The organism is Stenotrophomonas sp. STEN054 (assembly GCF_056854535.1).
The window spans coordinates 55222-96708 of sequence record NZ_JBXFWG010000013.1 but is presented as its reverse complement, the minus strand read 5'-3'; the positions used below and the strand labels follow the sequence as shown (position 1 = coordinate 96708).

The following is a 41487-nucleotide window of genomic DNA, read 5'->3' as shown; positions in this document are numbered from 1 at the left end:
CGCCTCCGGGGTGTTGTGGGTTTGTGGTAGTGTGTGCGTCTCCTTCGGGGTCGGCCCCGGGGGCGCGGGTCTTCTTAACCCCGGCCCGGCGGGGGCGGCCCCCGCCGCTACCCTTTGACCGGGCATCGCCCGGCGCTACCTGTATTCGGACCATGCCCGCGATCCTGATCATCGATGACAACGCCAGCGTGGGTACCGCGCTGGACGTGCTGTTTTCCCTGCATGACATCGACACCCTGCAGGCGCAGAGCCCGGCCGACGGCCTGGCGATGCTGGAAGCACACGCCGTCGACCTGGTCATCCAGGACATGAACTTCACCGAGGACACCACCTCGGGCGAAGAAGGCGAGGCCCTGTTCGCGCAGATCCGCGCGCGCCATCCGGACCTGCCGGTCATCCTGCTGACCGCCTGGACGCACCTGAGCAGCGCGGTGGACCTGGTCAAGGCCGGCGCCGCCGATTACCTGGCCAAGCCGTGGGATGACCGCAAGCTGCTGACCACGGTCAACAACCTGCTTGAACTGTCCGAAGCGCGTCGCGAGCTGGACCAGCGCCGCGCCCGCGAGGAACGCCAGCGAAACGCGCTGGAAGAGAAATACGCGCTGTGCGGCGCGGTGTTCGCCGATCCCGCCAGCGAACGTGTCATCGCCCTGGCCTGTCAGGTCGCGCGTTCGGAACTGCCGGTGCTGATCACCGGCCCCAATGGCGCCGGCAAGGAGAAGATCGCGCAGATCATCCAGGCCAATTCGCTGGTGGCGAAGGGCCCGTTTGTGGCGGTCAACTGCGGTGCCCTGCCCTCCGAACTGATCGAGGCCGAACTGTTCGGCGCCGAAGCCGGTGCCTACACTGGTGCCAACAAGGCGCGCGAGGGCAAGTTCGAAGCCGCCGACGGCGGCACGCTGTTCCTGGACGAGATCGGCAACCTGTCGTTGGGCGGGCAGATGAAGCTGCTGCGCGTACTGGAAACCGGCCGCTTCGAGCGCCTGGGCTCCAACCGCGAGCGCCAGGTCAAGGTCCGCGTGGTCAGCGCGACCAACGCCGACCTGCCGGCGATGATCCGCGACGGCAGCTTCCGCGAAGACCTCTATTACCGACTCAACACGGTGGAACTGGTGCTGCCGCCGCTGGCGGAGCGACCGGGCGACATCGTGCCGCTGGCCGAACGCTTCCTCAGCGCCGGCAAGCCGCTGTCCACCGCTGCTGCCACCGCACTGCAGCGGCACCCGTGGCCAGGCAACGTGCGCGAGCTGCGCAACGTGATCCAGCGTGCCGAGCTGCTGGCCAGCGGCAACCGCATCGAGGTGGCTGACCTCAACCTGCCACGTGCAGCGGCCGCGCCGCGCCCGACCCCGAGCGCCGGCAACGATCCCGACCGTGCACGCATCGAGGACGTGCTGGCCCGCAACCACGGCGTCATCGCCCAGGCCGCGGCCGAGCTCGGCCTGAGCCGCCAGGCGCTGTACCGGCGCATGGACCGCCACGGCATTCCGCGCGAATGAAACGGCGCTCCTTCACCTTCCTCCTGTTCCTGCGCCTGCTGCCGGTGCTGGCGCTGGCCGCCGCACTGCCGTGGCTGCTGGCCTACTGGATGAACCACGGCTGGTGGGTGACGGGGATCTCCTCGGTCGTGCTGCTGTCGCTGATGTGGTGGTCGCTGCGCCGCGCCACCGCACCGGTGCGCTCGCTGATGCGCGCACTGGCCGGCACCACCAGCAGCTATCGCGATGGTGAGTTCAACTTCGGCGTGTACTGGCCGGGCAACGACGAGCTAGGCGACCTGGTAGACGCGCACCGCGAACTGGGCGACGTGCTGCGCGAGCAGCGCCAGGGCCTGGTGCAGCGCGAACTGCTGCTGGACACCATGGTGCAGAACACGCCGGTGGCGATGCTGCTGATCGCGGCCGGTGGCGATGGCATTTCCCGCGTGGTGTTTTCCAACCTGGCCGCACGCAAGCTGCTGCACGGTGGCTGGAAGCTGGAAGGCCAGCGCATGGAAGAGGTGCTCGAGCAGCTGCCGGTGGAACTGCGCGATGCCATCGCACGCGGCGGCGACAGCCTGTTCGCGGTGCGCGCGGAGGTCGAGGAGGGCGTCGAGCCCGATGAGGACGACGAGCAGGTCTACCATCTGTCGCGGCGCGCGTTCCATCTGAACGGCCGCCCGCACGACCTGCTGCTGGTGCGCCAGCTGACCGCCGAACTGCGCCGGCAGGAAGTGCAGACCTGGAAGAAAGTGATCCGGGTGATCAGCCACGAACTGAACAACTCGCTGGCACCGATCGCCTCGCTGGCCCACTCAGGCGGCGAACTGGTCAGGCGCGAACGCTTCGATCGCCTGCCCGAGATCTTCAGCACCATCGAAGACCGCGCACGCCATCTGGAAGGCTTCATCCGCGGCTATGCACGCTTCGCCAAACTGCCGCAGCCGCAGCTGCAGACCGTGCACTGGGCGCCGTTCCTGTCCAGCCTGCGCCAGCAGATTCCGTTCGGCATGGACCGCGAGCCGGACGAGACGCTGAGCAGCCGCATCGACATCGCCCAGTTCGGCCAGGCGCTGTTGAACCTGCTGAAGAACGCACACGAAGCCTGCGCCGAAGCGGAGCCGCCCAACGACGACGTGCAGGTGCAGCTGACACGGTTGCCGCAGTGGCTGCGCCTGGACGTGCTGGACCGCGGCAAGGGCATGAACGAGCAGGTGCTGCAGAACGCGCTGATGCCGTTCTATTCAACCAAGCGCAACGGCACCGGCCTGGGCCTGGCACTGACCCGCGAGATCGTCGAGGCGCACAGCGGCCGGGTATCCCTGCAGAACCGCGGTGATGGCGGGTTGTGCGTGTCGATCCTGCTGCCGGTGAATTGACCGGTCGGCCGCATCCACGCATGGCGTGGATCTACTGCCGCCGGACATGGCCCGGCGCTACCTTGACTGACATTCCCGGTAGATCCACGCCATGCGTGGATCGCGGCGGTGCCTCAGCCCTTCTTCACCGGCCGCTTCCAGCCGTCGATGGTTTCCTGCCGCGCACGGGCCAGGGTCAGCGTGCCGTCCGGCGCATCGCGGGTGATGACCGATCCCGCCGCGATGGTCGCGCCTTCGCCAATCGTCACCGGCGCCACCAGCGCGCTGTTGGAACCGATGAAGGCCTTGTCGCCGATGGTCGTGGTCGACTTGTTCACCCCGTCGTAGTTGCAGGTGATGGTGCCAGCGCCGATGTTGACCTTGCTGCCGATCACCGCATCACCCAGGTAAGTCAGATGATTGGCCTTGCTGCCCACGCCCAGGGTGACCTTCTTGGTTTCCACGAAGTTGCCCACGTGCACGCCGTCGGCCAGCACGGTGCCCGGGCGCAGGCGCGCGAACGGGCCGATCTGCGCGGCACCCTCGGTCACCACGCCTTCCAGGTCACAGTGCGCGCGCACTTCGGTACCCGGCCCCAGGCGCACATCCTTCAAGCGGGTGAACGGCCCCACGGTCACGCCGTCGGCCAGCTCCACTCTGCCTTCCAGGATCACATCGACATCGATCAGCACATCGCTGCCGACCGTGACCTCGCCGCGGATATCCAGCCGCGCCGGGTCCAGCACGCGCGCGCCCTGCGCGCACAGGGCACGCACTGCGCGGCGCTGCCATGCACGCTCCAGCTGCGACAGCTGCCAGGGATCATTCGCGCCTTCGGCTTCCTGCGCGTCGGACACCAGGGCCATCTCCGCCGGGGTGTACTCGTGCGCGGCAAAGGCAAACACATCGGTCAGGTAGTACTCGCCCTGCGCATTGCTGTTGGACAGCTGCGACAGCCAGCGCCGCAGCGCGGTCGATTCGGCGGTGATGATGCCGGTATTGATGATCCGGATGCGGCGCTGCTCGTCATCGGCATCCTTCTGTTCGACGATGGCGCCGACCTTGCCTTCGGCATCGCGCAGGATACGGCCGTAGCCGGTCGGGTCGTCGACCTCGGCCACCAGCACCGCAAGGCGACCCGGCTGCGCCAGCAGGTGGCGCAGGGTCTGCGCGCGGATCAGCGGCACGTCGCCGTACAGCACCAACACCTGCGCCGCATCCGGCACCTCCGGCATCGCCTGCGCCACCGCATGGCCGGTGCCGAGCTGCTGCGCCTGTTCGGCCCACAACAGGTCGGTCTGGTCGGCAAAGCGCTGCCGCACGGCTTCACCGCCATGCCCGTACACCACATGGATGGCGGCCGGCTGCAGTTCGCGTGCCGCGGCAATCACATGGGCCAGCATCGGCTGGCCGGCGATGGGCTGCAGCACTTTCGGCAGCACGGATTTCATGCGCTTGCCAGCGCCGGCGGCGAGGATGATGACGTGCAGGGCTTGGGTCATGGGATGTACCGGGCGGCAGCGAACTGTGGACTGGCTGCTAGCATAGCCGACGTGTTCCCTTGCGCTACGTGAACCATGCCCGTCATCCACAGTCGACTCCCGAACCTGCTTCCATGGCTGGGCGCTGCCCTGCTCGTCATCGGGTTGTGCACGACGCCCCTGGCCCGCAGCATCCCCTGGGGCCGCTTCGGCGAACTTGTGGCAATCGGCCTGTTGGCGTGCGGCGCCGGGATGCTGCTGAAGCGCTGGCGCCACTGGTCGATGGCCAGCGTGCTGGGCGTGCTCTGGCTGCTGCTGCTGCCGGTGTTCGCTGGCGTGTCGCCGTTCCTGGCAACGCTGTTGATGCTGCTGGCCGCAGTCGCCCTAGGTGCGACGTTGTTCGCGCAACGCGCGTTCGCGCTGCAGGCCTGCGCAGGCCTGCTGATGATGGCCGCGGTGCTGGGCTGGACGCTGCTGCTGCCGATCCACTACCGCTGGGTCTACCTGCTGGCCTGCCTGGTACTGGTGGCCTGGCGCCGCGCGCCGCTGTCATCCGCGCTGCGGGCTGCGGCCACGCAGTGGCGGCAGGCGGTGGCTGCTGCACCACGCAGCGCTGCCTTCGCCGTGCTCGTGCTTGGACTGGCCAGCACGGCCTGCTGGCTGCCGACCCTGCAGTATGACGACCTGACCTATCACCTGCGGCTGCCGTGGCAGTTGCTGGAACTGGGGGTATACCAGCCTGCGCCGGAGCATCAGATCTGGGCGCTGGCTCCATGGGCAACCGATGTGATCCATGCGCTCCCACAGCTTGTGTCCGGCGCTGAAGCGCGCGGCCCGGTCAATGCATTCTGGCTGCTGGCACTGGGCACGGCTGCCTGGCAGCTGGCTGCACAACTGGGGGCGGGTGAGCTGTCGCGCTGGCTCGCCGTTGCCATGGTGGCCAGCCTGCCACTGACCGCGGGCCTGGCCGGCGGCATGCAGACCGAACTGCCTACGGCGGCAGTGCTGCTGTGGATGTGTGCACTGGCCGCAGCCCCGCGCGATTCCCGCCTGTCCAGTTGGCTGCTGCTGGCGGTGCTGGCGGGTGGGCTGCTGGCGATCAAGACCATGGGCGCCCTGCTGGCACTGCCGGTGCTGCTCTGGGCGCTGGTACGTCATCCGTGGCCATCGCTGCCACGCATCGCACTGGTGGCGCTGGTCGGCCTGCTGGTGGGCGCCTCCAGCTATGCCTACGCCACCTGGATCGCCGGCAATCCGGTGCTGCCGCTGTTCAACGGCATTTTCCATTCGCCGTACTACGCGCCCGTCAACTTCCTCGATGCCACCTACAGCGTCGGCTTCGGCGCGAACCTGCCATGGATGCTCACGTTCCATTCCTCGCGCTACTTCGAATCGCAGGATGGCGCGGCGGGCGTGGTGCTGGTCGGCCTGGCGGGCCTGTGGCTGCTGGCCCTGCTGCGACCGTCCACGCGCGCGGCAGCACTGGTGGCAATGGCCGTGCTGGTCCTGCCGCTGCTGCCTGTGCAGTACCTGCGCTATGCCTACCCGGGCATGGTGCTGCTGTCGGTAGTAGCCGTCGCGGCGCTGGGCGCGGTCACCCCGCGCCGGCCGCTGCTGGTTCTGCTGGTCACGATCTGCGCACTGAATGTCAGCCTGCAGTCGACGGGCTATTGGATGATGCGCAGCGGTGCGTTGAAGGACACGTTGAAGGCAGCTGGCCTTGACGAGCCCCTGTTCCAGCGCTTCACTCCCGAACGTTCGCTGGCAGCTGCCATGCGGGTGTCGGCCGATGGGAGAGGCAATGTCCTGGTGCTGGACACCGCCGCGCCCTACTTCGCCGAGTTCGGCAACCGCGGCCGCAGTGTTGCCTGGTACGCGCCCACGCTCCAAGCGGCGGCAGCGATCGCCGAGCAGGATGCCAGCGGGCAGCAGTGGCTGGCATTGATGCGGGACATGCAGGCCGGCCACATCATCCTCAACACCAGCAGCCTGACGGCACCACAACGCGCGGCACTGCAGCTGGCCGGCGCGGAACTGCAGGGCGAGGCCGGCAAACATCAATGGTGGTCCCTGCCGCCGCCCGTGCAGACGCCTGCGGGATGAGCCCGGCGCGCATGCACGGCGGCTGCTCGGGTTGCGTGGAGTGGCAGACGCTGCACCTCGTGCCGGACGGCCGGGAGCCGTCATGACCCTGCTCCGCCAGGGAACCGCCTACATCGTCATCGGCCTGCTGCAGCTGCTGCTGGACTGGCTGGTGTTTGTTGCCCTCACTGCGGCGGGCGTACCGGTGGCCCCGGCCAACATCGCCGGGCGCGTGGCCGGCATGCTTCTGGGCTTCTGGTTGAACGGGCGGATCACCTTCGCCGATGCGCAGGGCCGGCAGCGCCTGGGCTGGCAGCGCTTCGCCCGCTTCCTGCCGGTATGGCTGCTGCTGACCGTAGCCAGCACGCTGCTGGTGTCCGCCGCCCACCATGCGCTGGGCCTGCAATACGCCTGGCTGGCGAAGCCACTGGTGGAAGGAGCGCTGGCCGCGGTGTCGTTCCTGCTGATGCGCTACGTGGTCTACCGCTGACGGCGGACTCTACCCGTCGGTGCCGCAGGAAAACCTACCCGGTAGAGTTGACCGTTGGTCGACTGCTCTTCCGGGGGCCGCTTGAAACCCGCGCTGCGCGCGATAGTCGACCAACGGTCGACTCTACCAACGCCGCCGGCACAAACAAAAACGCCGGCACGAGGCCGGCGTTTGTGCGGGTGTGGCGTAAACCTCAGTGCTTGAGGGTCTTGCGCAGGCGCTCCAGCGCCTGCAGCTGCACCACGGCCTCAGCCAGCTTCTGCTGGGCTTCGGCCACTTCCATGGCTTCGCCGCGGTTGGCCAGGATGCGCTCGGCTTCTTCCTTGGCCTTGCGGACCGAGGCTTCGTCGATGTCCTGCGCGCGGATCGCGGTGTCGGCCAGCACGGTCACCACCTGCGGCTGCACTTCCAGGATGCCGCCGGAAATGGCGAAATCCAGCTGCTCGCCGTTCGGCGTGGTCACCACGATCTTGCCCGGCTTCAGACGGGTGATCAGCGGTGCGTGCTTGGGCGCGATGCCCAGTTCGCCGAGCTCACCCGTAGCCACGACCAGAGTCGCTTCACCACGGAAGATTTCCTGCTCGGCGCTGACGATGTCGCAACGGATGGTGCTCATGATCAGGCCTTCTCAGCCATCTTCTTGGCCTTTTCGACCGCTTCTTCGATGCTGCCGACCATGTAGAACGCCTGCTCTGGCAGGTGGTCGTACTCGCCATCGACGATGGCCTTGAAGCCACGGATGGTGTCCTTCAGCGACACGTACTTGCCCGGCGAGCCGGTGAACACTTCGGCCACGTGGAACGGCTGGCTGAAGAAGCGCTCGATCTTGCGGGCGCGCGACACGGCCTGCTTGTCTTCTTCGGACAGTTCGTCCATGCCCAGGATGGCGATGATGTCCTTCAGTTCCTTGTACTTCTGCAGGGTCTGCTGGACGCGCTGGGCGGTGTCGTAGTGCTCGTGGCCGATGACCAGCGGGTCCATCTGGCGGCTGGTGGAATCCAGCGGATCGACGGCCGGGTAGATACCCAGCGAGGCGATCGAACGCGACAGGGTGACGGTCGAGTCCAGGTGGGCGAAGGTGGTCGCCGGCGACGGATCGGTCAAGTCATCCGCGGGAACGTAGACAGCCTGGATCGAGGTGATCGAACCGTTCTTGGTCGAGGTGATGCGTTCCTGCAGGACGCCCATTTCCTCGGCCAGGGTCGGCTGGTAACCCACGGCGGACGGCATACGACCCAGCAGTGCCGAGACTTCGGTACCGGCCAGGGTGTAGCGGTAGATGTTGTCGACGAACAGCAGAACGTCCTTGCCCTTGCCGTTTTCGTCCTTCTCGTCGCGGAAGTACTCCGCCATGGTCAGGCCGGTCAGTGCGACGCGCAGACGGTTGCCCGGCGGCTCGTTCATCTGGCCGTACACCATCGCCACCTTGTCGAGGACGTTGGAGTCCTTCATTTCGTGGTAGAAGTCGTTGCCCTCACGGGTACGCTCACCCACGCCGGCGAACACGGACAGACCGCTGTGCGCCTTGGCGATGTTGTTGATCAGTTCCATCATGTTGACGGTCTTGCCGACGCCGGCGCCGCCGAACAGGCCGACCTTGCCGCCCTTGGCGAACGGGCACATCAGGTCGATGACCTTGATGCCGGTTTCCAGCAGCTCGGTGGCCGGGGACTGGTCTTCGTACGACGGGGCCGCACGGTGGATTTCCCAGCTGTCGCTGGCGGCCACCGGGCCGGCTTCGTCGATCGGACGGCCCAGCACGTCCATGATGCGGCCCAGGGTGCCAGCGCCGACCGGCACGGAGATGCCGCGGTCGGTGTTGACGGCTACCAGGTTGCGCTTCAGGCCGTCGGTGGAACCGAGGGCGATGGTACGCACCACGCCGTCGCCCAGCTGCTGCTGGACTTCGAGGGTGATCTCGGTGTTTTCGACCTTCAGTGCGTCATACACCTTCGGCACCGACTCACGCGGGAATTCGACGTCGACGACCGCGCCGATGATCTGAACGATCTTGCCCTGACTCATTGCTGCATCCTCTAATGTGTGCTTTGAACGAACGCGGTCAGACTGCTGCCGCGCCGCCGACGATTTCGGAGATTTCCTGGGTGATCGCTGCCTGGCGCGCCTTGTTGTAGACGAGCTGCAGGGTGCCGATCAGCTTGTTGGCGTTGTCGCTCGCCGCCTTCATCGCGACCATGCGTGCGGCATGCTCGGAAGCGACGTTTTCCAGCAGTGCCTGGTACACCAGCGACTCGATGTAACGCGTCATCACGTGCTCGAGCACGGTCGCGGCATCGGGTTCGTACAGGTAGTCCCAGTCGTGGTGAGCGACCTGCTTCTCAGCCGGCGGCAGCGGCAGCAGCTGATCGAAGCTGGCCTTCTGCGTCATGGTGTTCACGAAGCGGTTGTAGACCAGGTACACACGGTCGACCTTGCCTTCAGTGAAGGCGTCGAGCATGACCTTGATCACACCGATCAGCGATTCCAGCTTCGGCACGTCGCCGATGTGGGTCACGCTGCCGACCATGTTGACCTTCACGCGGCGGAAGAAGGTCGATGCCTTCTGGCCGATGGTCACCAGGTCCACTTCAGCACCCTTGTCCTGCCATGCCTTGGCTTCGCCCAGCATCCTGCGGAACAGGTTGTTGTTGAGGCCGCCAGCCAGGCCGCGATCGGAGGAGATCACGATGAACCCGACCCGCTTGACCTGCTCGCGCTCGACCAGGAACGGATGCTGGTAATCGGTGCTGGCCTGGGCCAGGTGGCCGATCACCTGCTTCATCGCCTGCGCGTACGGACGCGAGGTCTTCATCCGATCCTGCGCCTTGCGGATCTTGGAGGCCGAGACCATTTCCAGGGCGCGCGTCACCTTGCGGGTGTTCTGCACGCTCTTGATCTTGGTTTTGATTTCGCGTCCGCTTGCCATCTCTTGTTTCCCGTGGCGCGGGGCTGTTGCCCCGCGTTGTTCAACCGTTTGAGCGGGGCGAGCCCCGCTCTACGAGCGCTGGATTACCAGCTGCCGGTGGTCTTGAACTCGGCGATGCCCTTCTTGAAGGCACCTTCGATGTCGTTGTCCCAACCGCCGGTGGCGTTGACCTTGCCGACCAGCTCGCCCTGGGTGTTGGCGAAGTGGGCGTGCAGACCTTCTTCGAAGGCCAGCAGCTTGTTGACCGGCACGTCGTCGAGGTAACCCTCGTTCACGGCGTAGATCGACAGCGCCTGGTTGGCGATCGACATCGGCGCGTACTGCTTCTGCTTCATCAGCTCGGTGACGCGCTGGCCACGCTCCAGCTGCTTGCGGGTCGCTTCGTCCAGGTCCGAGGCGAACTGCGCGAACGCAGCCAGCTCACGGTACTGGGCCAGCGAGATGCGGATGCCGCCGGACAGCTTCTTGATGATCTTGGTCTGGGCCGAGCCACCGACGCGCGACACCGAGATACCGGCGTTCACGGCCGGGCGAATGCCGGCGTTGAACAGGTCGGTTTCCAGGAAGATCTGGCCGTCGGTGATCGAGATCACGTTGGTCGGAACGAAGGCGGACACGTCGCCCGCCTGGGTTTCGATGATCGGCAGCGCGGTCAGCGAACCAGTCTTGCCGGTGACCTTGCCTTCGGTGAACTTCTCGACGTACTCCTCGGACACGCGGGCAGCGCGCTCGAGCAGACGGGAGTGCAGGTAGAACACGTCACCCGGGTAGGCTTCACGGCCCGGCGGGCGCTTCAGCAGCAGCGAGATCTGGCGGTAGGCCACGGCCTGCTTGGACAGATCGTCGTACACGATCAGCGCGTCTTCGCCGCGGTCCATGAAGTACTCACCCATGGTGCAGCCCGAGTAGGCGCTGATGTACTGCATGGCAGCCGATTCGGAAGCGGTTGCGGCAACCACGACGGTGTGGGCCAGGGCGCCGTTCTCTTCCAGCTTGCGCACGATGTTGGCGATGGTCGAAGCCTTCTGGCCGATCGCAACGTACACGCACTTGATGCCGGTACCCTTCTGGTTGATCACCGCATCGATGGCCATCGCGGTCTTGCCGGTCTGGCGGTCGCCGATGATCAGCTCGCGCTGGCCACGGCCGATCGGGATCATCGCGTCGACCGACTTGTAACCGGTCTGCACCGGCTGGTCGACCGACTTGCGCCAGATCACGCCCGGCGCAACGCGCTCCACCGGGGCGGTCAGGTCGGTGCCCAGCGGGCCCTTGCCGTCGATCGGCTCGCCCAGCGCGTTCACGACGCGGCCCAGCAGTTCCGGACCGACCGGCACTTCCAGGATGCGGCCGGTGGTCTTGGCGACATCGCCTTCGCGCAGGTGCTCGTAGTCACCCAGGACCACGGCGCCGACCGAGTCGCGCTCCAGGTTCAGGGCCAGGGCGAAGGTGTTGTTCGGCAGTTCGATCATTTCGCCCTGCATCACGTCGGCCAGGCCGAAGATGCGCACGATGCCGTCGGACACGCTGGTCACGGTGCCTTCGTTGCGCGATTCTGCGGCCAGCTTGACCTTCTCGATGCGGTTCTTGATCAGTTCGCTGATTTCGGAGGGGTTGAGCGTGGTTGCCATCGTCAAGTCCTAGTGCCGGCAGCGGGGCCGGACGTTAAATGAATTCAGTTAGCGAGCGCGGTCTGCAGACGGGCCAGCTTGCCCTTCAGCGAACCATCGATGACCACGTCGCCGGCGTCGATGACGGCACCGCCGATCAGCGAGGCATCGACCGCGGTGGTCACGTCGACCTCGCGGTTGAAGCGCTTGCGCAGCGCGACCTTGATCGCGTCCAGCTCACCGGCCGACAGTTCGGCCGCCGATGTCACCGTGGCCTTGACCACGTGCTCGGCTTCGGCGCGCAGCGCGTCGAACATGCCAGCGATTTCCGGCAGCAGCGGCAGACGATGCGATTCGGCCAGCACGGCGAGGAAACGCGAGTAGGTCTCACCGTGGGTTTCCGGTGCCAGCAGTGCGACGGCTTCGTCGCGACCCAGCTCCGGGTTGGCGAGCAGGGCCGCCACGCGCGGGTCGGCGGCGACGTGGGCGGAGAACGCCAGGGCGTCCGACCACGGCGCGAACGTGCCTTCGTCACGCGCGGTCGCGAAGGCGGCGCGGGCGTACGGGCGGGCAAGCGTGAGGGCCTGGCTCATCCTTAGATCTCCGAGGCCAGCTCGTCGAGCAGCGCCTTGTGGGCGTTGGCGTCGATTTCGCGCTTGAGGAGCTTTTCGGCACCGGTCACGGCCAACGCGGACACCTGCCTGCGCAGATCTTCACGGGCACGGTTGGCGGCGGCGTCGATCTCAGCCTGGGCCAGTTCCTTCTGACGGGTGGCTTCGGTGATCGCTTCGTTACGGGCAGCATCAACAATCTGGTTGGCGCGCGCGTGGGCCTGGTCGATGATCTCGTTGGCCTTGGTGCGTGCTTCTTTCAGCGCTTCGTTGACCTTCTCCTGCGCCTGGGCCAGATCTTTCTGGCTGCGGTCGGCAGCAGCGAGGCCTTCAGCGATCTTCTGCTGGCGCTCTTCGATCGCGTTCATCAGCGGCGGCCAGATCTTGGTCGCGATGATCCAGATCAGACCAGCGAAGGCGAGCGCCTGCGCAAGAAGGGTGAAATTGATATTCATGGTTAGCTCGATCGCTGGTTTCGGGGTGGACGCGCCGCCGAAGCGGCGCATCCGGCCTTCATCCGAAACCGGGTGCATCAGCACCCGGTCGTCTCAAACCGCTGTATCAGCCGGCCAGAGCCTTGGTGACGGCGCCAGCGAAGGCAGCCGACAGCGGGTTGGCGAAGGCCAGCAGCAGGCCGACGGCGACCGAGATGATGAACGCGGCGTCGATCAGGCCGGCGGTGATGAACATGCGGACCTGCAGGACCGGGATCAGTTCCGGCTGGCGGGCGGCCGACTCCAGGAACTTACCAGCCATGATGGCCAGACCCAGGCCAGCGCCCAGCGCGGCCAGGCCGATCATGATGCCGACGGCAAGGGCGGTGGAGCTCTGAATCTGCGCGAAGTTGGTCAGGACGGCGAAGTACATGGTTATCTCCAGGAACTAAGTTGCTAAGGGTGATGAAACGGATGAAGGTGAAACTGGTTGAAGCTTGGAACTTTAGTGAGCGTCTTCCGACAGGCTCAGGTACACGATCGACAGCATCATGAAGATGAAGGCCTGCAGCGGGATCACCAGCAGGTGGAACAGCATCCAGCCCAGACCGAATGCACCACCGGCAATGGCACCGAAGAAACCGGCACCACCCAGCACCCAGATCAGCAGGAACACGATTTCGCCGCCGAACATGTTGCCGAACAGTCGCATCGCCAGCGAGATCGGCTTGCTCAGCCACTCGACGATGTTGAGGATCAGGTTGAACGGCATCATCCACTTGCCGAACGGCGCCGTCAGGAATTCCTTGATGAAGCCCAGCAGGCCCTTCGACTTCAGCGCGAAGAACAGCATCAGGAAGAACACGCTGAAGGCCATGCCCAGGGTGGCGTTGACGTCAGCGGTCGGCACCGGCTTCCAGTAATGAACACCGGCCATTTCCAGCGGCTTGGCGATGAAATCAGCCGGGATCATCTTCAGCAGATTCATCAGCAGAATCCAGAAGAAGATGGTGATGGCGATCGGCGTGACCAGCTTGCTCTTGCCGTGGTAGGTGTCCTTGGCCTGGCGGTCAACGAACTCCAGGCAGATTTCCACGAAGGCCTGCCACTTGCCCGGCACGCCGGCGGTTGCCTTGCGGGTGCCCATCCAGAACGCGACCACGATCACCAGGCCCATCAGGACGGCGGTGAGGAAGGTATCGACGTGGATGTGCCAGAACATCCCTTCGCCGTTGCCGACCGGTGCGGTCAGGTTCTGCAGGTGATGCTGGATGTAGCTGGTAGGGGTTAGAGCCTCGCCCGCCATGTGTCCGGAACCTTAGTTAATTGAATTCTGTCAACGCCTGGCCAGAGCCAGGACCTGGAACATCAAACCGACGGCGATACCGGCCAACAGCGCCAATGCAGGCAGCTTGAAGACCAGGAAACCCGCCAGCAGGACGCCGAAAACGACTGCCCACTTCGCAACGACCGCAATGATCAGGCGCGCCATCGCCGAACCTGCTGCAACTGCGCCCCCGCTCAGCGCCATCCGTGCCGCCACCCAGCCCCCCGCCGAGACCGCCACGCCAGACAGCAGCGCACCCAGTGCGGCCTTCTGCCCTGCCAGGAGCAGGAATGCCAAGGCCAGGACAGCCACTGCGACCAGCGGATAGACCGCGGCGCGCAGCATCAGTCGCCGACCCGCTTCAACGGAGTTCAGCACAGGATGTCCCACATGGTTCTTGTGAAGGGCGGAGGCTGTTACAGCGTGCGTGCCTCATCGAGCCGCCAAAGTATAGCAATGGGACAATTTGTGAGACAACCGCTGCCTGTTCATCCACGACGCCGCAAGTTGCCGTATCGGCAGGAATTTTACCGCCCACAGGGGGGACAGTAGCGTCCGCGCTTTGTTGCGATGCAGCGCATTCAACTTTTGTCGCAGGCCACGGAACTTTGCCGCGCGCGTCCTGTCCTACCTTTCGACCTGCCTGCAGCAACCTCGTCGACGCTTCGCCCCGCAGGTCCCAGGATGGCCCCGTAGTCCTCTGCGGGGCCATCTTCTTTGCAGCGTCATAACGGCGCTGAACCGTCTACGCGGCGTGGACCATACGTTCACGTAGGGTGGACGCTCACGTCCGGCACAGTGGCCTTCATTCCGAATTAACCACTGCAAGGACTCTGCGATGCGCCCCGTACCCACCCTGCTCGCCCTCTCGCTGCTCGCCGCCGGCGCCTCGTTCGCCAATGCCGCCCATGCTGCCGAGGGCGATCCGCGCTTCACGCTGCGCGTGGGTGCCATGAACATCGAGAACGACAACACCATCCGTGGCAACACCACCGTCGCCGGCCAGGACGTCAATGTCAGCGAAGACTTCAAGATGGGCGGCAAGGAGTGGGAGCCGCGCATTGACGGCGTGTTCCGCTTCAGCGACCGCCAGCGCCTGATCTTCGACTACTTCAAGTGGGACAAGGACCGCCGCGAAACCCTGGACGACGGCATTGCCTTCGGCCAGATCAACGTGCCGGAAGGCAGCTTCGTCAAGGCCGAACTGAAGTACCAGGTCGCCAGCCTGGTGTACGACTACTCGGTGGTGGACACCGACAAGTTCGACATGGGCCTGCAGCTGGGTGCCGAGTGGGCAAAGGTGAGCGCCAAGGGCTTTGCCGACCTGGGCAACGTCTACAACGGTCGTTTCCTGGACGAGAGCGAGAGCGGCGTGGCCCCGGTGGTTGGCGCGCGCCTGAGCTTCACCCCGGCCGACCGCTGGCTGATCAACATCCAGGGCCAGTACCTCAACACCAAGTGGGGCAGCTTCGACGACTACGACGGCGACCTGAGCCGCGCCAACGCCATCGTCGAATACCGCTTCACCGAGACCTTCGGCGTGTTCGCCGGCTATGACTGGTTCAAGCTGGACGTGGACCAGAAGGGCAGCGACGGCGTGATCGGCCTGAAGCAGGAATTCAAGGGCCCGGTGGCCGGCATCAGCATGACCTTCTGATCGAGCATTACCCGATCTCTCCAGCGCGGCGCCCGGGCAACCGGCGCCGCGTTTTTTCATGGGCCCTCACCGTCCGGCCAACAAAAAACCCGGCTTTAGCCGGGTTCTTCGTGTGCAACGCGCAGGCGCGTTATTTCTTCTTCGGCATGTACAGATCGGTGATCGTGCCGTCGTAGATTTCCGAGGCCATCGCCACCGATTCGCTCAGCGTCGGGTGCGCATGGATGGTGTGGCCGATGTCCTCGGCTTCAGCACCCATCTCGATGGCCAGACCGATCTCGGCCAGCAGGTCACCGGCGTGCACGCCGACGATGGCACCACCGATGATGCGGTGGGTCTCCTCGTCGAAGATCAGCTTGGTGAAGCCCTCGGTACGTCCGATGCCGATCGCGCGACCGCTGGCGGCCCACGGGAACTTGGCCACGCCGACCTTCAGGCCCTTGGCCTTGGCTTCGGTTTCGGTCACGCCAACCCAGGCGATTTCCGGGTTGGTGTAGGCCACCGACGGAATCACGCGGGCGACCCATTCCTTCTTGTGGCCGGCAGCCACTTCAGCAGCCAGCTTGCCTTCGTGCGTGGCCTTGTGGGCGAGCATCGGGTTACCGACAATGTCGCCGATGGCGAAGATGTGCGGCACGTTGGTGCGCATCTGGCGGTCGACCGGAATGAAGCCGCGGTCGGTGACCTGCACGCCCGCCTTCTCGGCATCGATCTTTTTGCCGTTGGGCGAGCGGCCCACGGCCACCAGCACGCGGTCGAAGGTGCCCTGCGCCAGGGCAGGCGTCTGGCCCTCCTCGGCAGCTTCGAAGGTTACGGTGATGCCCCTGGCATCGGCGGTGACGCCCGAGGCCTTGGTCTTCAGGTGGACTTCGATGCCCTGCTTCTTCAGGCGGTCAGCCAGCGGCTTGACCAAGTCCTTGTCGGCGCCCGGCATCAGCTGATCCATGAACTCGACCACGGTGACCCTGCTGCCCAGCGCGGCATACACCGTGGCCATTTCCAGGCCGATGATGCCGCCGCCGACGACCAGCAGCGAGCCCGGCACTTCGGCCAGCTCCAGCGCGTCGGTGGAATCCATCACGCGCTTGTCGTCCCACGGGAAGTTCGGCAGCTTCACGGCCTGCGAACCGGCGGCGATGATGCACTTCTGGAAGCGCAGCAGCTGGGTGCTGCCGTCAGCCGCAATGATTTCAAGTTCGTTGGCCGAAACAAACCTGCCGACGCCCTGCACGCTGCGGACCTTGCGCTGCCTGGCCATGCCGGCCAGGCCCTTGGTCAGCTGGCTGACGACCTTTTCCTTGTACTGGCGCAGCTTGTCCAGGGTGATGGTCGGCTTGCCGAATTCGACGCCGAAATCACCGGCATGGGCCACTTCGTCGATGACCGCTGCGGCGTGCAGCAGGGCCTTGGACGGGATGCAGCCCACGTTGAGGCAGACGCCGCCGAGGCTGGCGTAGCGCTCCACCAGCACGGTGTCCAGGCCGACGTCGGCGGCGCGGAAGGCGGCTGTGTAGCCGCCCGGGCCCGAGCCCAGCACGACCATCTCGCATTCGATATCAGCCGGCTTGCCGCTGGACAGCGCCGGCTTCGGTGCCGCCGGCTCGGCCGGGGCGCGGTGCGACGGGGTCACCGGCGGCTTGCTGGCCGGGGCGGCTGCCGCCGGGGCCGGCGCAGCGGCCTTGGCCGGGGCTTCGGCGGCGCCTTCAGCGTCCAGCACCACGACCACGGCGCCTTCGGAAAGAGTGTCACCCAGCTTGACCTTGATTTCCTTGACCACGCCGGCGGCCGAGGACGGCACTTCCAGGGTGGCCTTGTCCGACTCCAGGGTCACCAGGCCCTGGTCCTTCTTCACGGTGTCGCCGACGGCGACCAACACTTCGATCACCGGCACATCGCTGTAATCGCCGATGTCGGGAACCTTGACTTCAATCGTGGCCATGGTGGTTTTCCTCGTGCCCGGCCGGCGTGGCCGGCGGGCTGTCACTGCATCTGTTCACGCGGCCGCGCCAGGGGCAGCGGCCGCACGGTGGGGGCGAAGCGGTGCCTTACAGCAGCACGCGGCGCATGTCGGCCAGTACCTGCGACAGGTACGTGGTGAAGCGTGCGGCCAGGGCGCCATCGATGACGCGGTGGTCGTAGCTCAGCGACAGCGGCAGCATCAGCTTCGGCGCGAACTCCTTGCCGTTCCAGACCGGCTGGATGGCCGACTTGGAGACGCCGAGGATGGCCACTTCCGGTGCGTTGACGATCGGGGTGAACGCGGTGCCACCGATGCCGCCCAGCGAGCTGATCGAGAAGCAGCCGCCGCTCATGTCGGCCGGGCCCAGCTTGCCGTCGCGGGCCTTCTTGGCCAGCTCGGTGGTTTCCTGCGCGATCTGCACCACGCCCTTCTTGTCCACGTCGCGGATGACCGGCACGACCAGGCCGTTCGGCGTATCGGCGGCAAAGCCGATGTGGAAGTACTTCTTCAGGGTCAGGTTTTCACCGCTGGCATCGAGCGAGGCGTTGAATTCCGGGAACTTCTTCAGCGCCGCGGCGCTGGCCTTGATCAGGAAGGCGAGCATGGTCAGCTTGATGCCGGCCTTCTCGTTTTCCTTGTTCAGCGCCACGCGCAGGCCTTCCAGGTCGGTGATGTCGGCCTGTTCGAACTGGGTGACGTGCGGGATCATCGCCCAGTTGCGGGCCAGGTTCGCGCCGGAAATCTTCTTGATGCGCGACAGCGGCTGCACTTCGGTATCGCCGAACTTGCTGAAGTCGACCTTCGGCCACGGCAGCAGGTTCAGGCCACCACCGGCAGCGACAGCGGCGCCGCCGGCAGCCGGCACGCCACTGCTGAGCGCGGCCTTGACGAACTTCTGCACGTCACCCTTGGTGATGCGGCCGCCCTTCTCGGTGCCGCTGATCTGCAGCAGGTCCACGCCCAGTTCGCGGGCGAACACGCGCACGGCCGGGGTGGCGTACGGCACCTTGGCCGGCAGCACGCCATCGGCGTTGAACTGCACCGGCGGGCTGGCCGGGGTACCGGCCGAGGCGATCTCGCGCGCGGCCAGCTTGTCCGGCTGGGCCGGAACGGCGACCGGCTCGACCTTGGTGGCGGTCTCGGCAGCGGCCGGGGCGGCGGCAGCGGCGGCCTTGGTCGGGGCCGGCGCGGCAGCGCCTTCGGCCTCGATGATGGCGACCACGGCACCCTGCGACAGGGTGTCGCCGACCTTGACCTTCAGTTCCTTGACCACGCCGGCAACCGAGGACGGCACTTCCATGGTGGCCTTGTCGCTTTCCAGCGTGACCAGGCCCTGATCCTTCTTGACCGTATCGCCGACGGCGACCAGTACTTCGATGACCGGGATGTCAGTGTAATCACCGATGTCCGGCACCAGGGCTTCAACGGCACCGCCGCTGGCAGCCGCAGCGGCCGGGGCAGCAGCCACCGGTGCCGGGGCGCTCTGGGTGGCGGCGGCCGGGGCAGCGGCCTTGGCCGGGGCCGGGGCAGCAGCGGCCGGCGTGGCAGCCTCGCCTTCAGCCACTTCGATCAGGGCCACGACCTTGCCCTCGGAGAGGTTGTCGCCGACCTTGACCTTGATTTCCTTGACCACACCGGCCACCGAGGACGGCACTTCCATCGTGGCCTTGTCGCTTTCCAGCGTCACCAGGCCCTGGTCCTTCTTGACCGTGTCGCCGACGGCGACAAGCACCTCGATTACCGGGATATCGCTGTAGTCACCGATATCGGGGACAAGTGCTTCCTTGATTTCGGCCATGGGGATAACTCCGGCAATCTGGTGTAGGGAAACGTCTATTGTGCGGCCAGAGGGGGCCAGCGCCAACCGTTACAGGTGTTTTCAGTACGCACGTCGCCGGGACACGCTGTTGCCAAAGGCCTGCGGGTACTTCCAATGGGTAGCGTATTGTCCCGACGATGTCCGCTTCATGTCGCCAGCGCGTCAGCCAGCGGCTGCCAGGCCTGGCGCAGGCGCGGCAGGGACCACGCGGCATTGGCCGGGCTGGTGGACGGCAGCGCGAGCAGCGCCGGCGTTGCCGCCAGATCCGGCACAACCCAGCGCTGCAGTGCCTGCCAGGCCGCCCCGCCATTGCAGGCGACCAGGCGCAGCCGCGGCAGGTCGGCGATCAGTGCAGGCAACGCATTGGGGACTTCCGAGCCGCGCACGATGTCGGCATCCAGGCTGCCGCGGCGCTCGCACTGGCCGATCACATCCCACAGGCCGACCCCGGCATCGGCCAGCGCGCGCAGCCGCGCCTCGTAGGCGAGCGCCGGATCGAACCCGCACAGATCACCGAGCAACGGCCAGAAACGGTTGCGCGGATGGGCGTAGTACTGCTGTTCCTGCAGCGAGGCAACACCGGGCATCGAGCCCAGCACGAGCACGCGGCAATCGCGATCCACGCGCGCAGGCAGGCCGATGCACAACGCATCGCTGCTCACGTTTTCTCCAACTGCATGAACAGTCGCATATGCATGAAACCCCAATAAAACAACGTTTTCGCTCTGCCCGCTGAACAGTGGAAACCAAATTTTAACGCGCGTCGGATTCGATTCATGTTGAGGCGACTACGGTGACATCGCCCCGCAACCGGGGCCCAAAAACAAGAAACAACAGGAGATTTCCCCCATGCGCTCCATCCGTATTCTGAGCCTCGCCCTGCTGACCTCCGCTGCCTTCGCTCCTGCTGCCTTCGCGCAGGACAGCAGCTCCGCGGACACTGCCTCGGGCAAGCATTTTGCCGTGGTTGGTGGCGTCTCGCTGCTGCAGCCGAAGAACGACCCGATCGACGGCATCAAGAAGGTCGATGGTGGCCCGGCGCCGACCGTCAGCTTCAGCTACTACGTCAACGACAACTGGGCCGTTGAGCTGTGGGGCGCTGCCGACAAGTTCGACCATCGCGTCAAGGGTCCGGGCAATGCCCGCCTGGGCAGCGTCGAGCAGCAGCCGGTCGCGCTGAGCGGCCAGTACCACTTCGGCCAGGCTGACAACGTGTTCCGTCCGTTCGTGGGCGTCGGTTACTTCCAGTCGGCCTTCAGCAACGAGAACTTCGCCGGTGGCGATGACATCCGCCTGAAGGACGCCAAGGGTGCCATCGGCACCGTGGGTGTGGACATGAACATCAACTCCACCTGGTTTGCCCGCGCCGATGCCCGCTACATGCACTCGCGCCCGGACCTGAAGGTGGCCGGCCAGAAGGTGGGTGAAGCCAAGCTTGACCCGTGGACCGTGGGCTTCGGCATCGGTGCGCGCTTCTAAGCGGCTCCCTGCTCCACGGTGTTGAAACAACGGGCCCTGCGGGGCCCGTTGTTGTTTTGTAGAGTCCAGCCATGCTCGACTGTTTTTCGGGGCAGTCGAGCAGGCTCGACCCTACCCATTCATCGCCACCGGAGACGCCCCATGACGCCCCGCTACGTGCTGGCCATAGACCAGGGCACCACCAGTTCGCGCGCGATCCTGTTCGACCGCGCCGGCAACATCGTCGGCAGCGCGCAGCGTGAGTTCAGCCAGCTGTTCCCGCAGCCGGGCTGGGTGGAACACGATCCGCGCGAGATCCTCACCAGCGTCTACTCGACCATGACCGAGCTGCTCAGCCGCGAGCAGATCGACCCACGGCACATCGTCGCGCTGGGCATCACCAACCAGCGGGAGACCACCGTGGTCTGGGACCGCGCCACCGGCCAGCCGATCCACAACGCCATCGTCTGGCAGTCACGGCAAAGTCACGCGATCTGCGAGCGCCTGCGCTCCGATGGCCACGAAGCATTGATCCGCGAGCGCACCGGCCTGCTGATCGATGCGTATTTCTCGGCCACCAAGGTGCGCTGGATCCTCGACCACGTGGAGGGGGCGCAGCAGCGCGCCGAGCGCGGCGAACTGCTGTTCGGCACCATCGACAGCTGGCTGGTCTGGAACCTCAGCGGTGGCCAGGCGCACGTCACCGATTACAGCAACGCCGCGCGCACCCTGCTGTTCAACATCCACACCCTGCAATGGGACGAGGACCTGCTGGCACTGCTGGACATCCCGCGCGCGATGCTGCCCAGCGTGCGCGATTCCAGCGCGGTGTACGCGCATACGCGGCCGCAGTTCTTCTTCGACCATCCGATCCCGATCGCAGGCATCGCCGGTGACCAGCAGGCGGCGCTGTTCGGCCAGGCCTGTTTCCAGCCGGGCATGGTCAAGAATACCTATGGCACCGGCTGCTTCATGCTGATGCACACCGGCGCCCAGGCGGTGCATTCGCGCAACGGCCTGCTGACCACCATCGCCTGGGGCATCGGCGGCAAAGTGGAATATGCGCTGGAAGGCTCGATCTTCATCGCCGGCTCGGTGGTGCAGTGGCTGCGCGACGAGCTGCACCTGATCGACCGCGCCAGCGACAGCCAGGCGCTGGCAGCGAAGGTCGATGACAGCGGCGGGGCCTACCTGGTGCCGGCCTTCGTCGGCCTCGGCGCACCCTACTGGCGCAGCGACGTGCGCGGGGCGATGTTCGGTCTGACCCGTGGCACCAGCAAGGCGCACTTCGTGCGTGCGGCGTTGGAGGCGATGGCCTACCAGACCCGTGACGTGCTCGATGCGATGCAGTCGGATGCGGGCATCGCCCTGAGCGAACTGCGCGCCGACGGCGGTGCGATCGGCAACGACTTCCTGGCCGGGTTCCAGGCCGACATCCTCGGCGTGCCGCTGCTGCGGCCACGGCTGACCGAAACCACCGCGCTGGGTGCGGCCTACCTGGCCGGGCTAGCGGTGGGGTTCTGGGAAAGCCGCGAACAGATTGCCGTGCAGTGGGGCCTGGACCGCCGCTTCGCGCCGCAGATGGACGCGGCGCGGCGGGAAAAGCTGTATGCCGGGTGGCAGCAGGCCGTGGCCGCCACCCTCGCCTTCCACGTGGATTGAGGACGGTAGCGCCGGGCCATGCCCGGCGAACACCCCACGCAGGGCATGCCCCGGCGCTACCCCACCATCAGAACGCCGGCAGCACCGCGCCCTTGTACTTGGTCTCGATGAAGGCCTTCACCTGCGGGCTGGTCAGCGCCTTGGCCAGCTTCTGCACGCGGGCGTCGTCCTTGTTGTCCGGGCGCGCGACCAGGAAGTTCACGTACGGCGAATCCTTGCTCTCGATCGCCAGCGCATCCTGGGTCGGGTTGAGGCCGGCATCCAGCGCATAGTTGGTGTTGATCAGGGCCAGGTCGACCTGGTCCAGCACGCGCGGCAGCATCGCCGAATCCAGCTCGCGGAACTTCAGCTTCTTCGGGTTGGCGATGATGTCGCGCTGGGTCGACAGCGCGTTGCTCGGGTCCTTCAGCTCGATCACGCCGGCCTTGTGCAGCAGGATCAGCGCGCGGCTGTTGTTGCTCGGGTCATTGGGGATGACCACGTCAGCGCCTTCGCGCAGCTCAGCCAGCGACTTGACCTTGCGCGAGTACGCACCGAAGGGCTCGATGTGCACGCCGATCACCTTGGTCAGGTCGGTCTTGCGGTCGCGGTTGTAGGCATCCAGGTACGGCTCGGTCTGGAAGTAGTTGGCGTCCACCTGCTTCTGCACCAGCTGGTCGTTGGGCTGCACGTAGTCGTTGAACACGCGCACGTCCAGGTCCACGCCTTCCTCCTTGAGGATCGGCTTGACCACGTCCAGGATCTCCGCATGCGGCACGGCGGTAGCGGCCACCACCAGCTTCTGCGAAGGCTCGCTGGACTTGCCGCAGGCGGTGAGGGCGAGCGCAGCGGCGAACAGGGGCAGCAACAGGGTCTTCTTCATGGGGGCAACGGGTCTCTCGGGGGAGGGATCAGGAAGGTTCGTAGTTGGTCAGGGCCAGGCTGAGCAGCGCCTTGGCCTGCTCGCGCAGCATCACCGGCTCGACGATCTCGGCATCGGAACCGTAGTGCAGCACGTCCATCAGCAGCTCGCGCGAGACGCTGTAGGGCACCTTCAGTTCGTAGCGGCCATCGGGCAGGAAGCGGCCCTGCTGCTTGGAATGCCAGTGTTCGTCGGCCACCCAGCGCGCGGCCTTGGCACTGAACAGGATGGTCGCCCAGCCCTTGGGCGGGCCGGAGAAGATGCCGTAGCTGGCACCCAGCTGCTCGTCCAGCTCGGTTTCGGCGACGTCGCGGGCGCCGTTGTCGACCACCCGCGCCTTGTGCACGCGATCCACCGCAAAGCTGCGCAGGGCGTCGCGATCATGGTCCCAGGCATCCAGGTACCAGTTGTCGCGGTAGTGGGTCAGGCGCTGCGGCGACACGGTGCGCCGGGTCGATTCGTCGGTGGAACGGGCGCGGTACTCGAACGCCAGCTGCTTGCGCTCCAGCACGGCCGAGGCGACGGTGCGGAAGCTGCCTTCATCGAACTTGCGGCCGCGGTGCGGAATGACCCGGACCCGGTCGACCGGCCAGTCGGAGACGCCGGCCTGCGCCGCCAGCAGGCTTTCGATGCGCTGCTGCAGCGGCGCCAGCACCGACGACAGCACGCCGCCGCCGGTCCGCGCCAGCAGGTGCTGCGAGGCCAGCAGGGCATGCAGCTCCTCCGAACTGAGCCACAGCCCGGGCAGTTCGAAGCGGTCGCTTTCGTCAGCCTGGTAACGGAAGCCGGCCTCGCCGTCGCCCTCGATCGGCGCCATCAGCGCGTCGCGCAGGAAGGCCAGATCCCGGTAGACGGTGGCACGGGAACAACCGAGCTTGTCCTGCAGGGTCGCCACCGTCACCGGATAGCGCGCGGACTTGAGCAGACGATGCAGGGCGGTGATTCGTTCGTATCGGTCCATGCCCCCGATTATGTCCGAGTCGCGGGCGTTGTGCGGGAGCTTTGGGCTATCGTGGGCGCCCCTGCCCCCATGGAACGCCCGATGCGCCGCCTGCCTGCCCTGCCCCTGCTGGCCTGCCTGCTGCTGGCCGCCTGTGATCGCGCCCCGGCACCTGAGGCTGGCACGGCCCCCGCTGCAGGCCCGGCCTTGGCCCCTGCCCCGGTGCCGGCCGCCGCGGCCGCCGATCCGGCGCAGGCGGTGCGCGTGGCCAGCGAGCATCTGGCCGGAATGCGCAGCTTCCACGCCGAGCTGGACGTGCTGGGTGCGGCCCAGCCGGTGCACAGCGCGATGGACTTCGTCGCCCCCGACCGCTTCCGGCTGCACACTCCGGCCGGGACACAGACGATCATCGGCGACACCATGTTCCTGCAGGCCGGTGGCGCGATCCAGCAGGTGCCGACTCCGCCCGGCCTGCTGGAACAGTGGCGCAGCCCGCTGCCCGCCGATGCCCCGGCGGCCCCGCTGCAGGCCGAGGATCTGGGCCGGCAGTCGCTGGACGGCGTCGATACCCGCCATTACCGGCTGGTCGGTGCCGCCGGCGAGCGCCTGGAGTACTGGGTGGACGACCAGGGACTGCCGCGGCAGATCGTGCGCAACGGCAGCACCCAGGGGCGTCCGTACCAGCTGCGCCTGCGCTACTCGCGCTTCAACGACCCTGCGCTGCGCATCGACCTCCCCTGAATGGGCGATGGCGGTAACGCCTGCTGAAGCGCCGTTGCCGACCCGTTCTGATGGTCAGGGTGCTTCCAGTATCATCACGGGCTGATAACCGCTTCGGAGAAGCCTTGATGTCCCTGCGCGTGTCCCTGCTTGTGCCCCTGCTGCTGTGCGCACCCTTGGCGTATGCCCAGGATGCCTCCGAACTGGCGGCGATGACGTCGCCGTGGAGTGGCAGCGGTGGCGAACTGGGCTTTGCCGCCGCCAGCGGCAACAGCAGCACCGAGAGCTTCAACGGCGCCCTGCGCCTGCGCTATACCGATGGCGACTGGGTGCACACCATGGACCTGTTCGGCCTGCGCTCGAGCTCCAAAGTAACCGAGACCGCCGACGACGGCACCACCACCCGCCGCGACAACACCACGGCCAACCGCTACACCGGCGCCGCCGGCAGCGCGCTGCAGCTTGGCGAACACCGCCAGCTGTTCGCCAAGGTGCGTACCGAGCGCGATGACTTCGCCACCTATGATCGTCGCAGCTCGTTCGGCCTGGGCTACGGTACCCGCCTGTTCAACACCGAGAAGTTCTCCTTCGACGCGCTGATCGGCCCGGGTGTCAGCCGCACCCACAGCACCGAAGACGACCGCACCCGCACCGGTCTGATCGGCCAGGGCCAGTTCGAACTGAAGTACGCCATCACGTCCAACACCGACCTGATCAACAACCTGCTGGTCGAATCGGGCTCGTACAACACTTTCGGCCAGAACGATTTCGGCGTGTCGGTGAGCATGAACGAGCACCTGGCCCTGAAGGCCGGCTGGCAGGCCCGTTACAACAGCGACGTGGCTGAAGACAAGCGCAGGACCGATACATTGACCACGATGAACGTGGTCTACAAGTTCAAATGAGAAACGGGCGCCCCAGGGCGCCCGTTCTACATGTGTAGAGTCGCGGTTCAGACGTTCAGCAGCTCGCCTGCGCCGTCATCCAGCAGCATCTTCGCCACCTGCTGGCCCAGCGTTTCCGGATCACTGGCCGGGCCCACCGCTTCGGCGCGCACCGCGCGGCCATCACTGGCACTGCCGACCATACCCTGCAGGTGCAGGTCCTGGCCCTGCCACTGCGCGATGGCCGCCACCGGCACATGGCAGCTGCCGTGCAGCGCGCGGTTCATCGCGCGCTCCGCTTCCACGCAGGCACGGGTATCGGCGTCATCGAGGCGCGCGAACAATTCCATCAGCCGCGCGTTGCCACCATCGCATTCCACCGCCACCGCGCCCTGCGCCGGTGCCGGCAGCCACTGCGGCGGCTGCAGGCGGGCGACGATGCGGTTGCCCAGGCCCAGCCGTTCCAGCCCGGCCACGGCCAGCACGATGGCGTCGTAGCCACCGTTGTCGAGCTTGGCCAGCCGCGTGTTGACGTTGCCGCGCAGGTCCAGCAGCTGCAGGTCCGGGCGCAGCGCGCGCAACTGGGCCTGGCGGCGCAGCGAGGACGTACCGACGCGCGCGCCGATGGGCAGCGCATCCAGCGAGGCGTACAGGTTGGAGATGAAGCCATCGGCCGGATCGTGGCGGGTCAGCATGGCCGGCAGCGCGAAGGGCGCATCCAGTTCCATCGGCACATCCTTCAGCGAATGCACAGCGCAGTCTGCATCACCGCGCAGCATGGCCAGCTCCAGCTCCTTCAGGAACAGGCCCTTGCCACCGATGGCCGCCAGCGAGCGGTCGAGCACCTCGTCACCGCGGGTGCTCATCGGCACCAGTTCCACGTGCAGGCCGGGGTAAGCCTGGCGCAGGCGGTCGGCGACGTGTTCGCTCTGCCAGAGGGCGAGCGGGCTCTTGCGGGTGGCGATGCGGACGGTTTCCATGCCGACATTATCGCGCCTATCGGCGGGATACGGCCAACGGCGGAGCCCCTCGTGGCTGGCAGTAGAGTCGACTGGCAGTCGACTAGCTTCGTGAGTTGGCCGGGTGGGTGGGCCGCGCAGGGGACGCTGCAAGTACGTCCCTGTAAGCTCGGTCGCCGCATCCATGCGGCTCACGCCCCTGCGCAACCCACCCACCCGGCCTCTGACAGTTTCTGTGTGCGCCAGCCACGGAGAATCAAAAGAAGAGCAGAGCAACAGCGGGTCGCTTCGCTCGAAGCCGAGCATGGCGCGGCTCTACATTTCTCTCCCTCCGATAACAACATTGCTCTGCTCCTGCCGTCCGATGCAGGGAGAGAACGAGAGGGTTGGGGGGGGGGGGGGGGGGGGGGGGGGGGGGGGGGCGCGGGGGGGGCGCGGCCCGCCCCCCCCGCCGGGGTGGGGGGGGGGGCGGCGCCCCCCCCCCCCCCCCCCCCCCCCCCCCCCCGACCCAGCACGTATAAACAGCGAGCCCACCAACCCGCTGTTGCCGTTGATCTTGATGTTGATCTGAAAGCAGTCGCGGCCGCAGGCCGCGCGGAAAAACTCACAGATGCCGCAGTTCCTGCTTCAGCATAGCCACGCACCGCCGGCTCACTTCCAGCGGCTGCTTGCCATGCCGCAGCACCGCCTGCACCTGCCCGCCCACGCCGCGCCGCAGCTCCACCAGTTCATGGCGGGCCACCAGGCAGTTGCGGTGGATGCGCACGAAGCGACTGGCGAACTCCTCTTCCAGCGACTTCAGCGATTCCTCGATCAGGTCTTCGCCGCGCGCATGGTGCACCACCACGTACTTCTCTTCGGCCTGCAGGTAGTGGATGTCGTCCAGCGGAATCAAGCGCAGGCTGCCACGCAGGCGCGCGCACAGCATGCTGCGGGCCTGGCCACCACTGTGCTCGGGCTGGCCACCGCGGCCGGCCAGGAACGTGCGCGCGCGCGCGATGGCCGCGGCCAGACGCTCGGCACGTACCGGCTTCATCAGGTAATCGATCGCCGCCGCCTCGAACGCCGACAGCGCGTGCGCGTCGTAGGCGGTGCAGAACACCACCGCCGGCCGCGGTTCGAAACTGGCCAGGTGGCGTGCGGCTTCCAGGCCATCCAGCCCGGGCATGGCGATGTCCAGCAGCACCAGGTCCGGCTGCAGTTCCGCGCACGCGTGCAGGGCCTGCTCGCCGTTGCCGGCCTCGGCCACCACGTCGATGCCCTCCTGCGCCGCCAACAGGCTGCGCAGGCGCTCGCGGGCCAGCGGTTCGTCATCGGCGATGACTACCCTCACGCTCACTCCCTCACTGGATAGGCACTGTCACCTGGCAGGCATAGTAGCCTTCGCTCCAGCCGGCCGTCATCCGCGCGGCACGACCGAAGCGCCACGCCAGCCGGTGGCCGATGCTGTGCTGCGCATGGCCCGCGCCCCGCGCCAGGGCCAGCCCCGGGGCCTGCGGATCCGGCGCTGGATTGCGAACTGTGATCTGCAGCTCATTGTTCCTGCAGGCCAGCAGCAATTCGATGGTGCCGCCCTCGGGCAGGCGCGAAATGCCATGCAGCACCGCGTTTTCCACCAGCGGCTGCAGCACCAGGCGCGGCAGCGCCAGATCCCAGGGCAGGGGTTCCTCGCGCTGCCAGCGCACCTGCAGGCGTTCGCCCAGGCGCAGCGATTCAATCGACAGGTAACGCTCGGCCAGCTCGCACTCGGCCTGCAGGGTGGAATCACCCTCGCCGGCACCCAACGCGGCGCGGAACAGATCGGACAGATCCAGCACCGCGCGTTCGGCCACGGCCGGGTCGCGGTGCAGCAGGCTGGCGATCAGGTTCATGCTGTTGAACAGGAAATGCGGGCGGATGCGCGCCTGCAGTGCGTCTGCCTGGGCGCGCGCGTTGGCCTGCACCTGCGCGGCCCAGCGGTCACTCACGTAAAAGTAGCGCAGCGCCAGCGCAGTGATCAGCGCCGTGGTCGCGGCACTGCCCAGGGTGAAGCGCCAGAAGCTGATGCCGCGGGTGAAGTTGTCACCCAGCACTGCGTACAGGGCATGGACGACGCCGGCGCACGCCACGGCGATCAGCGCCGACAGGGCGATGGCGAGCAGCGCGCCCAGCACCTCCGGCAGGGTCGACAGTGCCCGCCGCAGCAGGCACAGGCAGGCACTGACCGCCAGCGAAAGCCATAACGCGAAACCACTGGCCGAGGCCAGCTCGCCCAGCGTCCAGTGACGGCTGCCATCGGGCGCCAAGGCCAGCACCACCACCACCAGTTCGGCCAGGCCCAGCATCGCCAGCACGCGCGGCAGGCGGCACAGTTCCGGCATCCACGGCGGGCTGGCGCTGGCTGCCATGGTTCAGGCCACGCCCAACCGTTCCTGCAGCCAGTCGCCCAGTGCCTGGATCTCTTCGGCACAGACCTGGTGCGCCATCGGATAACGCTGCCACTGCAGCGACAGGCCCAGCGTGCCCAGCACCTGCATGCTGTGCTCGGCCACCGCCAGCGGAATCACCGGGTCGCCACTGCCGTGGGCCATGAACACCGGCACGTCGACGGCGCCGTCGATGCGGCGGGCCGCTTCGGCATCGGGCAGGTAGGTGGACAGGGCGATCAGGCCGGCCAGCGGCGCGGTGCGTTCCAGTGCGGCGCTGAGGATGACCGCGCCACCCTGCGAGAAACCGGCCAGGAAGATGTGGTCGGCGGCGACGCCGCGCGCGATCTCGCGCGCGATCAGCGCATCGAGCTCGGCCACCGATTCACGCACGCCAGCCATGTCGGCACGCGAACGGAAATCCATGCCGACAATGTCGTACCAGCCGCGCATCGGCACGCCGTTGTTGATCGTGATCGGCCGCACCGGTGCATGCGGGAACACGAAGCGCAGCGCCGGCCAGTGCGGGCGCACCAGCTCGGGCACGATCGGCGCGAAGTCATGGCCATCGGCCCCCAGGCCATGCAGCCAGATCACCGACCATTGCGGCGAGGCGCCGGTTTCCTGTTCCACCGTTTGCAGCATGATGCGGCTCCTTCAAGTTCGAGCCGCATTATGCCGCCGCCATGGGCCGATCAGTACAGCGGCGGCTGCTCGGCGGCTTCGCGGCGCAGTTCGGCGGCACGCACCAGCACGGGCGGCGGCGTGTTTTCCTCGGGGATGTCCAGCAGCCCCCAGCGGTGCAGGAGGCCACCGGGGCCACGCGAGGAGGTCAGCGCGACCACCGGAATGGCCAGCACCATGCCGATCACCACCGGTGCCATCCACACGGCCAACGAGGGCGATACCGCCCAGGCAAGCATGCCCATGAAGGCACCGAACACGCCCAGCCCGCCGTAACCGCGGATCAGCGCCATCCAGGAAATGCCGCCGTCGTCGCGCTGCTGCGCATCCCATCCGGAATCGCGGCCGGACAGCACTTCAGCCACGCCACGCGACTGCACGTACATCACCACCGGCGCCATCAGCGCCGCCAGCACGGTTTCCACCAGCATCGACACGAACGCGCGGAAGGCGCCACCGCAGCCACGGCGGTCCACCGGGTCCAGCAGCATCGCCAGGTAGCCCAGCACCTTGGGCAGCAGCAGCACGGCCATGGTCGCGCCGAACAGGCGCACCACCTGCTCCTCGTCCTGCGCACGCCAGTAGACGCTGGGCGACAGGTGCAGCAGTGCGTTGAAATCGATGCCTTCCTGGAACAGCGGGATGGCGATGCCGATCAGCATCAACATGCCCCACATCGGCGCGGTGAAGTAATGGCCGATGCCGATCAGCATGTGCACGCGGCTGATCCAGTGCAGGCCGCGGCTGCCGACCACCTTGCCGTGCTGCAGGTTGCCCTGGCACCAGCGGCGGTCGCGCACCAGCATGTCGGTCAGGGTCGGCGGGCCTTCCTCGTAGCTGCCGCCCAGGTAGGGCACCATGTGCGCGGCCCAGCCGCCCCGGCGCATCAGTGCGGCTTCGACGAAATCGTGGCTGAGCACGTGGCCGCCGAACGGCTTGCGGCCGGGCAATGCCGGCAGGCCGGCCTGGTCGGCGAAGGCGCGGGTACGGATGATCGCGTTGTGGCCCCAGTAGTTGCTCTCGGCGCCGTGCCACCAGGCCACGCCGCGGGCGATGACCGGCCCGTACACGCGGCCGCCGAACTGCTGCATGCGGGCAAACAGGGTGCGGCCGCCGATCACCGACGGCAAGGTCTGGATCAGGCCGACGTCGGCGTTGTGTTCCATGCCGGCCACCAGACGCACGATGCTGTCGCCGGTCATCAGGCTGTCGGCGTCCAGGATCAGCATCTGCGGGTAGGCGCCGCCGAAACGGCGCACCCAGTCGGCGATGTTGCCGGCCTTGCGTGCACCGTTGTCGCTGCGGCGGCGGTAGAACAGGCGCACCCGTCCATCGGGCACCAGTTCGCGCAGCTCGTTGAAGACCAGTTCTTCGGCGCGGGCGATGTCCTCGCGGCGGGTGTCGCTGAGCACGAAGAAATCGAAGCGTTCCAGCTGCCCGGTGGCGGCCACCGATTCGTAGATCGCGCGCAGGCCGGCCAGCAGCCGTCGCGGGTCTTCGTTGTAGGTGGGCATCAGCAGCGCGGTACGGCTGTGCACGATCGGCAACGGCTTGTCCGGGTCGATGCCCAGGCGGTAACCGCGGTCGAACACGGCGGTGAGGAAGCCGGCCACGGCACTGGCGAAGGACAGCGCGATCCAGGCGAACAGGCCGACGAACAGCACCAGCAGGCAGGCCTCGAGCACGCTGATGCCGTTGGTCGACAGCACCCGCCACATCATCCGCGTGGCCACGGCGGTCATCGCCGCAGTACCACCGAAGAGGTACAGGCGGCGCAGCTTGATCATGCGCGGCGAGGTGCGGTGACGAGGGACCTTGAGCTTGCCTTCGCGCAGGGTCTGCTCGGGCATCTGCAAGGGGGCTTCGGGCGGCAACAGCGCCCAGCCGGCATCCAGCTCGGGGTTGCCCGGGCCGGCGTGGGAGGTGGTTTGAGCTTCCATCGCGTCTACTCTGCCCAGACAGCGTGGCTGGCCATCCTGGCCAGGCGGCATGCATCAGGGTCCCCCGCGCGCATTCCCGGCGCCCGCACTTGTCCTGCCTGCGACGGCGTCACGCCGCGCAGTAGATGTCTGTCACTACCGGAACCCACACGATCTCCAACGCGGCGGAATCGAAAATGCGGCCCAGCATAAGAGGGAAAACGTAAGCCGGACGCGAAGGGCCAGCGCGCACATTCCCCCCATTCAGCAAAGTGCAGGGGATGGCAGGCTCAGGCATGCCGCCCTCCCGTACGGGGGGCTGGAACTGGATCGTGCAAAATGAGAATCAATCTCAAATGCGGGTCCGGCATAGCGGCAGCCGCCCGCGCAAAAGCGTGCCAACCAAGGTTGGCACCCATCACCTCGAGATCGCCGGTCAGGTCAGGGGCGCAGGCGTCGCGGCATCGCGGCTTGCCGCCGCGCGCGCGCGGTCGATCGCCACCACCAGTTGCTGGCGGGCGAGCAGTTGTTGCGCCTGCACCACTTCAGGTGTCGGCAGAAGCACCGGTCCGGGTGCGTTTTCCGGTGTAACAGGTGTGGTCATGCAACCTCCGAAGACATCCCGCCAACGCGCCAGAGCCAGGCCCGAGCGGCAGCGGAACTGCGCACCCTATCCTAAAAGCAGGAAGGGCGGGTGACGGCGTGAAGCACGGGCGCAATGCCCTGACTGGTTGAGCGTCACATTTCTGATGGCCCGCACTCGCTGGCTGAATGTGACGCAGTTATCATTGAAAACGTTTTCTTACACGGATGTCGTTATCCATGAATGCAGTCGATCTCTCGCAGTACAGCCCGAAGTGGCAGTTCCGCTTCAACTTCTTCCAGCAGCACGGTGCGCCCAAGGAACCGGGATTCAAGCAGGCCTGGAAGGCGCTTTCCTTCGGCGACCGGCTGAAGATCAACATCAATTTCTTCGCCCTGTTCTTTGGCGCGATCTACCTGCTTATCCTGGGCATGTGGCGCAAGGCGCTGGTCGTCATCGGCATCAACATCGCCCTGGCTGTGATCACCCTGATGCTGCCGGACATCGTCGGCCGCGCCCTGTTCTTCGCCCTGAACTTCCTGGTGGCCTCCAGCACCAACTACAGCTACTACGTGGAGAAGGTACAGGGCCGCGCCAGCTGGAACCCCTTCGAAGGCATGTTCTAAGCCGCTGCCAACCCCGGGCCCTCGCCCGGCAGGCCGCACTGACGATGCCCGCCTCCGGCCGGGCGTCGTCGCCTGCGACGTCAGGCCGCGCGCAGCTTCGCTGCCGCCGTGGCGTCGGCCTGCAGGCGGAAGCGCGACACCGCCACCGCCAGCTGCTCGGCCTGGTCTTCCATCGCCCGTGCGGCTGCCGTGGCTTCTTCCACCAGCGCCGCGTTCTGCTGGGTGGTTTCGTCCATCTGCACCACGGTCTGGTTGACCTGCTCGATGCCCGCAGACTGTTCGCGCGAGGCCGCCGAGATCTCGGCCATGATGTCGTTCACCCGGCCGACCTGGCCGACGATCTCCTGCATCGTGCGGCCGGCACCGTGCACCAGCTGCGCACCCGCACCGACCTGGGCCACCGAGGCGTCGATCAGGCCCTTGATCTCCTTGGCCGCCCCCGCCGAGCGCTGCGCCAGCGCGCGTACTTCGCTGGCCACCACGGCGAAACCACGGCCCTGTTCGCCGGCACGCGCGGCTTCCACCGCAGCGTTCAGCGCCAGGATGTTGGTCTGGAACGCGATGCCATCGATCACCGAGATGATCTCGGCGATACGCTGCGAGGAGTTCTCGATCTGCTCCATGGTCTGCACCACCCGGCCGACCACCTGCCCGCCTTCGCTGGCCACACCGGCCGCCGATGCCGCCAGGCTGTTGGCCTGCTGCGCATGCTCGGCGTTCTGGCGCACGGTGGAGGTCAGTTCCTCCATCGATGCCGCCGTCTCTTCCAGGTTGGCCGCCTGCTGTTCGGTGCGGCGCGACAGGTCGCTGTTGCCCGAGGCGATCTCGCCGGCCGCCAGGCGGATGCTCGCCGCCGACTGCTGGATCTGGCCGACGATCTGGGTCAGCTGCTGCACTGTGCTGTTGGCATCGTCGCGCATCACCGCGAACACGCCGTGGAAATCACCGTGCATGCGCGTACTGAGGTCACCGGCGGCAATCGCGCGCAGCAGCGTGGAGAGCGCGGCGAGGTTGTGGTCGCTTACCTGCATCATGGTGTTGAGCGTTTCGACCATGCGGCGGAAGTCGTGCTCGAAGCGCTCCGCATCGCCGCGCACCGCGAAGTCACCCGCTGCCGCCGCAGCGGCCAGCTGCTGGATCTGCTCGTTGATCGCCCCCAGGTTGGCCTTGGTGGTGGCCATGGCCGCGGTGAACACGGCCTTCTCGCCCGGCAGGGCTTCCATGTCCACGCTGAGGTCTCCTACCGCGTAGCGCTGCATCACCTCCACCAGGCGCTGGGTGACCGCGTTGCTGGACGCCACCAGCTGGTTGCTGTCGGCCACCATGCGGCCGTACTCGCCCGGGAAGGCGCTGGCATCCATGCGGTAGCTGATCTGGCCTTCGTCATGGCGCTGCGCCATTTCCGCCTGCGCCGCCATCACCGCCTGCAGCGTGCCGCGCATGCCCTGCATCGCCTCCAGCAGGCGCCCCACTTCATCGTTGCCGCGCGGCGGCAGTGCGGTATCCAGCTTGCCGGCCGCCACGTCGCCGGCGATGCGCACGGCTTCGGCGAGCGGGCGGATGGCCAGGCGACGCAGCAGCACGTAGACGCCGGCGCTGAGGGTCAGCGCAGCAATCACGCCGACCAGCAGGGTCAGCCACAGCAGCTGCCGGGCTTCGGCCACGATCACCGCGTGCGGCACCACCACGCCCAGTGCGAAGTGCTGCGGGGCATCGCCCACCTGCATCGGGACGTACAGGCGCACGTTGCCTTGGGCATCCGGCTCGAACGCCTCGAAGGTCTTGCCCTCGGCAATCTGCGCAAGCATCTGCCGGGTGGCCACATCGGTACGCGGCTTGCCGATCTCGGCGGCATTGGCCGCCGCCAGAACCACGCCTTTGGGCGAAAGGAGTTCAACCCGGCCCGCCCCCATCGGGGTCAGCGTCGCCAGGTGCTTCTGCAGCGCCGCCAGCGAGAAATCGACGGTGAACACGCCGAGGAAGGTGCCGTTCTCCACGATCGGCGTGCTCAGCGTGCTCATCAGCACCTGCTGGCCACCGATGGCGTACGAGTACGGCTCGCTGACCTTGGGCAGCTTGTCCCGGCTCGGCCCCATGTACCAGTCACCTGATCCCGATGCATTGTCGGTGTAGTCGGTCATCGTCGACTGCTGCGGCTTGCCGTCCTGCCAGGCCCAGTAGCTCATGTAACGGCCGGTGGCATCGTGCGCCTCGGTGTTCACGAAGTCCGCATCCTTGCCGTCGAAGGCGTTGGCTTCCCACATGGTGCTCTTGCCCACCCATTCCGGGTGCGCCTGCAGCTGCTGGCCAACGACAGCGGCCAGGGCGGCGCGGTCCGGGGCATCGCCGCGGGCACGCTGGGCCAGCACGGTTTCCACCATCGCATCGTTGCTGGCGAAGGCCGTGCCCAGATCGGCAGACACCTTGCGCGCTTCGGCGACGGCTTCACTGGCCATGGCCTGGCGCGAAGCATTGACGAGGCTGGCACTGGCCTGGCGGTAGATGAGGAAGGCGGTGATGCCGAAGCAGAGCAGCGCGATCGAAGCAGTACCCAGCATCAGCTTGTGGGCGATGCTGCCCGGGCGACGGGCAGCGGCAGAGCGGGAAGAAGGCATGGACAGGTCCGCAGGCAATTCACGACAACCGGCACCATGACGGCACCGCGCAGGTGCGCGATCCCTCGCGCGGCCGCCTGCCAGCTGCGGATCGAAACCCACGGTGGCAAGGCACGCACCGGGTTAGCGGCCGTAAGCGGGGCGGGTTGAGGAAAACCGCCTGCGGGAACCTGAACGCGCTCACGTCGAGTCGAGCTTGCTCGACTGATGCAGGGAGGAGTCGAGCGTGGCTCGACTCTACAAAAGCGGCAGCATGCGCGGCAGTACTTCAATGCTGCCTGCGGCGTACTGCTGCAGCACGCCCTCAGGGCCGAAGCGCGGTTGCCAGCCCAGCGCCTGGCGCAGCCGGCTGCTGTCGTAGACACGGTCGATGCTGTGCGGCAGTGGCCAGCCGCGGCGGTCGAACTCGGCCAGCAGCTGCGGTACCCGGCGGGCCAGCACCTGGCGCGGGGTGGCGGCCAGCTCCAGGCAATCACTGCGCTGGAACGGACTGGCTGCACAGGCGATGTAGCGCTGGAACGGCCCACCCGCATCCACCAGCAGCGCCGCGTGGGCACTTGCCACGTCGCGCGCGTCGATGCCACGGTGCAGACGGAACATGGCCATGCGCTCGGGTGGCTCGGGGAAGCAGCGCGCCATGCGCAGCACCCGCACCTCCAAGCCCTGCCCCGCCGCCTGCTCGGCCAGTGCCTCGGCCTGCAGCTTGGTGCGGTGATAGATGGTGCGTGGCAGCGGCTCGGTCGTTTCGTCGATCCAGCGGCAGCCACCGGCCACCACCGCATGGCCGTACAGCGCCGTGGTACTGGTCAGCACGAAGCGGCGCGCGCCGGCCTGTCGGGCCAGCTGCAGCAGCTGGCCGGTGGCGTCGACGTTGATCTGCTCGAACACCGGATCAGGCACCAGGCCGACATGCGGCGCGTGCAGGGCTGCGGTGTGGATCACCGCGTCCACACCCCGCACGGCGCGCTCCAGCGCCTGGCGATCGGTGACATCGGCAATGATACGGGTGGTGTTGAAGGGCACGCGGTCCAACCCCACCACGTCGTGCTCGGCGGCCAGCGCACCGAATATCGCGCGCCCGATCCGCCCGGAACTTCCGGTCAACAGGATCTTCATTGAATCCATTCGCTCGACAGCGCCCGGGAGCTACCGGGATGACTCGATTCTAGGCTCGCGCACGGTCGCGGCAACAGCCTGTTCACCTGCGTGACCCGATAACGAAGCGTCGAGCGCGTGCATGGCAGGCGTGAAAGCAGCGCTCCGAACATGCACCTGGCATTACCGTGGGCCGTGCAGCATGGGACCGGTCGTCGAAGCTGGCGGCGTCCCTTCCGCACCGGAGACACAGCATGGCCAATGCACCCCACGGCACACAAAACCGCGGCTTCGCCTCGATGGATGAAGACAAGCAACGCGCCATCGCCGCCAAGGGCGGCCGCGCGGCCCATGCGTCGGGCAACGCGCATGAATTCAATTCCGCCGAAGCACGCGTCGCCGGCCGCAAGGGTGGTGAAGCGATCAGCCGCAACCGCCAGCACATGGCGGCGATCGGCCGCGAGGGCGGGCATGCACGGCATGCCAATGCGCAGCGCCAGCAGCAACAGATGCAGGAAGAACCGCAGGCACCTGCCGCACCGGCATCGCACTACCCGCAACAGGGCTGATCCTCCGTGCGGGGCAATAACGACAAGGCCCCGCCAATGGCGGGGCCCTGCCCTACAGCGACATCTCAGCCGAAGCTGGGATCAGGCTGCCTTCATCGCATGCTTGCGGTCGCGCATCACGCGGTGGCAATCCTGTACTTCCGGCAGCCATGCGGTCACTTCCTGGCGCACGGCCGGCGGCAGGTCGTTGTCGTTCAGCACGTCCTTGAACGCAGCCAGCAGGCGGTCTTCGGATTCTTCCAGCTCGGCCACATAGCCGTAGTTGGTATCACCGAAGGCGGCGCGCACCTTGCCGTAGAACTGCTGCATGGAGCCGACCATGGTGCCGTGCTCGGCCGGCTTGCCGCCGGTGGCGACGACGGCGCTGCTCAGCGAGGAAACGATGCGCGCCTTGACGCCGGCGATGCGCACGAACAGAGCGGACAGCTCGGTGTCCTTAACCTTGGTGGCGGCCTCTTCGTAGAACGACTTGCCGTCGCGGGCGATCTCGATCAGGTCGTTGAGGCGATGTTCGATGGTGGACTGGGTGCTCATGGTGTTTCTCCTTGATCGGGTCTGCGGGATGAGGGCAGCGGTGTGTCCGTTGCCTGCAGCACCAGAGTGGAGAAGCGCGCGTGGGGCGCGGGTGAGCATGGTTTTATGCGGAAATCACGGCGTCTAACGGCAACTGACTGTTCACCTGGCGTTGCACGGTATTCACGGCCCAACAATGTTTGTCCACTGCTCGCTCAACTCAACGTCGTGCATGGGCAGAGGCGTATTTCGACAGTGAAGACTGCTCTATGGGCAGGTTCCTCGCCATGCACCACTCAACGAAATCGGCCAGTGGGACCGTCACCCGGAGAGGATCTGCCCCGCTTACTCTGGCTATCCACATATGCCGTTCAACATCCCTTTCCCACGCGGCGAACGTCTCGTGCCATGCCCGCTCAGGAAGGAGCGCCTTGAACACTTCGTACTCCTCTTCTAGGAAGGAGGCATAAGAAAGGCGCGGTGCGGAATCGAGGGCCGGAGGAAGCGGCACTAGGGCAGGACGAGAAATTGTCATGTACCGCGGCTTGCAGTGGACTGCCTGCAGTATCGGCCTGCGACCTCCTGGCACGTCAAGAGGCTGAAGCGGCAGTGTCGATTCCCGCCCCCGTCATCCGTCGGAACAGGAAGGGCAGGCCCGTTGCCTGCAGGAGCACCGCCATGCACCCGATCCTCACCGCCTTCGCCACTTCCCCCGACCGTGGCCAGGGCCTGGCCCGCGACATGCGCGTGCGCTGGGCTCTGGAAGAGCTGGGCGTTGCGTACGACGTTCATCTGCTGACCTTCGCCGAGATGAAGGAACCCGCGCATCGTGCGCGCCACCCGTTTGGGCAGATTCCCACTTGGCAGGACGGCGATCTGCAGCTGTTTGAATCCGGCGCGGTCATCCTGCACCTGGCCGAACGGCATCCGGGCCTGCTGCCTGCAGATGCGGACGGCCGCATGCGCGCGATCGTGTGGATGTTCGCCGCACTGAACACGGTGGAGCCGCCGATTGTCGAGCGTTCGATGGCCTGGGTGCTTGAGCGCGAACAATCCTGGTACGCGCAGCGGCTGGTGATACTGGATGAGCGCGTGCGGCGGCGGCTGCAGGAGCTGTCGACGCGGCTGGGCGACGGCCCCTGGCTGGACGACACGTTCAGTGCCGGCGACCTGCTGATGGTGTCGGTGCTGCTGCGCTTGAAGAGCAGCGGCATCGTCGATGAATTTCCGTTGCTGGCGGCCTACGTGGCGCGCGCGACGGCGCGGCCGGCCTACCAGCGCGCGTTTGCCGCGCAGCTGGCGGTGTTCCAGAACGCCTGATTCTCTGCCGATCCGCCCGCCTCAGCGCAGCGGATCGGCCGCCACGCCCCCATGGGTGATCTTCACCGGCAGGATGTGGCCCTGCGCATCGAACTCCATGCGCTCGATGGCGGTTTCGCGGTGGTCGCGGGCGGTGTCACCGTGCGGGCGACGGTGGTAGACGATGTACCAGCGGTCGGTACCCGGCACCTGGATCACCGAGTTGTGGCCGGCACTGGTGGCGATGGCCTCGTCCTGCTGCAGCACCGTGCCGACGCGCTTGAACGGGCCGGTGGGTGCATCGGCAATGGCGTAGGCCACCGTGTAATCCGGGCCACCCCAGCCGCCCTCGGACCACATGAAGTAATAGTGCCCACCGCGCTTGAACATCAGCGGGCCTTCCACATACTCCGGGGCCGGCGTGATTTCCTTGAACATCGAGCCATCGGCCAGCGGCAGCACGCCGGTGAAATCATCCTTCAGCCGCACCATGTTCGCGTGTTTCCAGCCGCCGTAGATCATGTACCAGGCGCCGTCGTCGTCCTTGAACACGAACTGGTCGATGGGCTGCGCGCCATTATGGAAAGCACCGACCAGCGGCTTGCCCAGCAAATCCTTGTACGGGCCTTCCGGACGATCGGCCACGGCCACGCCGATGCCACCCAGCTCGCCATCGGTCTTGATGTCGTTGGCGGCAAAGAAGAAGTAGTACCTGCCCTTGCTTTCCACTACAGACGGCGCCCACATCGCGCGCTTGGCCCAAGGCACGTCCCTGGCGTTCAGGACGTCGGCATGCTTGGTCCAATGCACCAGATCCGGCGACGAGAACGCATCGAAGGTGATCTGCGCATCGTAATCCGCGGATGTGGTCGGGAATATCCAGTAGCGGTTGGCGAATACCGCCGCTTCCGGGTCGGCGTACCACCCCTTCAGGATCGGATTACCGGAGGTGACCGGCGGCGCGGCCTGCGCGCCCGTTGCCAGTGCCGCTGCCATGCAGGCGGCCATCATCCACTTGCCCAACGCCATGCCGTGCGCTCCCGTGCTGGATAGGTGGGAGCATATTAGATCGATTCAGATGCGGAATGCGAAGGCAGCCCCACCCCATGCGCGGGAGTGGGACGCAGGCCTCAGGCTTTTTTGATGACGGTGCGCTTGCCGATGCTGCTGGTCCTGCCGGCGGTCGGCCTGGCCAGGCCCGGAATCAGGAAATCGGTGACCTTGTGGCCCATGGACACCTTGTGTGCCAGCCAACGCGGCATGCGGCCACGGCCGGTCCAGGTCAGGCGCTTGTATTCCGGATCGCGGTATTTGGCCGCGACCTTGCCGGTTCTACGGCGGGCGGGTTTACGCGCGGGTGCGGCGGGTTCTGCGGCTTCATCGCCGAAGAGTTCTTCGATGGTGTAACCGGCTTCGGCGGCAGCGGCCTTCAGCAGGCGGCGCACGGCGGCGGCCGGGCGGCGGGCGGTGATCAGGGCCTTGCGCTGTTCGGCCGCAGCCACCAGTGCGCCCAGCTCCCGAAGGCTGAGCGATTCAATATCGATAGTCATGCGGAGAAAGGTCTACTGCCGCGGGCTGGGTGTCAAGGTGTCGTCGCCGTTGCCTGCAAGGCACTGCCCGACTCATCTTTCCGGCAGGCTTGGGACAGCGCCTGCGCCAGCTGCGCCAGGGAGTAGGGCTTTTTGAGCAGCACAAAGCCATGGTTGGGGTCTTGGGCAAGAAGCTCGCTGTAGCCACTGGTCAGGATCACCGGCAGCTGCGGATAGCGCTCCTTGATGACGTGAGCCAGCTCAACGCCACTGCGGCCTGGCATTACAACGTCAGAGAAAACCGCACTGAACCTTTGATGGTCCCTTTCAAGCTCCTGCAGCGCCTCGTCCACGTTGTACGCATGCACAACGCCATAATCCAGACCCTTCAGTGCGCTGTATGCGAAGTCGGCCACATCCGGATTGTCCTCGACCAGCAGCACGCTGATTCCCTTCCCGGACAGATCCTGGAACGTGTCCCTGTTTCTTTCCGGCTCGCCGTGGAATTCGCTGCGTGGCAGGTAGAGCGTGAACGTCGTTCCCTCGCCCGGGACGCTCTTTACATCGATATCGCCTTCGGACTGTTTCACGAAGCCAAACACCTGGCTCAGGCCCAGGCCAGTACCCGCGCCAACCTCCTTCGTCGTATAGAACGGTTCGAATATCCGCTCGATGGCCCCGGCGGCAATTCCCGAGCCGGTGTCCTTGAAACTCAGCGCCACGTAGTTTCCGGCCACTACCGCCCCTGATCGGATGACTGGAATGGCGTCGCAGACCTCGGCGCGGATGGTCAGCTTTCCGTTGCCGTCAATGGCATCCCTGGCATTGACGGCGATGTTGATGACTGCCGTGTCCAACTGGTTGCGGTCGATGATGACCGGTATGGACGGATG

Annotated in this window: 39 protein-coding genes (1 of these 39 only partly in view); 12 read left to right on the top strand and 27 right to left on the bottom strand. The window is 66.5% G+C overall.

The annotated features are described in order from the left end of the window. The first annotated feature begins 152 nt into the window (after positions 1 to 152). Positions 153 to 1499 (top strand): sigma-54-dependent transcriptional regulator, encoded by a 1347-nt coding sequence (locus AC1VXD_RS07490; protein WP_482991526.1) that lies wholly within the window; start codon positions 153 to 155, stop codon positions 1497 to 1499. Then, positions 1496 to 2857 carry a sensor histidine kinase gene (locus AC1VXD_RS07485; RefSeq protein ID WP_482991525.1) on the top strand — a complete coding sequence of 454 codons (1362 nt, stop codon included), beginning with the start codon at positions 1496 to 1498 and terminating at the stop codon, positions 2855 to 2857. Before AC1VXD_RS07490 ends, AC1VXD_RS07485 begins: the two co-directional genes overlap by 4 nt. Before the next feature lie 113 nt (positions 2858 to 2970). Here the strand turns inward: AC1VXD_RS07485 and glmU are convergent, their stop codons facing one another. Further along, positions 2971 to 4338 carry a bifunctional UDP-N-acetylglucosamine diphosphorylase/glucosamine-1-phosphate N-acetyltransferase GlmU gene (glmU, locus tag AC1VXD_RS07480; RefSeq protein WP_482991524.1) on the bottom strand — a complete coding sequence of 456 codons (1368 nt, stop codon included), beginning with the start codon at positions 4336 to 4338 and terminating at the stop codon, positions 2971 to 2973. Positions 4339 to 4413: 75 nt separating this feature from the next. On the opposite strand from glmU, the gene AC1VXD_RS07475 reads away from it, so the two are divergent. Beyond that, positions 4414 to 6420 (top strand): hypothetical protein, encoded by a 2007-nt coding sequence (locus AC1VXD_RS07475; protein WP_482991523.1) that lies wholly within the window; start codon positions 4414 to 4416, stop codon positions 6418 to 6420. A gap of 82 nt (positions 6421 to 6502) precedes the next feature. Further along, positions 6503 to 6889: a GtrA family protein gene (locus tag AC1VXD_RS07470; protein WP_482991522.1), complete on the top strand. Its 387-nt coding sequence runs from the start codon at positions 6503 to 6505 to the stop codon at positions 6887 to 6889. Between the two features lie 193 nt (positions 6890 to 7082). Here AC1VXD_RS07470 and AC1VXD_RS07465 read toward each other — a convergent pair whose 3' ends face one another. The 9 genes from AC1VXD_RS07465 to AC1VXD_RS07425 form a co-directional block, all read right to left on the bottom strand. Continuing rightward, on the bottom strand, positions 7083 to 7505 hold the full coding sequence (locus tag AC1VXD_RS07465) for a F0F1 ATP synthase subunit epsilon (protein ID WP_482991521.1): 423 nt from the start codon (positions 7503 to 7505) through the stop codon (positions 7083 to 7085). A 2-nt stretch (positions 7506 to 7507) separates the two neighbouring features. Beyond that, on the bottom strand, positions 7508 to 8914 hold the full coding sequence (gene atpD / locus AC1VXD_RS07460; protein ID WP_079223556.1) for a F0F1 ATP synthase subunit beta: 1407 nt from the start codon (positions 8912 to 8914) through the stop codon (positions 7508 to 7510). 37 nt (positions 8915 to 8951) lie between these two features. Beyond that, complete coding sequence (gene atpG, locus AC1VXD_RS07455) at positions 8952 to 9815, bottom strand: F0F1 ATP synthase subunit gamma (RefSeq protein WP_478468526.1); 864 nt, start codon at positions 9813 to 9815, stop codon at positions 8952 to 8954. Between the two features lie 83 nt (positions 9816 to 9898). Then, positions 9899 to 11446: a F0F1 ATP synthase subunit alpha gene (gene atpA / locus AC1VXD_RS07450; RefSeq protein WP_482991520.1), complete on the bottom strand. Its 1548-nt coding sequence runs from the start codon at positions 11444 to 11446 to the stop codon at positions 9899 to 9901. Positions 11447 to 11490: 44 nt separating this feature from the next. Beyond that, complete coding sequence (locus tag AC1VXD_RS07445; protein ID WP_079223560.1) at positions 11491 to 12018, bottom strand: F0F1 ATP synthase subunit delta; 528 nt, start codon at positions 12016 to 12018, stop codon at positions 11491 to 11493. A 2-nt stretch (positions 12019 to 12020) separates the two neighbouring features. Then, positions 12021 to 12491 (bottom strand): F0F1 ATP synthase subunit B, encoded by a 471-nt coding sequence (locus AC1VXD_RS07440; protein WP_482991532.1) that lies wholly within the window; start codon positions 12489 to 12491, stop codon positions 12021 to 12023. A 106-nt stretch (positions 12492 to 12597) separates the two neighbouring features. After that, entirely contained in the window at positions 12598 to 12903 is a 306-nt protein-coding gene (atpE, locus tag AC1VXD_RS07435) for a F0F1 ATP synthase subunit C (RefSeq protein ID WP_005411133.1), read from the bottom strand. A 72-nt stretch (positions 12904 to 12975) separates the two neighbouring features. Further along, positions 12976 to 13776, bottom strand: coding sequence for a F0F1 ATP synthase subunit A (gene atpB, locus AC1VXD_RS07430; RefSeq protein ID WP_079223562.1), 801 nt, complete (start codon positions 13774 to 13776; stop codon positions 12976 to 12978). A 30-nt stretch (positions 13777 to 13806) separates the two neighbouring features. Then, positions 13807 to 14142: a hypothetical protein gene (locus AC1VXD_RS07425; protein ID WP_079223564.1), complete on the bottom strand. Its 336-nt coding sequence runs from the start codon at positions 14140 to 14142 to the stop codon at positions 13807 to 13809. 493 nt (positions 14143 to 14635) lie between these two features. Between AC1VXD_RS07425 and AC1VXD_RS07420 the strand changes: the two genes are divergently transcribed. Beyond that, positions 14636 to 15454, top strand: coding sequence for a hypothetical protein (locus AC1VXD_RS07420; RefSeq protein ID WP_482991519.1), 819 nt, complete (start codon positions 14636 to 14638; stop codon positions 15452 to 15454). A gap of 130 nt (positions 15455 to 15584) precedes the next feature. Here the strand turns inward: AC1VXD_RS07420 and lpdA are convergent, their stop codons facing one another. The 3 genes from lpdA to AC1VXD_RS07405 form a co-directional block, all read right to left on the bottom strand. Further along, positions 15585 to 17393, bottom strand: a complete 1809-nt coding sequence (lpdA, locus tag AC1VXD_RS07415) for a dihydrolipoyl dehydrogenase (protein ID WP_482991518.1) — start codon at positions 17391 to 17393, stop codon at positions 15585 to 15587. Positions 17394 to 17499: 106 nt separating this feature from the next. Continuing rightward, complete coding sequence (gene aceF / locus AC1VXD_RS07410; RefSeq protein WP_482991517.1) at positions 17500 to 19212, bottom strand: dihydrolipoyllysine-residue acetyltransferase; 1713 nt, start codon at positions 19210 to 19212, stop codon at positions 17500 to 17502. A gap of 167 nt (positions 19213 to 19379) precedes the next feature. After that, positions 19380 to 19895, bottom strand: coding sequence for a DNA-deoxyinosine glycosylase (locus AC1VXD_RS07405; protein WP_482991516.1), 516 nt, complete (start codon positions 19893 to 19895; stop codon positions 19380 to 19382). Positions 19896 to 20082: 187 nt separating this feature from the next. Here AC1VXD_RS07405 and AC1VXD_RS07400 point away from each other — a divergent pair, with 187 nt between their 5' ends. Next, on the top strand, positions 20083 to 20712 hold the full coding sequence (locus tag AC1VXD_RS07400) for an OmpW/AlkL family protein (protein WP_108770094.1): 630 nt from the start codon (positions 20083 to 20085) through the stop codon (positions 20710 to 20712). A gap of 141 nt (positions 20713 to 20853) precedes the next feature. Beyond that, positions 20854 to 22353: a glycerol kinase GlpK gene (gene glpK, locus AC1VXD_RS07395; protein ID WP_482991515.1), complete on the top strand. Its 1500-nt coding sequence runs from the start codon at positions 20854 to 20856 to the stop codon at positions 22351 to 22353. Positions 22354 to 22420: 67 nt separating this feature from the next. Here glpK and AC1VXD_RS07390 read toward each other — a convergent pair whose 3' ends face one another. Together AC1VXD_RS07390 and AC1VXD_RS07385 are read right to left on the bottom strand one after the other, a co-directional pair. Next, the gene (locus AC1VXD_RS07390; protein WP_482991514.1) at positions 22421 to 23215 is read right to left on the bottom strand and encodes a MetQ/NlpA family ABC transporter substrate-binding protein; all 795 of its coding nucleotides are present in this window, start codon (positions 23213 to 23215) and stop codon (positions 22421 to 22423) included. A gap of 28 nt (positions 23216 to 23243) precedes the next feature. Beyond that, positions 23244 to 24215 carry a helix-turn-helix transcriptional regulator gene (locus tag AC1VXD_RS07385; RefSeq protein WP_482991513.1) on the bottom strand — a complete coding sequence of 324 codons (972 nt, stop codon included), beginning with the start codon at positions 24213 to 24215 and terminating at the stop codon, positions 23244 to 23246. 81 nt (positions 24216 to 24296) lie between these two features. On the opposite strand from AC1VXD_RS07385, the gene AC1VXD_RS07380 reads away from it, so the two are divergent. Together AC1VXD_RS07380 and AC1VXD_RS07375 are read left to right on the top strand one after the other, a co-directional pair. Next, positions 24297 to 24935, top strand: coding sequence for a hypothetical protein (locus AC1VXD_RS07380; RefSeq protein WP_482991512.1), 639 nt, complete (start codon positions 24297 to 24299; stop codon positions 24933 to 24935). Positions 24936 to 25042: 107 nt separating this feature from the next. After that, a complete protein-coding gene (locus AC1VXD_RS07375) occupies positions 25043 to 25819 on the top strand; it encodes a DUF481 domain-containing protein (RefSeq protein ID WP_367380429.1) in 777 nt (258 codons plus the stop codon). A 47-nt stretch (positions 25820 to 25866) separates the two neighbouring features. Here AC1VXD_RS07375 and hemC read toward each other — a convergent pair whose 3' ends face one another. The 6 genes from hemC to AC1VXD_RS07345 all read right to left on the bottom strand — a co-directional run bounded on the left by hemC (position 25867) and on the right by AC1VXD_RS07345 (position 32369). Beyond that, positions 25867 to 26778: a hydroxymethylbilane synthase gene (hemC, locus tag AC1VXD_RS07370; protein WP_482991511.1), complete on the bottom strand. Its 912-nt coding sequence runs from the start codon at positions 26776 to 26778 to the stop codon at positions 25867 to 25869. Positions 26779 to 27361: 583 nt separating this feature from the next. Continuing rightward, the gene (locus tag AC1VXD_RS07365; RefSeq protein ID WP_482991510.1) at positions 27362 to 28090 is read right to left on the bottom strand and encodes a LytR/AlgR family response regulator transcription factor; all 729 of its coding nucleotides are present in this window, start codon (positions 28088 to 28090) and stop codon (positions 27362 to 27364) included. A gap of 10 nt (positions 28091 to 28100) precedes the next feature. After that, positions 28101 to 29117: a sensor histidine kinase gene (locus AC1VXD_RS07360; protein ID WP_482991531.1), complete on the bottom strand. Its 1017-nt coding sequence runs from the start codon at positions 29115 to 29117 to the stop codon at positions 28101 to 28103. A gap of 30 nt (positions 29118 to 29147) precedes the next feature. Beyond that, complete coding sequence (locus tag AC1VXD_RS07355; protein ID WP_482991509.1) at positions 29148 to 29807, bottom strand: alpha/beta hydrolase; 660 nt, start codon at positions 29805 to 29807, stop codon at positions 29148 to 29150. 50 nt (positions 29808 to 29857) lie between these two features. Continuing rightward, positions 29858 to 31786 (bottom strand): glucans biosynthesis glucosyltransferase MdoH, encoded by a 1929-nt coding sequence (mdoH, locus tag AC1VXD_RS07350; protein ID WP_482991508.1) that lies wholly within the window; start codon positions 31784 to 31786, stop codon positions 29858 to 29860. Between the two features lie 415 nt (positions 31787 to 32201). Next, the gene (locus tag AC1VXD_RS07345; RefSeq protein WP_482991507.1) at positions 32202 to 32369 is read right to left on the bottom strand and encodes a hypothetical protein; all 168 of its coding nucleotides are present in this window, start codon (positions 32367 to 32369) and stop codon (positions 32202 to 32204) included. Positions 32370 to 32587: 218 nt separating this feature from the next. Between AC1VXD_RS07345 and AC1VXD_RS07340 the strand changes: the two genes are divergently transcribed. Beyond that, complete coding sequence (locus AC1VXD_RS07340) at positions 32588 to 32974, top strand: DUF2628 domain-containing protein (protein ID WP_150453064.1); 387 nt, start codon at positions 32588 to 32590, stop codon at positions 32972 to 32974. Between the two features lie 80 nt (positions 32975 to 33054). Here AC1VXD_RS07340 and AC1VXD_RS07335 read toward each other — a convergent pair whose 3' ends face one another. Both AC1VXD_RS07335 and AC1VXD_RS07330 read right to left on the bottom strand, forming a co-directional pair. Further along, positions 33055 to 35589 carry a methyl-accepting chemotaxis protein gene (locus tag AC1VXD_RS07335; RefSeq protein ID WP_482991506.1) on the bottom strand — a complete coding sequence of 845 codons (2535 nt, stop codon included), beginning with the start codon at positions 35587 to 35589 and terminating at the stop codon, positions 33055 to 33057. A 237-nt stretch (positions 35590 to 35826) separates the two neighbouring features. Beyond that, a complete protein-coding gene (locus AC1VXD_RS07330; protein ID WP_482991505.1) occupies positions 35827 to 36705 on the bottom strand; it encodes an NAD-dependent epimerase/dehydratase family protein in 879 nt (292 codons plus the stop codon). 233 nt (positions 36706 to 36938) lie between these two features. Here AC1VXD_RS07330 and AC1VXD_RS07325 point away from each other — a divergent pair, with 233 nt between their 5' ends. Further along, the gene (locus tag AC1VXD_RS07325) at positions 36939 to 37253 is read left to right on the top strand and encodes a KGG domain-containing protein (RefSeq protein ID WP_482991504.1); all 315 of its coding nucleotides are present in this window, start codon (positions 36939 to 36941) and stop codon (positions 37251 to 37253) included. 81 nt (positions 37254 to 37334) lie between these two features. Here the strand turns inward: AC1VXD_RS07325 and AC1VXD_RS07320 are convergent, their stop codons facing one another. Further along, a complete protein-coding gene (locus AC1VXD_RS07320) occupies positions 37335 to 37787 on the bottom strand; it encodes a PA2169 family four-helix-bundle protein (protein WP_150453060.1) in 453 nt (150 codons plus the stop codon). A 657-nt stretch (positions 37788 to 38444) separates the two neighbouring features. On the opposite strand from AC1VXD_RS07320, the gene AC1VXD_RS07315 reads away from it, so the two are divergent. Then, entirely contained in the window at positions 38445 to 39086 is a 642-nt protein-coding gene (locus tag AC1VXD_RS07315; RefSeq protein WP_482991503.1) for a glutathione S-transferase family protein, read from the top strand. Between the two features lie 21 nt (positions 39087 to 39107). Here AC1VXD_RS07315 and AC1VXD_RS07310 read toward each other — a convergent pair whose 3' ends face one another. The 3 genes from AC1VXD_RS07310 to AC1VXD_RS07300 all read right to left on the bottom strand — a co-directional run. After that, on the bottom strand, positions 39108 to 40094 hold the full coding sequence (locus AC1VXD_RS07310) for a glycoside hydrolase family 43 protein (RefSeq protein WP_482991502.1): 987 nt from the start codon (positions 40092 to 40094) through the stop codon (positions 39108 to 39110). Positions 40095 to 40195: 101 nt separating this feature from the next. Next, entirely contained in the window at positions 40196 to 40615 is a 420-nt protein-coding gene (locus AC1VXD_RS07305; protein ID WP_482991501.1) for an H-NS histone family protein, read from the bottom strand. A gap of 32 nt (positions 40616 to 40647) precedes the next feature. Beyond that, positions 40648 to 41487 carry the final stretch of an ATP-binding protein gene (locus tag AC1VXD_RS07300; RefSeq protein WP_482991500.1) on the bottom strand. 873 nt of this gene lie beyond the right edge of the window, so only the last 840 of its 1713 coding nucleotides appear in the window; its start codon lies off the right edge, out of view — the gene reads right to left on this strand; the stop codon is at positions 40648 to 40650.

What these genes read in the sequence shown, in the direction of transcription:
- atpA (WP_482991520.1), bottom strand. Translation starts at nt 11,446, where the DNA reads ATGGCAACCACGCTCAACCCCTCCGAAATCAGCGAACTGATCAAGAAC.
- atpE (WP_005411133.1), bottom strand. Translation starts at nt 12,903, where the DNA reads ATGTACTTCGCCGTCCTGACCAACTTCGCGCAGATTCAGAGCTCCACC.
- AC1VXD_RS07385 (WP_482991513.1), bottom strand. Translation starts at nt 24,215, where the DNA reads ATGGACCGATACGAACGAATCACCGCCCTGCATCGTCTGCTCAAGTCC.
- AC1VXD_RS07445 (WP_079223560.1), bottom strand. Translation starts at nt 12,018, where the DNA reads ATGAGCCAGGCCCTCACGCTTGCCCGCCCGTACGCCCGCGCCGCCTTC.
- AC1VXD_RS07440 (WP_482991532.1), bottom strand. Translation starts at nt 12,491, where the DNA reads ATGAATATCAATTTCACCCTTCTTGCGCAGGCGCTCGCCTTCGCTGGT.
- AC1VXD_RS07375 (WP_367380429.1), top strand. Translation starts at nt 25,043, where the DNA reads ATGTCCCTGCGCGTGTCCCTGCTTGTGCCCCTGCTGCTGTGCGCACCC.
- AC1VXD_RS07425 (WP_079223564.1), bottom strand. Translation starts at nt 14,142, where the DNA reads ATGCTGCGCGCCGCGGTCTATCCGCTGGTCGCAGTGGCTGTCCTGGCC.
- AC1VXD_RS07345 (WP_482991507.1), bottom strand. Translation starts at nt 32,369, where the DNA reads ATGACCACACCTGTTACACCGGAAAACGCACCCGGACCGGTGCTTCTG.
- AC1VXD_RS07340 (WP_150453064.1), top strand. Translation starts at nt 32,588, where the DNA reads ATGAATGCAGTCGATCTCTCGCAGTACAGCCCGAAGTGGCAGTTCCGC.
- AC1VXD_RS07315 (WP_482991503.1), top strand. Translation starts at nt 38,445, where the DNA reads ATGCACCCGATCCTCACCGCCTTCGCCACTTCCCCCGACCGTGGCCAG.
- AC1VXD_RS07400 (WP_108770094.1), top strand. Translation starts at nt 20,083, where the DNA reads ATGCGCTCCATCCGTATTCTGAGCCTCGCCCTGCTGACCTCCGCTGCC.
- mdoH (WP_482991508.1), bottom strand. Translation starts at nt 31,786, where the DNA reads ATGGAAGCTCAAACCACCTCCCACGCCGGCCCGGGCAACCCCGAGCTG.
- AC1VXD_RS07310 (WP_482991502.1), bottom strand. Translation starts at nt 40,094, where the DNA reads ATGGCGTTGGGCAAGTGGATGATGGCCGCCTGCATGGCAGCGGCACTG.
- atpB (WP_079223562.1), bottom strand. Translation starts at nt 13,776, where the DNA reads ATGGCGGGCGAGGCTCTAACCCCTACCAGCTACATCCAGCATCACCTG.
- AC1VXD_RS07420 (WP_482991519.1), top strand. Translation starts at nt 14,636, where the DNA reads ATGCGCCCCGTACCCACCCTGCTCGCCCTCTCGCTGCTCGCCGCCGGC.
- glpK (WP_482991515.1), top strand. Translation starts at nt 20,854, where the DNA reads ATGACGCCCCGCTACGTGCTGGCCATAGACCAGGGCACCACCAGTTCG.
- AC1VXD_RS07305 (WP_482991501.1), bottom strand. Translation starts at nt 40,615, where the DNA reads ATGACTATCGATATTGAATCGCTCAGCCTTCGGGAGCTGGGCGCACTG.
- AC1VXD_RS07360 (WP_482991531.1), bottom strand. Translation starts at nt 29,117, where the DNA reads ATGCCGGAACTGTGCCGCCTGCCGCGCGTGCTGGCGATGCTGGGCCTG.
- AC1VXD_RS07335 (WP_482991506.1), bottom strand. Translation starts at nt 35,589, where the DNA reads ATGCCTTCTTCCCGCTCTGCCGCTGCCCGTCGCCCGGGCAGCATCGCC.
- AC1VXD_RS07355 (WP_482991509.1), bottom strand. Translation starts at nt 29,807, where the DNA reads ATGCTGCAAACGGTGGAACAGGAAACCGGCGCCTCGCCGCAATGGTCG.
- AC1VXD_RS07380 (WP_482991512.1), top strand. Translation starts at nt 24,297, where the DNA reads ATGCGCCGCCTGCCTGCCCTGCCCCTGCTGGCCTGCCTGCTGCTGGCC.
- AC1VXD_RS07465 (WP_482991521.1), bottom strand. Translation starts at nt 7,505, where the DNA reads ATGAGCACCATCCGTTGCGACATCGTCAGCGCCGAGCAGGAAATCTTC.
- AC1VXD_RS07490 (WP_482991526.1), top strand. Translation starts at nt 153, where the DNA reads ATGCCCGCGATCCTGATCATCGATGACAACGCCAGCGTGGGTACCGCG.
- AC1VXD_RS07470 (WP_482991522.1), top strand. Translation starts at nt 6,503, where the DNA reads ATGACCCTGCTCCGCCAGGGAACCGCCTACATCGTCATCGGCCTGCTG.
- aceF (WP_482991517.1), bottom strand. Translation starts at nt 19,212, where the DNA reads ATGGCCGAAATCAAGGAAGCACTTGTCCCCGATATCGGTGACTACAGC.
- AC1VXD_RS07390 (WP_482991514.1), bottom strand. Translation starts at nt 23,215, where the DNA reads ATGAAGAAGACCCTGTTGCTGCCCCTGTTCGCCGCTGCGCTCGCCCTC.
- lpdA (WP_482991518.1), bottom strand. Translation starts at nt 17,393, where the DNA reads ATGGCCACGATTGAAGTCAAGGTTCCCGACATCGGCGATTACAGCGAT.
- glmU (WP_482991524.1), bottom strand. Translation starts at nt 4,338, where the DNA reads ATGACCCAAGCCCTGCACGTCATCATCCTCGCCGCCGGCGCTGGCAAG.
- AC1VXD_RS07320 (WP_150453060.1), bottom strand. Translation starts at nt 37,787, where the DNA reads ATGAGCACCCAGTCCACCATCGAACATCGCCTCAACGACCTGATCGAG.
- hemC (WP_482991511.1), bottom strand. Translation starts at nt 26,778, where the DNA reads ATGGAAACCGTCCGCATCGCCACCCGCAAGAGCCCGCTCGCCCTCTGG.
- AC1VXD_RS07475 (WP_482991523.1), top strand. Translation starts at nt 4,414, where the DNA reads ATGCCCGTCATCCACAGTCGACTCCCGAACCTGCTTCCATGGCTGGGC.
- AC1VXD_RS07325 (WP_482991504.1), top strand. Translation starts at nt 36,939, where the DNA reads ATGGCCAATGCACCCCACGGCACACAAAACCGCGGCTTCGCCTCGATG.
- AC1VXD_RS07330 (WP_482991505.1), bottom strand. Translation starts at nt 36,705, where the DNA reads ATGAAGATCCTGTTGACCGGAAGTTCCGGGCGGATCGGGCGCGCGATA.
- atpG (WP_478468526.1), bottom strand. Translation starts at nt 9,815, where the DNA reads ATGGCAAGCGGACGCGAAATCAAAACCAAGATCAAGAGCGTGCAGAAC.
- AC1VXD_RS07485 (WP_482991525.1), top strand. Translation starts at nt 1,496, where the DNA reads ATGAAACGGCGCTCCTTCACCTTCCTCCTGTTCCTGCGCCTGCTGCCG.
- atpD (WP_079223556.1), bottom strand. Translation starts at nt 8,914, where the DNA reads ATGAGTCAGGGCAAGATCGTTCAGATCATCGGCGCGGTCGTCGACGTC.